Here is a 52,776-nt window from a genome sequence, read left to right as displayed (position 1 = left end):
GGGCCGAAGTGATCCGGCGGATCACTTCGGCCCGCAGGTCACTTCGGCCCGCAGGTCACTTCGGCCCGCAGGTCACTTCGGCCCGCAGGTCACTTCGGTCCGCAGGTCACTTCGGTCCGGCGGATCACTGGTCCGAGTAGCTGAAGTCGCCCACGGTCCAGGCGCTGACGTCCCTGATCGCCACCCGGTACATCCCGCCGGTCTCCGGAATCCCGAGGCTGCCCTGGAGGATGCGCGCGAGGTGGAAGTGCAGGTGCGTCGGCGCCGGCCCGTCCGGCCGCTCCTTCCTGCGCTGCCGGACGAAGACGTCGGCGAACGGGCTCAGCCGGTCGGAGGCGCGCAGCACCTCCGCCACCCGCTCCCGCCAGGTGTTCTCCGGAGCCAGGCGGCCGGTGATGACGGCGCCCTGGGCCACGACGGTCAAGGACATCTGATTGCTCGGCTCCGACTCCACCATGGCGGCGATGGAGACGAGCAGCTCATCAGGGTTCGGCATGAGATCGAGTCTATGGGTCGCCCGCGGGGGCCCGTCCGCCGCAGCGGCCACAGGGCCCGATGGTGTTGAATTCCTCAAGGGGCCCGGCAGCGCCGTATCGGCGCCGGGCCCCTTGAGGAATTGCACTACGAGGTGACATGACAGCAGGCAATCCGCTCAGCGCACGGCTGGACGACGACGACTACCCCGCTTACACCATCGGCCGGGCCGCCGAGATGCTCGGCACCACGGCCGGTTTCCTGCGGGCCCTCGGGGAGGCGCGGCTGATCACCCCGCTGCGCTCCGGAGGAGGCCACCGCCGGTACTCGCGCTACCAGTTGCGGATCGCCGCGCGGGCCCGCGAGCTCGTCGACCAGGGCACCCCGATCGAGGCCGCCTGTCGCATCGTCATCCTCGAGGACCAGCTGGAGGAGGCGCAGCGCATCAACGGGGAGTACCGGCGCGCGGCAGGGGAGAACGGACCGCCGCCGCAGCAGTGACCCGGTCCGCGGGCCGGCCGGTGACCAGCAGCAGTGCGACGAGGATCAGCTGCATGCCGATGATCAGCGCCTGGACGGCGGGGGCGGTCACGCCCAGCAGGACCATCGTGGTGTTGACCGCGAAGTGCACGGCGATCGAGGCGACCACCCCGGCCCGCTGGTAGGCGCAGGTCACCAGCATGGCCATCGGGACGTTGCCGGCGGCGAAGAGCACCCCGCTCGGGGTGAACAGGCCCAGGTCGTGCTGGACGGTCCCGTCGACGAAGAACAGCGGCAGGTGCCACACGGCCCAGACCACTCCGAGCACCAGCGCGATCCGCAGGGGGCTCATCGTGGCGCGCATCCTCGGGTAGGCGGTGCCGCGCCAGCCCGGCTCCTCGGACAGCGGGCCGGAGACGATCATGCCGACCAGGAACGCGGCGGGCCCGCCCATGTCGTCCATGACGTCCTTGGCGTCCGCCCAGCTCGGCGCCGGGCCGCCGGCCGCGTGCCCGATCACCCCGGCGACCAGGACGGCCACGGCGGCGGCCACCATCAGCAGCAGCGCCCAGGGCAGCGCCGCCGCCCGGTAGCGCACCGCGTGCGGCGGCACCGGCTCGCCCCGGCGGCGCCGGCGGATCCGGATCACCAGGGCGCCGATCAGCGGGCCGAAGGCGCCGAGCAGGAAGGGCACGTAGGAGGGTTCGCCGTTCTTCGCCGGGCCGCCGATCGCCATCGCGGCGGCCCAGCAGCCCCAGCTCACGGCGAAGGCGATGACCATGAAGAGGGTCAGGTCGGCGCGGCGGCGGTCGGGGGTGGTGGGCGTGAGCGGCTCTGCGGTGCGGGGCGTGTGTGACGTGTGCGACGTGTGTGACGTGGGCATGCCAAATTTTCCTTTGTGGGGGTGATGGGGGTGATGGGGGGGGTGATGGGGTGATGCGAGGGGCGGGCGGCGCCCCGCGTCAGGAGGCGGCCGGCTCCCGCGAGACGGGGGCCAGGTGGCGGGTGAGCCAGTCGGCGACGAGGGCGAGCAGCGCGGGGTCGACCGGTTCGCGCAGCAGCCGGCGGTAGGCGCCCAGGGTCGGGCGGCCGGCGTCCGGCCGCAGTACGTGGGTGAGATCGGCGAGGCGGTGGGTCTCGGCGCCGCCCGGCACCAGCCGGCCGATCTCGTCGAGGTCGGCCGGGTCGACCTGGAGGTCCTTGTCGCCGGTGACGGCCAGCACCGGCGCGTGGATGGCGGCGAGGTCGGCCCGGCTGTCGTGCCCGAGCATCTCCCGCATCCAGCGGGCGTTGACCGGGGCGCCGGCGATCCGCGCGACGTCCGTCCGGGTCCGCTTGATCCGGGCCAGCACCCGGTTGCCCAGCGCCCCCAGTGGGCGCCGCAGCAGCCGGACGGGCGCGGGCAGGCTGCCGGCCACCGAGCGGCCCTGCCACCGGAACGCCTCCTCGCCGACGCCCGCGAACCCGGCCAGCAGCACCACCGCCCGCACCTCGGTACGGGCCGCGAGGGTCATGGCGTGCAGGGCACCCTCGCTGTGGCCGACCACGCCGACCGCGCCGACGTCGATGTCGGGCCGGGCGGCCAGGGCGCGCAGCGCCGCGGCGGCGTCCTTGCGGTTGTCGGTGAAGCCGGCGGTCCGCCAGTCGCCGGGGGTGGCGCCGGCGCCGCGCCGGTCGTACCGCAGGGTGGCGATCCCGGCCGCGGCGAGGACGTCGGCCAGCGGCCGGGCCAGGTTCATCATCAGCTTGGGGGTGTTGCCGTCCCGGTCCAGCGGGCCGGAGCCGTGCAGCAGCAGGACGGCCGGGTGCGGACCGGGGCCGGCCGGCAGCGTCAGGGTGCCGGCCAGGGCGGTTCCGTCGTCCGCCGGGACCGTCAGGTCGATGTCGGGCAAGGCTGCGCCTTTCGCAGGGCTGACGCCCGGCCGTTCTCCCGACCGGTCGTTCTCAACTACGAGAACGTTATCAGATCTGAGAGCGTGTGAGACCATGACGGCATGGCAACCGCGAATCTGCTCCTGCACCCCGTCCGGATGCGCATCCTCCAGACCCTGGTCGGCGCCGGTGAACTGACCACGGCCCAGCTGCGCGACCGGCTGCCCGACGTCTCCCCGGCGAGCATGTACCGGCACGTCGCGACCCTCACCCAGGCCGGCATCCTGGAGGTGGTCCACGAAAGACGCGTCCGCGGCACCGTCGAGCGCAGCTACCGGGTCCGGCAGGACGAGGCCCTCGTCGACGCGGACGCCCGCGCCGCCATGACCAAGGACGACCACCGGCAGGCGGTCACCGTCTTCACCGGTGCGCTGATGGACGGCTTCGACCGCTACCTCTCCCGGGACGACGCCGACCCGCCCCGCGAGGGCGTCCTCTACCGGCAGGGCGCGGTGTGGGTGACCCCCGAGGAGTTCACCGAACTGGTGGCGGAACTGGAGGAACTGGTCGCCCGCCGCACCGGGCACAGCGCGGGCGACGGCCGTATCCGGCACATCATCAGCCTGGCGCTGGTACCGGACAAGGCGGGGGAGGGGGACGCCGGGGACGGTACGGAGGGCTTCGAGCCCTCCGCACCGTGAGCCCTCCGTACCGGGACGGTCAGGCCACCGGCTCCGCCGCCGGTCCCACCAGCTCGGTCAGTACGTCCTCCATCGTGACGAAGCCGAGCACCGTGCCGGTCTCGCCGGTGACCGCCGCCAGGTGGCTGCCCGCGCCGCGCAGCGCGGTGAGGGTGTCGTCCAGCGGGGTGTCGATGCGGACCCGGGTGACCGGGTGCAGGGCCGTGCGCGGGAACGGGCGGTCCCGGTCGGTCAGGCCCAGGGTGTCCTTGATGTGCAGGTAGCCGAGCAGCGTGCCGCTCGGGCCGCTGACCGGGAAGCGGGAGTAGCCCGCCTCGGCGGCCAGCCGCTCCAGCTGTGCCGGGGTGACGGTGTGGGCGACCGTACGCATCTGCTGCGGCGGGACCAGGATCTCGCCGACCGGGCGGGTGCCCAGCTCCAGCGCGTCGCGCAGCCGTTCGCCGTCCGCCGGGGCGAGCAGGCCGGCTTCGCTGGCGTCGTCCACCATGCGGGCCAGCTGGTCGTCGGTGAAGACGGCCTCCACCTCGTCCTTCGGCTCGACCCGCAGCAGCTTCAGCAGCGTGTTGGCGAAGGCGTTGATGCCGAAGATCACCGGCTTGAGCGCCCGGGTGAGGGCGACCAGCGGCGGGCCGAGCACCATCGCGGTGGCGGCCGGGGCGGCCAGCGCGATGTTCTTCGGGATCATCTCGCCGATCAGCATGTGCAGATAGGTGGCGAGCGACAGAGCGATCGCGAAGGCGATCGGGTGCACCAGCGCGTGCGGGACGTGCACCGCCTCGAAGGCGGGTTCCAGCAGGTGCGCGATGGCCGGTTCGGCGACCGCGCCCAGCACCAGCGAGGAGACGGTGATGCCGAGCTGGGCGGTGGCCAGCAGCGCGGAGATGTGCTCCAGGCCCCACAGCGTCATCCGGGCCCGCTTGTCGCCCTTCTGGGCGAGCGGCTCGATCTGGCTGCGGCGCACCGAGATCAGGGCGAACTCGCCGCCCACGAAGAACGCGTTGGTCACCAGTGTCAGGGCGCCGATGAGGAGTTGGACGACGGTCATCGGGCCATCTCCTCGTGCTCCTGGCGGTCCTGGCGGTCCTGGCGGTCCGGACGCTCCTGGCGGTCCTGCGCGGGTACCGGCCGCGGGTCCGGCGGCGGCGCGGTGATGCGCAGCCGGTCGGCGCGGTGGTGGTCGACGCCGAGGACGTCCAGCCGCCAGCCGTCCAGCTCCACCGCGTCGCCCTTGGCGGGGATGCGCGTGAGATACGTGGCGACCAGTCCGGCGACCGTCTCGTACGGGCCGTCCGGCGCGGTCAGTCCGATCGCGGCGAGCTGGTCGATGCGGACCGAGCCGTCCGCCTCCCAGGCGCCCTCGCCGGCCGGCTGGAGGTCGGGGACCTCGACCGGGTCGTGCTCGTCGCGGACCTCGCCGACGACCTCCTCGACGATGTCCTCGACCGTGGCCACGCCCGCCGTGCCGCCGTACTCGTCGATGACGACGGCCATCGTGCGGGTGGCGCGCATGCGCTCAAGGAGACGGTCGGCGGGCAGGCTGTCGGGGACCAGGAGGGGGGCGGTGGCCAGCTCGGTGACCGCGGTGGCCGCCCGCTTCGACGGCTCCAGGGCCAGCACGTCCCGGATGTGGACGGTGCCGACGACCTCGTCCAGGCTGTCCCGGTAGACCGGGAAGCGGGACAGGCCGGTGGCGTGCGACAGGTTGGCGGCGTCCGCGGCGGTGGCGTGCGCCTCCAGGGCCTTGACGTCCACGCGGGGCGTCATCACGTTCTCCGCGGTCAGCTCGCTCAGGTGCAGGGTGCGCACGAACAGCTCGGCGGAGTCGGCCTCCAGGGCGCCCTCGGCGGCCGAGTGCCGGGCGAGGGCGACCAGCTCCTGCGGGCTGCGGGCGGAGGCCAGCTCCTCGGCGGGCTCCAGGCCGAAGCGGCGTACGACGCGGTTCGCGGTGTTGTTCAGATGGCCGATGAACGGGCCGAAGGCGGCGGTGAAGCCGCGCTGCGGGGTGGCCACCACCTTGGCGACGGCCAGCGGCCGGGAGATCGCCCAGTTCTTGGGGACCAGCTCGCCGACCACCATCAGGACGACGGTGGAGACGGCCACGCCGAGCACGGTCGCCACCGTGGACGCGGCGCCGCCGAGGCCGAGCGCCGCCAGCGGGCCGCGCAGCAGCACGGCCAGCGACGGCTCGGCGAGCATGCCGATGACCAGGGAGGTGACGGTGATGCCGAGCTGGGCGCCGGACAGCTGGAGGGTCAGGCGGCGGACGGCCTTCAGGGCGCCGTCCGCGCCGCGCTCGCCGTGCTCGGCGGCGCGCTCCAGGTCACCGCGCTCGACGGTGGTCAGCGAGAACTCGGCCGCGACGAACACGGCGCACAGCAGGGTGAGGAGAATGGCCAGCAGGAGCAGCAGGACCTCGGTCACCGCGGCACCCCCGCTCCCGTGAGACGACGGGTACGGCCGGTACTGGGAGGCTCCATTACGGAACGGGGCTCCTTCTACAGATCAGAGGGTCGGGTCCCATGGTAAAGGAAGGGCAAAGCCGGGCCAACGGCTCTACTCGACTGTAGAGAACGGCGGGCGATCGGGGAATGTTCCCCGGCGATCCCTGGTAGCTTCTACATAACTGTAGAGGAACGGAGTGCTCATGGCCCTGTGGGACCGCTTCAAGGAGTCCGCGTCACAGATGCAGACCCAGCTCGTGGCGAAGAAGAACGACCTCAAGAGCGGCGCCTTCCGCGACGCGAGCATGGCCATGTGCGCCCTGGTCGCCGCCGCTGGGGGCACCTCCCGCGCTTTCGGCAGCGGGGGAGGCACGGTCGACGCGGCCGAGCGGCAGCGCGTGGCCCAGCTCATCGCCACCAACGACGTGCTCCAGAACTTCCCCGCCGACGACCTGCGCCGGCGCTTCGAGCAGAACCTGGACAAGTTGACGGCCGACTTCGCGTTCGGCAAGGTCAGCGTTCTGCAGGAGATCGCCAAGGCGAAGAAGAAGCCTGCGGAGGCCCGTGCGGTGGTCCAGATCGGCATCGTCATCGGCGGCGCCGACGGGGACTTCGACAAGGACGAGCAGGCCGTGGTGCGCGAGGCGTGCTACGCCCTCGACCTGCCGCCGCACGAGTTCGATCTCTGACCGATCCGACCGGATCAGAGGGGCAGGGGCGCGGTGTTCGGACTGAGCGAGCTGGCGATCGTCCTCATCGTCATCGCCGTCGTGGTGGGCGTGAAGAAGCTGCCGGAACTGACCCGCTCGGCGGGCAAGTCCGCGCGCATCCTGAAGGCCGAGGCGCGGGCGCTGAAGGAGAACGAGGTGCCGCCGGCCGAACCCCGGATCATCCAGGGCGAGACGGTCCGCAAGGAGCCGCCGGCAGCCGGCAGGAGCTGACGCGCGCGCCGGCTGCGAGGCCCTGGGGACAGGCCCCGGGGACCCCGGGGCCTGTCCGGGACGGACCGTCACGTCACCCGTCGTTGTCCCGCCAGTGGCCGCCCGCCGGGGGTGCGTCGAGGCGGGTGGCCGAGGAGCCGTTGCCGCCGAAGTCGTTGCCCGCGACCCGGCCGCCCGCCCAGATGGCGTCCTCGGTGATCCACAGGGCGTGCGTCTGGGTGCGCGGGTGCCCGTCGTCGCGCACCCGGTTGCCGCATACGCAGGGGTGCGCGACGGGCGCGGCGGCGGTGAGGCCGGCCCGGGGCGCGGGCGCGGCGGGCAGTGCGTAGCCGGTGCCGGCGGCGGGGACGCCGTCCGGCCAGGCAGTGCCGGCGCCGGGCCGGAACGAGGCCAGGGTCAGCACGGTCGCGGTGTTGTGCGTGACGACGGCACTCCGGTCGCCGCCCACCGTGACCCGCTTGCCCAGGTGCCCGTCCGGCGGCCAGTCGGCGCCGGTGTCGGTGAGGGACAGCGGCCCGTGCCGCACCCCCGCGCCGTCCCCCGCCGCCGCGGGAGCGCAGCGCCGGCCGTTGTCGCGGACCCGGTTGCCGAGGAAGGCCGGTTCGCGCAGCGGGGCGTCGATACGGATGCCGTCCAGGGCGTTGCCGCGGATCTCGTTGGACTCCAGCACGATGTCGGTGGCCGGTTCCTGGTCGCCGCCGGCCAGGTTGTGCTGCCAGTAGCCGTAGCGTCCGTTGCCGCTGATCCGGTTGCCGCGGAAGGCGTACGGCCCCGGGGTGTTGCCGAGCGCGATCCCGTCCTGCACATTGCCGTCGACGACACACCCGGTGACGATGCCGCCCCGCCCGCCGACGCTCGTGGTGCCCTGCGCGGACACGTCGAACCCGGCGACATGGTTGCCGACCATGACGCAGCCGGTGACCAGCAGCCCGTCGGCGCCCCAGTCGGAGATGCCGTAGCGGTTGTCCTCGGTGTGGCAGGCGGTGACGCGGATGCCGCGCGGCGGGGTCCAGTCGTCCTGCTGGAGTTCGAAGAAGATGCCGTTGGTGCCGTTGCCGGTGGCGGTGCAGTCGGTCACCGCGAGCCGCTCCACGGGTCCCCAGCCGCCGATGCCGATGCCGATCCCGGCGCCGCCCATCCCCTCGCCCGGGTCCTGCCGCCCGCACCGCTCGACGAGCAGGCCCTCGACGACGGTGTCCTGGAGGAAGTCGCAGCCGAACCCGGTGGCGGCGGTGTCGTGGATGTACAGGTCGCTGAACCGCGCCCGGCGCACGTACTGCATCCCGAGCCCCTTGGCCAGCACCTCGTACTCCGCCGTCCTGACCTCGGAGCCGTCGATCTCGAAGTGCGCGAAGGTGAGGTCGGCGAGGTGGTTGCCGGGCCCGGCGCCGTGCTGGGCGGCGGTGAACCAGGCCAGCGGCACGGGCGTCGTCGGCGCCCCGGGGTTGCGCAGCACGAAGCAGGTGGCCCCGCGCCCCGCCCCGACCAGCGAGACGCCGCTGCGCCACACCACCGCCCGGTCCTGGACGACGTACCGCCCGGCGGGCACGTACACGGTGCGCGGCCGCCCGTCGGCGGCGACGGCGTCACCCAGCCTGTCCACCAGCTTCTGCAACGCGGGTCCGTCGTCGGCCGAGCCGTCGCCGGCCAGGCCGTGTTCGCGGGCGTCGGCCGTCAGCGGCACGGTCAGGACACTCATGGGCCACTCCTTCCGCCACCGCCCGGGTACCAGCGGCGCCCCGCTCCCAATCCCCTCTCCACAATCCCGACTTTTTATCGCTTTTCACCCCCACCCGGGGCGATAATCACACCATGAGTACGGCAACGTATGAACTGCTGGCCGCAGCGCAGCACACGCTCAACATGACCGCGGCCTTCCTCGGCGGGCTGGTGATCGCCGGCGCGCTGATCTGGGCCGTACGCGTCGGCCTGCGGGTCCTGGACCGGGACACCAGCCATCCGCGCCCCGACGAACAGCCGAAGCTGCCGCCGACCGGCCCGGTCCGCGAGGAACGGGAGATGCGGGAGCCGGACGACGTACCCGTGGCCGGCGCCGGCGGGGCCCGGCTGCTGCCCCACCAGCTCCACCCCGCGAGCACCCGACGCGGCAAGGACCAGACCAGGCGCCGCTGGCTGCCCGGCTCCACCGGCTCCTTCGGAGGCGGCGGCCTGCCGCGGGGGCTGTGACGGACCGCCGCGCCCGCGCGATCCCCCTCCCCGCGTGGCTCCGCAGTCCTTCCTACAACGCCAGCCAGACCGTTGTGTCCGGCCCGAGCCGTCCGTCCGTCAGTGGTGCGCTGCTCAGCAGTACCTCGCCGGCGGGCAGGTCGACCGGGGCGCCGGACAGGTTGGCCACGCACCGCCAGCTCGCCGACCGGTCGAACCGCAGGACGCCCGGCGGCACGTCGTCCGACCAGGTCAGGCGCTCGCCGTCGAGGAGCTTGCGGCGCAGTCGCAGGGCCGTGCGGTACAGCTCCAGGGTCGAGCCCTCGACGCCGTCCTGGGCCTGGACGGCGTACGCCGCGAAGGACGGCGGCTGCGGCAGCCAGGCGCCACCCGCGCCGAAGCCGTACGACGGTCCGTCCGCCGTCCACGGCAGCGGCACCCGGCATCCGTCGCGGCCCTTGCGGACGTGCCCGGTCTGCTCCCAGATCGGGTCCTGGAGCACCTCGGTGGGCAGGTCGGCGACCTCCGGCAGCCCCAGTTCCTCGCCCTGGTAGAGGTAGGCCGAGCCGGGCAGCGCCAGCATCAGCAGGTTGGCGGCGCGGGCCCGGCGCAGGCCGGCCGCCTCGTCGAGCGCCGGGGCGGTGCCGCCGGACAGCAGCCAGGCGTCGGGGTCGGTGCCGGGCGGCAGCATCAGCCGGGAGACCGGGCGGACCACGTCGTGGTTGGCCAGCACCCAGGTGGCGGAGGCCCCGGCGGCGCGGGCGTCGGCCAGCGAGCTCTCGATGACCCCCCGTAGCTCCTGCGCGTCCCAGCCGCACTTGAGGTACTCGAAGTTGAACGCCTGCCCCAGTTCGTCCGCCCGCGCGTACAGCGCCCGCCGGGCCCCCGGCACCCACGCCTCGGCGACCGCCATCCGGGGCGGCCGGTAGGCGTCGAGGATCTTCCGCCAGTCGCGGTAGATCTCGTGCACGTCGTCCCGGTCGTAGAAGGGGTGGGTGCCGGGCTCGAACTCCCCGAGGGCGGCCTCGCTGCTCAGCTCGGGCGCGCCGAGGTCGCGCAGCGGCTCGGTCAGATCCTTGGTGAGGGCGTGCGCGACATCGACCCGGAAGCCGTCCGCGCCCCGGTCCGACCAGAACTTCAGCGTGGTCCGGAAATCGGCCCTGACCTGCTCGTTCTCCCAGTTCAAATCCGGCTGCTGGGGGGCGAACAGATGCAGGTACCACTGCCCGTCGGGCACCCGCTGCCAGGCGCTGCCGCCGAACACGGACTGCCAGTCGGTGGGCGGCAGCTCGCCGTGCGGGCCGCGCCCGTCCCGGAACACGTACCGGTCCCGGGCGGCCGACCCCGGCCCCGCCGCCAGCGCCTGGCGGAACCAGGCGTGCCGGTGCGAGGTGTGGTTCGGCACCAGGTCGACGATCACCTTCAGGCCGAGCCGGTGCGCCTCGGCGGTCAGCGCGTCGAAATCGTCCAGCGTGCCCAGCCGCGGGTCGACGTCCCGGTAGTCGTCGACGTCGTAGCCGCCGTCGGCCAGCTCGGACGGGTAGAACGGACTGAGCCACAGCGCGTCCACGCCGAGCCCGGCCAGATGACCGAGCCGCTGGGTGACCCCTCTCAGGTCCCCCAGCCCGTCCCCGTCGGCGTCGGCGAAGCTGCGCGGATAGATCTGGTAGATGACGGCCTGCCGCCACCAGTTCGGGTCCTGGGACGACAGATCGGGGGTGCCGGAGGCGGTACGTACGGTCACTCGGTTCCCTTCGCGGTGCGTACGGGCGACACGAGTAGGTCTGTCCAGATCGCCGGGAAAGTGAACCCGTGGGTGCCCACTGGAGGGAACCGGCTAGGGGGCGACCACCCTCGGCTTCGTATGACCGTACAGATCGCGCAGGCCCACCAGCAGGACACCGCCGCGCTCGGCTTCGGCCCGCAGCGCCTCGCTGAAGCCCGCCGCACTGAAGCAGGCCAGCGCACACCGGCTCGTGTCGAAGCCACGGTCGGCCAGAATCTCCCGGGCTCGGCTGAGGCGCTCCAGGTGGCTCACGCCCAGGACCGTTCCCCACTTGGCTTCTCCGAGGAGCGACACGGACGGCCTGGCGCCACCCGGTCCCGGACCGACGGCCGCGACATCGATCTCGATCTGCCGACGGGCCGACGCATCCGTCACGACACCGCCGCCGATCTGTGCGAAGGAGGAACTGAGCAGCGCCCGCCCCGGGCCCAGTACGTACTCCCGGCACATGGCCTCGAAATGCGGGCCCGCCACCTGAGCCGCGAACCGCTCGCACGCCTGCGCCCACACTTCGGCCGCCTGGCCACTCTCCAACTGGGCCCAGGCGGGCCGCATGACCGCCTCATAGAAGGTGATCAGCGGCTCGGTGATGCGGTACTGCGACTTGCCGGACCGGAAGACGTCCGCTTCCCGTACGAGGAGATGACTGTCTTCCAGCACATGGAGCGGATGCGAGATGTCGACCGACTTGCGGCCGATGTAACCGGCGATCCCCCCTCGGGTGCGGTTGCCCTGTGCCACCGCCGCGAGAACCGAGTGGTACAGGGCGGGATCACGGATGTCGGTCTCCTCCGCGAGGAGGTACCTCGCCTCCCGGAAAAGCGGACTGAGCGGGGAGAGAACCGTCCGGCAGACCCAGTCGTCGAAGTCGCCGGGGCTCGCCGGAACGTCGTCGCCCAGAAACTGCCGACGGTAGGCGGGGGTGCCGCCCACCACGGCGTGCAGCTTGGCCGCGAGCACCGGACTGCCCGTCACACCCCAGAAGTCGGCAGCCGACCGGTAGCCGAACGGACGCACGACGAGTTCCAGCTGGGCCCGGCCGCGCAGCGGAGCCGTACTGGACAGGAGACCGCCCATGACGGACATCGCCGACCCGCACAGAAGCATGCGCATGCGGCTCTCCTCGACCTGATAGCGGTCCGTCTCCCGCTGGATGAGGGACGACAGCTCCGGGGAGGCCTTCGTCAGATACGGGAACTCGTCGATGACCACGAGGAACGGAGTGCCGCGCCGGCCGGGAACGGCCAGGTCGAAGAGGCAGGAGACAGCCTCGTCCCAGGTAGCGAAGGAGAAGGGCGCCCCGAAGCCGACATGCCGGGCCAGGGCGGCACCGAACTGACGCAGGGACTCCGCCTCCGTCCCGGCGGTGGCTCCGAAGTAGAAGCCGTCGTACTGCTCGACGAGCGCCCGCAGGAGATACGTCTTCCCCATCCGCCGCCGGCCGCTCACCACCCCGAGCATGGCGTGCGGCACAGTCCGTCCCACGAAAGCGGACAGCCCGTCCCATTCGGTGCTTCGGTCGAAGACACGTGACGGTTTGCTGGGACCAGTCTCGCGCGGCACCCGCACCTCCGGAGTTGTGAGGACTACACTTCTAAGGAGTGTAGTCCTCACGAGATCGACGCGATCCGCCGGCGAGGCTCAGCCCTCGACCGCCCTCAGATACAGCGCCACGTACCGCGCCACGTCCACCTCCAGCGCCACGTCGATCAGGGGCAGTTCGCGGGTGCCCTCGTGGAGTTCGGACTCGCCGGGGCGGGGGCGGCGGTCGACCAGGGTCTGGCCGCGGGCCGGGCCGGGGGACAGGACCACCTCGACCGGGAGGCGGCGGGTGGTCAGGCCCGCCGGGTCGAGCACCGCGCAGACCGCGCCCGCGTCGCCGAGGCCGCCGCCGGGGTCCGTCTCGTCGGTGACCGGGCCGCGGTGGGCGAGCAGGTCGCCGGCCAGGCGGGTGCCGGGGTCGGGGCTCGCGCGCAGCCGGCGGACGTCCGGGCCGGGGACCACGACCCGCTGGAAGACGTCCAGGCCGTACATGGTGATCGGCACCCCGGCGGTGAGCAGGATCGCCGCCGCCTCCGGGTCGTGCCAGACATTGAACTCCGCGACCGGCGTCGCGTTGCCGGTGGCCACCGCGCCGCCCATGAAGACGATCCGCTCGATGTTGCGGGTGACCTCGGGGTGGGTGCGCAGCAGCAGGGCGATGTTGGTGGCGGGCGCGGTGGGGATCAGGGTGACCGGGCGGGGGGAGGCGAGGATCTCCCGGCGCAGCAGGGTGACGGCGTCCGTGTCGACGGGGGTGCGGGTGGGGGCCGGCAGGCCCAGGTCGCCCATGCCGTCGTGGCCGTGCACGTGCCGGGCGGTGCGCACCGCCTCGATCAGCGGGCGCTCGGCGCCGCGCGCGACGGGGACGCCGGGGGCACCGGCCTGTTCCAGGACGGTCAGGGTGTTGCGTACCACGCCGTCGACGTCCGTGTTCCCGGCCACGCAGGACACCGCGCGCAGGTCCAGCCCCGGGTGGCGGACCGCCAGCAGCAGGGCCAGGGCGTCGTCGACGCCGGTGTCGCAGTCGATGATCACCGGTACGGGCTGCTGCTCCTGCTGGTCGGTGGACACGGTGCGGGCTCCTTCGGCGGGCGGGCTCTCGGGCTGTCTTCCGGGGCCCGACCCTACGCGGGGGTCCGCCTCACCCGGACGGTCCCCGCACGCTGGTGGGAAGTCGGGCGGGGTGGTGGCGTCGGAGGGTGCGACCGTCCCCACCACCTGCCCGGCCCGGCCGGAGTGGGCGGCCCTTCGAGCCCGTTCCCGCCGCTGGTCCCGGCGTCGGTCAGGGGCAGGGCGGACTCAGTCGTCCGGGCTCAGGCGCTGCCGGTGGGTGATCACGTCCTGGGCCGCCTCCTGGACCGTACGGCTCCGGGCGAAGGCGTCGCCGCGCAGGCGGGCCAGGGCCTCGTCGGAGCCGACGCCGAGCTGGGCCATGATCATGCCGATCGCCTGATGGATCTGGTCGTGGCCGGTGGCCAGGCCGTTCAGCCAGGACCGGGCGTCCGGCCGGTCGTCGTCCGGCCGGTGCGGCAGCGCCGCCAGGGCCATCGTCATGACGCCGGCCACCAGCCGCGCCGTACGCAGTTCCTCGCCGCTGAGCCCACCCGGCGAATCCCGGTAGAGGTCGAGGGTGCCGACGCACACCGCGTCGCTGCCCAGCGGCAGCGCGTACACCGCGCGCACCCCGGCCGCCGCCGCCTGCTGGGCGAAGACGGGCCAGCGGTCCGCGTCCGGGCCGGTGGTCAGATCGCGGGCCAGCACCGGGGCGCCGGTCTGGGCCGCGTCGACGCAGGGCCCGTCGCCCAGGGTGGCCTGGATCTCCGCCAGCCGGCCGGCCCGCTCGCCGCTGGCGCACAGCCGCATCGGCACGCCGTCGCTGCGCAGCGACGCGCTGGCGCCGGACAGCGGCAGCAGCCGGACCACGACCTCGCACAGCCGGGCCGGCACCTCGTCCGGCGGGGCGTCGCCGACGCTCTCCGCGATCAGGTCGGCGACCCGGCCCGCGTCGGACCCCGGGTGCCGCTCCGGCCCGTCGGCGGGCCCCCGGGAATCGTCGCTGGGCGACACGCCCACCGCCTCCTTCACACACGCGGAAGGCCACCTCGGCACCCCCGACTACCCGTGTCCGACCAGGCGAAACCGTCATGGGCAAGCGGCTGGGCAGGCCCCGTGCCGGTCGCCGGCCGCCGGCGGTCAGGGCCGCTCGTACGGATTGGCCGGCTGCGCCACCCGCCGCACCCGCTCGGCGGCCACGACCGGCGGCCACGCCGCGTCCGTGCCGAGCTTCCCCTCGGGCTGCCAGCTGCCCGTGACGGTGACCCAGGCGCCGGTGTCCGGGACGTCCGCCGCCGCGCCGCCGCGGACCTCGACCTTGCTGGTCGTGGCGTCGGCGGCACAGCAGGTGACCAGCAGCCGGGTGACGTACCAGGTGCCGTCGTCGGCGCGGGTGACGAAGCCGGTCAGCCGGACGGTACGGCCCTTCAGGGAGCGTTCGCTGTCGTAGATCGCGCGGGAGGAGAACTCCGCGAGGGTCAGGGTCACCGGGTCCCCGGACGGCAGCGCGGGGAAGGTCCCGACGCCCTGGGCGGCACGCTGGGCGGCCTCGCGTTCGGCGCTGTACGTACCGAGGGCGGGCGGCGGGAACAGGAGCAGCGCCAGGGCGGGGAGAGTGAGGAGCCAGGCTACGCGGGGGCCGGCCGCGCCGTGGCTGTGTCCGTGGTCACCATGGTCGCCGTGGTCACCATGGTCGCCGCTGTGATCGCTGTGATCCTCGTGCTCAGCCGCCCCCGGACGCCCGGCGAAGGCCGACGCCGCCGCCAGCAGGACCAGCACCGCCCCCGACACGATCAGGTACGGCCGCAGCCCCGCCTGCACATACCGCAGGTACAGCTGGGAGAAGAGCGAGATTCGTAGTACCGCCGCGCCGGTCAGCAGCAGCAGGACGGCCGGTCCGTAGCGCCTCACAGCAGCCACCACCCCACCAGCACGCTGCACAGCAGCGCCACCACCCACGTCACCGACGCGAACCGCACCGCGAACGCCCGCCCGAACGTGCCGGTCTGAAGCGCGATCAGCTTCAGGTCCACCATCGGGCCGACCACCATGAACGCCAGCCGGGCGGTCGGCGAGAACCCGGTCAGCGACGCCGCCACGAACGCGTCCGCCTCACTGCACACGCACAGCACCACCGCGAGCACGGCGAGCAGCAGGACGGACAGCCAGGCCGAGCCGGTGAAGACGTCGAGGACGGCCCGGGGCACCGCGATGTTGAAGGTGGCCGCCGCCCCGGCACCCAGCACCAGGAAACCGCCCGCGTGCAGGAAGTCGTGCCGCAGACCGGACAGGAAACCGCCGATGCCGTACGACGTTCCGGGCCCGGCCGGCCGCTTCGGCAGCCGCAGCCACTCGTCCTTGCCGAAGCGCGCCCACAGCCAGCCCATCAGCACCGCCGCCGCCAGCGAGGCGAGCAGCCGGGCCAGCACCATCGACGGCTGCCCGGGGAACGCGATCGAGGTCGCCACCAGCACGACCGGGTTGATCGCGGGCGCGGACAGGAGGAAGGCGAGGGCGGCGGCGGGGGCGACGCCGCGCCGCATCAGCGACCCGGCCACCGGCACCGACGCGCACTCGCAGCCCGGCAGCACCACCCCCGCCGCGCCCGCCACCGGCACCGCGAGCGCCGGGTTGCGGGGCAGCAGCCGGCTGAAGACCCGGTCCGGCACGAACGCGCCGATCGCCGCCGACACCACCGTGCCGAGCAGCAGGAACGGCACGCCCTGGACCACGACCGCGGTGAACACCGTCCACCAGGCCGCCACCGCCGGGGTGTACAGATCCAGGGCGACGACCGGGCCGAGCACCGAGACCACGGTGGCGACCGCGAGCAGCGCCGCCCCGCCGACGACGGCGTACAGCAGCGCGCGCAGCACGAGGCGCACGGCGTCGCCCGCCGTGCGCCGCTCCGGGTGCACGGCGTCGCCCGCCGTGCGCCGCTCCGGGTGCACGGCGTCGCCCGCCGTGCGCCGCTCCGGGTACCGGTCCTCCATTCGACGCAACCTAACCGGGTGGCCTGTGCGCCGCCCCGCACTTCTCACAGAGGAGGCTGTGCGGGCGCCGGGCCCAGGGTGGTCGTGCCGGGGGCGGTGCGGCGGCCGAGGCCGGTGCGGTACGCGTCCAGCGCCGCCTCCACCCGGCCGGTGCGGCGCAGCAGGTCGCCCAGGAGCCGGCACAGGTCGGCCAGGTCCCCGGCGGCGCCGGCCCGCTCCAGCAGGCTGAGCGCGCGGACGTAGTGCTCCTCGGCGGCCTCGGTGTCCCGGGCGTCCTCGGCGATGATGCCGAGCAGCCGGTGCGCGCCGGCCGCGTGCACCGCGCCGCGCTCGGAGGTGAGGTCGTCGGTGACCGCCCGCAGCAGCGCCGCGGCCTCCTCGGACTTGCCGCGCCGGCGCAGTACGTCGGCCAGTTCGACGGCGGCCTGGCTGGTGTAGAGGGCGGCCCGCTTGGCCGACAGCATGTCCAGCGCCTGCCGCAGCTCGGCCTCGGCCTCCGCGAGCCGGCCGTCCTGCGCGTAGACGTAGCCGCGCATCCAGTGGCAGTTGGCCAGCTCGGTGCGGAGCTGGAGGGTGCGGTACAGCTCGGCGGCCTTCGCCAGGGAGGCGTCGGCCTCGGCGAGCCGGCCCTCGGCGACCAGGGTGCGGGCCACCGACCGGTGCATCCGGGCCACCAGCGCCGGGTCGCCGGCCTGCGGGGCCAGCGCGAGGGCCAGCTCGGCGGCCTGGGCGGCGCGGGCGTGCGCGCCCATGTCCATGTACGGGCCGATGGCGCTGGCGTAGAGCAGGAGCAGCGCGTCGGGGTCGTGCAGGCCGGAGCGGTTGAGTTCGTCGAGGGTGGATTCCAGGAGGTAGACGGCGTAGCGCAGCTCACCGGCGAGGTAGTGGGCCAGCGCCCGGCCACGCACCGCGGGGACCCGGGCGGGCAGCGGGGCGCCGGCGTCGGCCAGGCAGCGTTCGGCCCGCTCGAAGTACTCCCGGCCGCGGGTCAGCTCGCCCTGCTCGACCGCGCACTCGCCGAGCCCGAGCAGGGCGGCGGCCTCCACCTCGGGCAGCGCCTGCGTGACCGCCTCGGTGAGCAGTTCGGCGTAGCTCTCGGCCGCCGCCTCGGTGGCGCCGGTGGCCAGGGTGCGCTGGGCGCCGGTCAGCCGCAGCCGCAGGTCGGTGGCGAGGTGCGGCGGGCGGCCGGTCAGCAGTTCCTCGAAGGCGACGCCGAGCCGGCCGGCGATGTGCCGGAGCGCCTCGTCGGAGGGGCGGACCCGGCCGGCCTCCAGGGTGGAGACGTAGGCGGGGGTGTAGGCCGGTTCGGCCAGCTGTCTCTGGGTCAGGCCGCGGTCGACCCGCAGCCGCTGCACCCGGCGGCCGATGACCGCCGGATCGTCCCGGTCTCCCACTGCGAACTCCCCCTGTGCCTCTTGCCGTTCGGCATCACCGGCCCTAGGTTAAACCGAGAGTTAAGCGTGTTTAACAGATCGCTGTAAGTGACTCCCGTACCCCCTGTACCCCCTGTACCCCCCGTACCCCCCGTACCCCCCGTCCCGCCCGTCCCGCCCGTTGTTGCGAGGTCGCCGTGCTCGAACGCCCACGCACCGCCGAGCGCTATGTCCGGGCCGTCGCCGCCGCCGTCGCCGCCACCGCCTGTCTGCTGCTGGCCGCGAACGCGGGCCCGGCGCCGTCGGCCGGGGAACCGCCGGCCCCGGCCCGCCCGGCCGTACACCATCTCAGCGGACCGAACGGCTAGGACCTGATCCGGACGACAGGCCCTAACGGTCGTCCGGGTCCGGCAGCGCCCGCCGCAGCGCCGCGTCCAGCCGCTCGGCCAGTTCCGCGTCGTCCGGCGGATCGGCGCCGAAGAGCGGCCCGAGCTGGGCGGTGAGGGTCTGGGTGAACGCCCCGTACAGCGGGGTCCGCGGCCGGTGCACCGCCCGCCGCAGCGCGGGCAGCAGCACCGGGCGGGCGTAGGCGGGCCGGTCGGCGGCGTCCCGGGGCATCCGGTCCGGCCGCTCCCCGCTCGGCGCGGCCGACGGCGTCCCCGCCGCGGCCACCGGACACCGCACCCTGTCGTCCTCGTACGCCGAGACCCGGGTCGCCGCGAACCCCGCGTCGAGCAAACAGCGTTCGCTCTCCTTCCCGGTGAGGAACTCGATCAGCTCGGTCGCCTTCTCGGCCCGTCGCGAGGTGGCCGTCACCGCCAGGTTCTGGCCGCCGAGCACCGCCCGCCCCGGCAGCGCCGTCACCCCCAACTGCCCGGCGGTGAAGCTCTGGTGCAGGGTGCGGTACACCCACGGCCAGTGCCGCAGGAAGGTGGTCCGGCCGTCCGTGAAGTCGGCGAGCGAGGCCGCCTCGTCGGACTGCGTGGCGTCCGCGAGGGTGTACGGGGTGTCGGTGCGGCGGCGCAACTCGGCGATGCCCCGGGTCAGTTGGTCCACGGTCCCCGTGTAGTGGCCCGCGTCGTCGGTGAGCGCGAGGTCCGGGGCGGTGGACGCGAACGCCTCCACCGCGTTGACGGTCCGCCCCTCGTAGGCGGCGAGCTGGGTCGTCCAGCCCTTCTCGTAGCCCGGGATGTCCCCCTCGTCCAGGACGTCGACGAGGTCCTCCAGCCGCCGCCAGTCGGTCACCCCGTCCAGCTCGGTCCGCTCCAGATCCGCCTGCACGAGATGGTCGCGCCGGTAGTAGAGGAGGCCGACGTCGCTGTTGAACGGCACCGCGTAGACCTGGCCGGCCCAGCGGGCGGTGCCGGCCACCGAGTCGATGACGTCGGCGCCGACCAGGGTGTTCGGCAGCGGGCGGACCAGGCCGGCGGCGGCGAACTCCGGCACCCAGGTCACGTCCAGGTTGACCACGTCGTAGTCGGCGCTGCCGGACTGGAGGGCGCCGAGCAGCTGGCCGCGCTGCTCGTCCGCGCTGCCGGGGAGTTCGACCAGGCGGGCCCGGTACTCCTGCCCCGCCTTCTCCTGCCGCTCGTTCCAGGCGTCGATCAGCCGCCGGCGGACCCCGTTCTGCCCGGTGACGTCCCGCCCGCTGGCCACCACGATGGAGCCGGGCACATCGCCGGAGGGCGCGGGCCCGGTGCCGTCGCCGTCGCCACCGCCGCCGCCCGTACAGGCGGCGGTCGCGCACAGCGCGGCGGCCAGCAGCATCCCCAGAGCGCGGCGCATCACTCCTCCTCCCCCGTGCCGGTGCGGGCCACCTCGTCGTGCAGCGCGACGCCCGGGTCGTCGGCGGCGTCCAGGCAGCGGCCGCCGCTCGCCTCGGCGATCCGGGCGTCCGGCCGGCCCGGGTCGCAGCCGCCGCCCGCCAGCGACACCATCGTCACCGGCACCTCGGCCGCCCGAGCCGCGTCCAGCACGGCGTCCAGCCGGGCGCCGGCGAGCCGGCCCACGTCCTCGTCGTCGGTGACGTACACGATCAGGCCGGGCCGGGCCCGCTCGGCGGCCCGCCGCGCCATGTCGTCCAGGGCGGCGAGCAGCGCCCGGTACGGGTCGGCGTCGGCGGCCCGGGTCAGCGCGGACCGGGCCAGCGTCCGTTCGGCGTCCCGCCGGCTGTGCCGCCCGGTCGGCAGCAGCGTGTCGTACGGGTCGTCGCCCGAGCCGTACACCGCCCACACCCCGTACTCGTCGCGCGCCCCGAGGCCGTCCAGCGAACCCGCGATCAGCCCCGGGCCGCCGCTCGGCCCGTCCCACACGTCGCTCATCGAACGGGAGCTGTCGAGCAGGAACAGCACCCGTCCGGGCCCGTTGACGTCCCGGTAGCCCGTCAGCGCCGCCTCCATCGCGTCCCGTCCGGCCGGTTCGATCAGCGGGGCGGGCGCCGCCAGCACCCCGGGGGCCCGGCCGGCCTCGTCCAGCAGCGCCCGCTCCCCGTCCGCCGACCGGAACCCGGCCGCCCCGAACACCGCCCGCCCGCCCGACCCGGTGAGCCAACGCCGGAAACCGTCGGCGGCGGCGTCCCGCTCCGCCCGGTCCCGGTCGGCGCCCTGCCAGCGGACCCGGACGAAGACCGGCTCCAGACCGGGTACGTCGCCCGGGTACTGGGCCATCCGCGGGGTCCGCCGCGCGCTGTCGCAGGCGACGCCGCTCCTCATCAGGAACTCGGGGACCAGGGCGGCGGTGCGGTCGTCCACGGCGTCGTCGTCGGGCAGCGCGCACATCAGCTCGGCGGCGGTCGGGGCGGGCGGGCCCGTTTGGGCGACCCGGCGTTCGGCACCGGCCGCGTCCCGGGGGCCGGTGCCGGAGTGGGTGCCGTACAGGCCGATGGTGGCGAGCAGCCCGGTGTCGGCGAACTCCGGGTCGGGGCGGCGTACTTCGGCGTCCGCGCGGCGCTCGCGCAGCGCGTCGATCATCCGGTTGAGCGCGACGGAGACCCGGGCGTCCTGCGACTCGGCGGCGAGTTCCTGGGGGACGGCGAGCACCACGGGGGAGTAGGCGAACGGCTGCTGGTCCGCCGTCAGCGCGGCCACCGCGTCGGTGTCCTGACCGGCGGCGACCCGGGCGACGTCGGCGGGGGAGCCGGGTATCCACACGTCCGGCTGCGGGCCGACGTCGCGCTGCGGGTTGGGGTCGTCGCCGGGTTCGTGCCAGGCAGCGGTCTGGCTGCGCAGCGCGGTGACCGCGTCGGCGGTGCCCGCGCTGTAGACGGTGAGACCGGCGCGCCGGCAGCCGTCGTCCGTGGTGTTCTCCGCCGAGGTGAGGTACGCGTCGGCGGCGGCCCGCACGGTCGGCTCCAGATCGGGATCGGCCAGCACCCGCAGCTCCGGGGGCGGCACACAGGCGGCGCCCGCGCCGGTCGGGGCGAGGGCCCGGTAGGTGCCCAGGCCGGCGGCGGCGAGGGCGAGCAGCGACAGCCCGATCAGCAGCCCGGCCGGCGTCCGCCGGTACAGCCCGGCCACCGCGGCGGCCACCGCCCCGGCCAGGGCGCCGGCCGCCGCGACGGTGGCTGCCGCGGTGGCTGATACGGCGGCTGAGATGGTGGCTACGACGGTGGCTGCTGCGGCGGCTGCTGCGGCGGCCGGCAGCCGGGTGACGAAAGACCGGCGGCGGGGAGTGCGCGGGGACGAGTGCGGGGCCGGGTGCGGGGCCGAGCGCGGGGACGGGTGCGACGGCGAGTGCGGGGCCGAGTGCGGCGGCGAGTGCGGCGGCGAGTGCGGGCAACCTCCTCCGCCTGAGCCCCCGTCACCCCCGTTCTCCCCGCCGTCCCCGTTCTCCCCGTTCTCCCCGTCGCCCCCGCCGTCCCCGTTCTCCCCGCCGCCCCCGCCGCCCCCGCCGTCCCCGTCGCTGAACCGCCCGCCCGGTGACGCCCGCAGCAGTATGTCCTCCCCCGGCTCGGCCCGGCTCTGCGGCTCCCAGCGCTCGCCCCGCACCGTACGGAAGCCGCCCGCCGCCATGCGCTCCCGCAGCGCCGGCGCGAAGGACCCGAACCACAGCTCCGCGCCGCCCTTCTCCTCCAGCAGCCGCAGCAGTTCGGCGGTGAACGGCGTCGGCGTGCCCGGATCGCCCGCGTCGGTCCGGTGGTTGGCCTGCACGCTCATCAGCAGCAGCACCCGCCGCTTGTCCCGGAACGTCTCCCACAGCCAGGCCGCGTTCCCGGCGAAACAGCAGTCAAGGACGATCACGATCCGCCGCGCCGGACTGGCGGCCAGCACCGTCAGCACGGTGGTGAACATCTCCCCGCCCGGGAACACCGCGTGCCCGCCCGCCACCACACTGGCGTTGCGCATCTGGAGGAACAGCTCGTCGCCCGCGCTGGGGATCGCCCCGTGCCCGGCGAAGTACAGCAGCAGGACGCCCTCGGCCTCCTCGGCGGCGATCCGCAGCGACCGGTTGAAGTCGTCCAGGGTCGGCGACCGGGACAGGGTCACCTCCCGGTCCCCGAAGACCCGGCCGCGCAGCAGCGCCTCCCGCAGCCGGTTGAGGTTGTGCTTGACCGCGGGCAGATCGCCGGGCACCCCGTGCGGCGGCTGGGTGTAGTCGTACTCGGACACCCCGACCAGCAGCGCCCGGTTCACCTGCCCGCGCGGGTCGAAACCGGCCACCGGCCTACCTGTCGTCGGCGTTCACCGGATCGACGCGCCCCTCGGGCGGTTCACCGTCCTCCACCGCGCGCCGGTTGGTCCGCCACGCCTCCACGGCCGACTTGACCTGGTCCAGCAGCTCCCGGAACAGCACCGAGGCGGCCCCCGAGGTGACCGCCACGACGATCTCCATCCCGACGCCCATCGGGGCGCCGGACTCGTCGGTGCGGCTGCGCTCGTGGATCTGCAGCCGCCCGGCCCGGACCAACTCGTCCAGCGGCTTCTCCCGCTCCAGCCATCTGCGCAGCGCACCGATGTCGCTCTCGGTCGCGGTGCCGTCCAGCCGTACCCGGATGTCCTGTGTGGCCACTTCGTCCCCCTCAGCCATAACTCACCATCATGACAGCGGGGTTGCGCGGAGGGGAGGGGTCGGCAGATCCGGACCGGGGCGGGCCGGACCGGGGCGGACCGGTGCGGGGCGGACCGGTGCGGGCCGGACCGGTGCGGGGATCAGCCCTGGGTCTGCAACTGGTCCAGCTGCTTGCGTACGTGGTCCAGGGCGCCCGCGCGCCGGCCGGGCACCCGGCCCCGCAGCTCGGCGAGCACCTGGCCCAGTTCCCGGGCCCGCCCCGGGTCGCGGATCCGTCCCCACTGGTGGTGGGCCCGGTCCACGGCCGCCTCGACGGCGGGCGCGTCCGCCGCCTGCCCGGAGTTGAGCCGCATCCGCGCCACCTCCAGCCAGCCCCGGCAACTGCGCACCGGGTCCCCGGCGAACATCGCCAGGTCGGCCCGGACCTCCGTCCAGTGCAGCGCGTCCTCGGAGGCGGGCCCGTGCGTGAAGGCGGCGGTCCGCTCGTGGGACGCGGCGAGCGCGTCCGCGTCGGCGTGCCGCCCGGCCTGCACCGCCGCGGTGACGGCGGCGTGCGGATCACCGGCCGCCGGGCCCGGCACGGTCAGCACCAGGTCGGCGAGCCGGCCGCCGCCGTGCTCGGCGGCGGTGCGGGCCAGCGCCTGCTGGTGCAGCTGCTCCAGCGGCGGCCGGTGCCCGCTGCGCAGGATCGTCGCGACCCCGCGCATGTACGCCGGGACCGCCACCCCGCGCCGGGCCGGCGGCGGCGCGACACGGCCGTAGACGGCGTTGTTGCGCCCGCAGTCCAGCGGGTGCCGCTGGAGCCACTCCCAGGTCTCCTGGTCGGCGTGCAGGTCGAGGACGAGCGTCGTCGCGCCGGTCGGGCGCAGCCGCAGCTCCTCCTTGATCCAGTGCCAGGGCAGGGCGGTGTAGCGGACGGTGGCCGGGGTGGTGCGGGCCAGGGCCAGGTGCGGGAGGTGCTGGCGGCGGTCGGTCTGGAGCTGTCCGGTGACGTAGACGGTCAGCGGGCCGGGCGCCGCCGCGGCGGCCCGCAGCCGGGTCAGCACGGCCTGCGGGTCGAGCGGGTCGGCCAGTTCGATGACGTTGGCGGTGTCCGACCCGGACAGCACCGGGGGCGGCACGGCCGCGAGGACCGGGAGCACCGAGGCGGCGTCCACCAGGCGTCCCTTGCCCACGGGCGACGCCGCCAGCAGCAGCACGGTTCCGGGCATGTCCCCTCCCCCTGTCGATCACGTACGCCAGCACCGTAACCGCTGCGGCTGCGAAGGGGGGCACCCGGCGAAAAGTATGGACGGGAGAGGGGACGTTGTAAGGACCGGTCTCGGGACCGGCGTCGGGACCGGCGTCGGGGCCGGTGTCGGGACCGGCGTCGGGGCCGGTCCCGGGACCGGCGTCGGGACCGGCGTCGGGGCCGGCGTCGGGACCGGTCTCGGGACCGGTCTCGGGACCGGTGTCGGGGCCGGCGTCGGGACCGGCGTCGGGACCGGCGTCGGGACCGGTCTCGGGACCGGTCTCGGGACCGGTGTCGGGGCCGGTGTCAGGGCCACCGCTTCGGCTGTTCCGGCTGGGCCCCGTCGCCGCGGCGCCGGACGGCGAACACCGTCGTGTCGTCGCCCAGCCGCCCCCCGCAGTGCCGCAGCGTGCCGTCCCGCACCAGCCGCACCAGCCGGCGCGGCGCGGCGACCCGGGCGTCGATGGCGACGACCCGGGCGACCTCCTCGGCGTGCCCGTAGAAGCAGCCCTCGCGGTCCCGGGCCTCCGTCACCCCGTCGGTGACCAGCAGCAGTGTCTCGTCGGCGGCGAGCGGCAGCCGGCACACCGGCGGCGGTGCCGAGCCGAGTTCGGCCAGCCCGATCGGCAGCCCGCCGCTGACGGGCAGTTCCCGTACGCCGTGCGGGCCGACCGCGAGCGGCGGTTCGTGGCCGAAGACGACGGTGTCGACGGCACCGGGGGCGTCCGGCGGGAAGCCGACCAGGACGGCGGTGGCGAACCGGTCGCCGTCGGCCCGGCCCAGCGCCGCGGTGTGGCACCGGTGCCGCATCATCCGCGCCTCCAGTCGGGCGGCGACCGTCGCCAGGTCCGGTTCGTGGTAGCCGGCCTCGCGGAACGCGCCGAGCAGCGCCGCCGCCGTCTCCACCGCGCCCAGCCCCTTGCCCTGGACGTCGCCGATCAGGACGCGGGTGCCGTGCGGGCCGGGCTGGATGTCGTAGAAGTCGCCGCCGACCCGGGCCTCGGTGTCGGCGGCGAGGTAGACGGCGGCGTGGTCGAGGCCGCCCCAGCCCGGTGGCAGCGGGCGCAGCACCACCCGGCGGGTGGTGTCGGCGACGTCCCGGATGTGCAGCATCCGCCGCTCCCCGCGCATCCGCACCGCGCAGGCCAGGGTGGCGAGCAGCCCGCCCACCGCGACCAGGATGAAGTCGGGCAGCCCGCTCTGGTACTGGTGCGGCCAGGCGCTGTCGACGGTGTAGTACGTGACGACCGCGAGCACCGCGTAGACGGCGGTGCCCCACACTCCGCAGAGGGCGGCGGCGATCCCGGGAACCAGCACGATCCACGAGATCATCCGGAACTGTCCACCGGTGTTGGCGTCCGCCACCGCGACGGCGATCAGCAGCAGCAGCGGCGGCACCCAGCCGACACTGCGGCCGCCGACCCGCAGCATCTGGTGCCGGCGCACGGCGCCCGGGTCGCCGGACGGCCGGCCCAGCCGCCCCGGCCGGCCGCCGTGCAGCCTCAGCAGGACGCGACCCCTCACCCGCCCAGCGAAACACGCGCCGACAGCACCCGCATCCTGAGTTGCCCGGCCGCGGCACCGGGTGTGACCTGGTAGTCGGGGGCCAGCAGGCAGTCGGGGGCCAGCAGAGAGAGGAGCGCCCGCATGGCGCACGCGGAAACCGCGACCGGCGGTACGACGACCAGGCCGGGCCGCACGGCCCAGGCACCGGCATCGGCATCGGCATCGGCATCGACATCGACATCGACATCGGCTCCCGACGTCTTCGGTCCCCGGACCCACCTGGTGGCGAAGTGGGCGCTGCCGGTCCTGCTGGGGCTGATTTACGGCTGGTGGGCCGCGGCCAACCGGCGCCACGGCACCGAGATCACCGGCTGGAACCTGCTGTTCGGCTGGCTGACCGTGCTGGTCTTCGTGGTGCTGTACGCCGTCGTCCGCGCGGTCGCCGCACGGCTGCGGCGCGAGCAGCACGCGCTGCTGTGGGCGGTGTTCACCGGCTGCGCGGTGGGCTTCCTGATCAACCAGTCCGGCCGCAGCGTGCTCCAGTCCGCGGGCATCTCGGTAGCGGTGGCGGCAGGCGTCTTCCTGACCCTGTTCTACCGCTACTACACCCACGAGGACGGCCCGGGCCGCCGCCTGCCCTGACCCCCAGCACCACCGGCCACCGCCGCCCCACCCCACCCATCCAGCGCAACCCCACCCCCCACATGCAGTCACGTCACTCGCCACCCACCCCCCGACGGACTTGCCTGGACCCGTGCCCCCACACCCCCGCCCCCGTATCCACCCCCACCCCCGTATCCACCCCCACCCCCGTATCCGCCTCCGCCACACCCTCTCCGCCACCCTCCTCACCCTCGCCTGCCTCCTCACCCCCTGCGGAGCCCTCGCCGCCTGGGCCGCCCACGCCCTCTCCGACACCGGCCGGTACGTCGACGCCATGGCCCCCCTCGCCACCGACCCCCGCGTCCGGGACGCCGTCGCGGCCACCGTCCGGGACAGCGTGTTCACCCAGCTGAACCCCGGCCCCACCCCCCGCACCACCCGCGTCTTCGTGCACGACGCCGCCCGCTCCTTCACCCGCACGAAGGCGTTCCGGGCCGGCTGGGACACCGCCAACCACACCGTTCACGCCGCCCTCGTCCGCGCCCTGCGCGAGCCCCGCCCGGCCGGCGCCGGCCGCCCCGTCACCGTCGACCTGGCCCCCGTCACCGCCCGCGTCAAGCACCAGCTCGCCCACGACCACGTACCGTTCGCGCACCGCATCCCCGTACGGCACACCGCCGTCACCGTGCTCGGTGCCGCCGAGACCGACCGGCTGCGCAAGGGCTACCACGCGCTGGACGTCGCCGCCTTCTGGCTCCCGCTGGCCGCCGTCGCCTGCGCCGTCACCGGCATCGCGGTCGCCGCCCGCCGCCGCCACGCCGTCACCGCCGCCGGCCTCGGCACCGCCCTGGGCGGCGCGCTGCTCGGCCTGGCCGTCGCCGTCGGCCGCCGCCTCACCCTGGCCGAACTGCCGGGCGCGGTGCACGGCCCGGCCGCCGGAGCGGTCTACGACGCGCTCACCGCCACCCTGCGCACCGCCGCCTGGCTACTGGTCGCCCTCGGCCTGACCGTCGCCCTGGCCTCCTGGCTGACCGGCCACTTCCTCAACCGCCGAAACCACCACCGGAACCACGACCGAAACCGCGCCCCAAACCACCACCGGAACCACGACCGCTCACCCACCGTTTCCCCTCCCGGAACGCAGGGGGAACTTTCCGACCCTTCTCCCCGTCTTTGATGAGGGATTTGAAGGATTCGAGGAAGGACCGAGCGGAAGGCCGGGACGTGAACTTGGACACCAGGGCCGCCGCATGGGCGGTCCCCCGGCACGTACGCCGCAGACGCACCGGCCGACGCATAGCCCTGACCAGCGCGTTCCTGCTGTTCGCCGGCCTCAGCGTGGTGCTCGGCTGCCGGACCGCCGACACCGACGCCATCACCCCGGTACCGCAGCTCCTGGCCTTCCTGCCCTGGCTGCTCATACCCCTCGGCGTGGCCCTGCTGATCTCCGTCTACACCCACTGGTGGTTCGGCGCGCTGTGGGGCGTGGTCCTGCTCGGCCTGCTGGCCTGGTTCCTCCAGCCCTACGGCCGCACCGGCGACCCCGTCGGCCCGGCCTACGCCGAACTGCGCGTCCTGACCGCGAACGTCGAGTTCGGACAGGGCACCGACGCCCTGGTCGACGCCGTCCGCCGGGAGGAACCGGACCTGGTCTTCGTCCAGGAGTGCGAGCAGAGCTGCGAGAAGATCCTCCGCCGGGACCTGGCCAAGACCTACCCGAACCGGCAGGCCGTCGAGGGCGGCGGCTCGGAGGGCTCCGTCATCCTCAGCCGCTTCCCGCTGCGCGCCGCGAAGGGCGTCAAGGGCACGATGGGCATGCCCGGCGCCGTCGCCGAGGTCAAGGGCGTCGACGTACGGCTCCAGCTCGCCCACCCCATGCCCCCGGTGCCCGGCCAGGTGGGCCTGTGGCGCAAGGAACTGGCCGCGCTGCACGACGCCGTCGCCCAGGACGACAAGACCCCCACCGTCCTGGCCGGCGACTTCAACGCCTCCCAGGACCACGCCGCGTTCCGCCCGCTGCTCGACACCGGACTGCGCGACGCGGCCCGGCTGGCCGGCTCCGGCCGCACCCCGAGCTGGCCGTCGCGGACCACGCCCACCTTCGGCGTGCAGATCGACCACGTGCTGGTCTCGGAGGACTTCACCTCGCGCGAGGCCCGCTTCCTCGACCTGTCCGGCACCGACCACCGGGCCCTGCTCGCCGACCTCACCCTGCACCGGGCCGGCTGACCCGGCGCAGAGCGAGGACCCTGCGCGCTTGGCTACGCGTTTGGCTACGCGCTTGACTACACGCTTGGCCACGCGCTTGGAATCAAACGCCGATGTCGGCGCCGTCCGCGCGCCACACCGCCACGACCGCCGGACGGACGATCTTGCCGGGCCCGTCCGGCCAGGTGCTGGCCGGGTTGTCCACCGTGGCGCCGGTGATCTCGCCCGGGTGCTGCACGGCGACCAGGACCCGCCGGTCCTGCACCAGCGGACCGCAGGTCTCGGCCCCGGTCGGCACGGTCAGGAACTGCTTCAGCTCACCGCGCCGCTCCCCGGCCGTCGCGACGCCGAACAGGCCGTCGTGGGTGCCGAGCGCGTTGCCGTCGGTGGAGATCCACAGGTTGCCGTGGTCGTCGAAGGCCACGTTGTCCGGGCAGGAGATCGGGCTGACCGACTCCTTGGGGAAGCCCGCGAAGTACGTCGAGGAGTCCTCCGGGTCACCGGCCACCAGGAACAGCGACCAGCCGAACTTCAGGCTGTCCGCGCGGCTCCGGTGCTCGGTCAGCTCCAGGATGTGCCCGTGCTTGTTGGCGTTGCGCGGGTTGGCCTCGTCCGCCTTGGCGTTGGAGCCGACGCCCCGGTTGGTGTTGTTGGTGAGGGCGACGTACACCTTGCCGGTCTTCGGCGACGGCTCGATGTCCTCGGGCCGGTCCATCTTGGTGGCGCCGGCCTTGTCACCGGCGAGCCGGGTGAAGACGCACACCTCCTCGGCGCTCATCCCCTCGACGTGCGAGACGGCACCGTCCTCGCCGGCGGTGACCAGCGGAATCCAGACACCGCTGCCGTCGAACTCGCCGTCGCTCGGCAGCGTCCCCGTCCCGTCGATCTCGATCGCCGGGGAGTCCCCGGTCAGCTTGGCGACGTACAGCGTCCCCTCGTCGAGCAGCGACAGGTTGTGCTCGCGCACCGCCCGCGACGAGCCCTTCTTCATCCGCTTGCTGCCGACGAACTTGTAGAAGTAGTCGAACCGCTCGTCGTCGCCGGTGTAGACGACGGGCCGGCCGTCCGAGGTCAGCCGCACGGTGGCCGCCTCGTGCTTGAACCGCCCGAGCAGCGTGTGCTTGCGCGGGGTGGACTCCGGGTCGTACGGGTCGAACTCGACGACGTAGCCGAAGCGGTGCACCTCGTTGGGCTCCTGGGCGACGTCGAACCGCTTGTCGAACCGCTCCCACTTGCGCTCGGTGGCGCCGGTGCCGATGCCGTACCGGGTGTCGGTGGTCCGGCTGCTGTTGGCGAAGTACTGGTTGAAGTTCTCCTCGCCGTGCAGCGTGGTGCCCCACGGGGTGGTGCCGCCGGAGCAGTTGTTGAGGGTGCCGAGGACCTTCTTGCCGGTCCGGTCGACGGAGGTCCTGACCAGGTCCGACCCGGCGGCCGGGCCGGTCAGCCGGAACTCGGTGGTGGCGGTGACCCGGCGGTTGAGCCGGTGCCGGGGGACGGGCGTCAGCGCACCGGTCCGCCGGTCCTCCTCCATCACGACGGCGGACAGCCCGTGCGCCGCCCACGCGACCTCGACCTGGTCCCGGGTCGGGTTTTCCGCGTCGTAGCCGCGGAACATGAGCACCTCGTCGGTGTACTCGTGGTTGGCCACGAGCAGCTGCCGGCCCCGCTCCCCGTCCAGCGGCAGCAGCGCGAGGAAGTCGTTGTTGTACCCGAACTGGCCGGCCTGGGCCTTCGCGGTCTGGTTGTCCGGGTCGAAGGCGGGCGCGCCGCGCAGGATGGGCTCGCCCCAGCGGATCACGACGTTCTGCCGGTACCCGTCCGGTACGACGACCGCGTCCTCCAGGTTGGGCGCCACGGGCGTGAACCGCAGCCCCCGCGCCCCCTTCGGTTTCTCCTGGTGCCCATGCCCCTTCCCGGCCGCGGGCGCCGCCTGCGCCTGCCCGGCGCCCCCGACGGTGACCGCGCCGGCGCCCGCCGCGGCGACGGTGACCACGGCGGCGGCCCGCATCATCGAGCGGCGGCTGAGCGCGCCGGCGATGACATCACCGACGTATGCGTTGGCACTGGTGTTGGGCACCTCGTGGAAGCAGGCGTCACCACACCGGAAACGGCACGTCATGGCGGAACGGCCGCCAGGGTGGGAATCGGACGGTGTTCCGATCAACGGCAGCAGCTTGCGCACTTTGCTCTCCCCTTGGATGCCCTTGGTGTCAGCGTGACCGTAGGGGCACATATGTGCGGCAGCCGGGCGCCGGGGTGAACGGAGGGTGAACCCACGTCGATCGTCCGGGAGTTGACCGCCACCGCGGCGCCATCCGCGCGGCGGCCGGAAGCGGCTCTTGACGCGGGCGCGGTCCGTGTGCCAGACCCTGGCCAGGAACGGAAGCGGAGGCCGCTAACCTTACGTGTCCGTCCTGGCCAGGGATTGACGGGCTTCAACTCATGCGAAGGGTTGCGCACATGGGCATTCTCACTCTCCTGCGGAACGCGTTCGGCCGCTCACGCAAAGCGCGGTCCGCCCAGCCGGAGGAGGCCACACAGGAGACGGCCCCGTCGCCGGAACCGACGCCGGCTCCCGCGGAGCCCACGGCGGAACCGAGGGTCCCGGCCCAGTCCCGGCCCGAGCCCGAGCCCGACCCCGACCCGGTGGTCCCGGAGCCGCGCACGTCCACCGAGGACACCGCCGAGCCGTCCGCCGACGTACACGAACTGGTCACCGCGGCCTTCGACAAGGTCACACCCCCGACCCCGTCCGACTCCCCGGAAACAACCCAGTCACCCCGGGAACCCGACCCCGAGCCGGCCTCCGAACCGGACCCCACCCCCGAGCCGACCTCCGAAGCCGACCCTGAGCCCGCACCGGTCTCCGACGCCCCCGAGCCCGACCCCGACCCCGAGCCCAAGCCGGCCTCCGAAGCCGACCCTGAGCCCGCACCGGTCTCCGACGCCCCCAAGCCGGTCTCCACCCCCGAGCCCGACCCCGAGCCCAAGCCGGCCTCCGAAGCCGACCCCGAGCCCGCACCGGTCTCCGACGCCCCCAAGCCGGTCTCCGCCTCCACTCCCGACCCCGAGCCGGTGACCGAGTCGGCCCCCGCCCCCCTCCAGCCCGACCCAACACCAGACCCCACCCCGGAACCGGACCCGGAACCCACCCCGGAACCGACCCCCGACCCCACCCCCACCCCCGAACCCGCAGCCGCCACCGGCGAGGAACCCCCACAGGGGCCACCCGCACCCGAAGACGAAAGCAGCACGGGCGGTGCGGGTGGGAAAACGAACAAGGCCGAAGCCGAAGGCGAGGCCAAGAAACCCACCACCCCCGCCCTCCTCCCCGCCCTCCTCCCCGCCCACAAATCCGCCGCCACCACCCTCAAGAAGCACGACCTCACCGGCACCCGAGCCAAGGTCTACCTCGTCCTGGACCGCTCCGCGAGCATGCGCCCGTACTACAAGGACGGCTCCGCCCAGGCCCTCGCCGACCAGACCCTCGCCCTCGCCGCGCACGTCGACCCCGACCCCACGGTCCCGGTCGTCTTCTTCTCCACGGAGATCGACGGAACGACCACCCTCACCCTCTCCGACCACGAGAACAAGATCGACACCACCCACGCGGAGCTGGGCCGCATGGGCCGCACCAGCTACCACGCCGCCGTCGCCGAGGTCCTCGCCCTCCACGACAAGTCGGCCGACCCCACCGCCCCCGCCCTGGTGATCTTCCAGACGGACGGCGCCCCCGACGCGAAGACCCCCGCCACCCAGGCCCTCACCGCGGCCGCCGCGTCCCACCCCGCCGTCTTCTTCTCCTTCGTCGCCTTCGGTGACCCGGAGAACAAGGCGTTCGACTACCTCCGCAAGCTCAAGACCGGCAACACCTCGTACTTCCTGGCCGGCCAGAACCCCCTGGAACTGACGGACAAGGAACTGTACGAGGGCGTACTGGCCACCTGGCGCCCCTGAAAAGCCCTCCCCGCACCACCCCCGGCCGCCCCCTCCCCCCCGGTTTAACGGGAGGCGGGCGGCCCACCCATGTCGGCTACGATTTCAAGGTTCGTCTACGTAAACGCCACGACCTGGGAGCAGCCCCCCGATGGCTCGACACCTCATCACCAGCGCCCTTCCGTACATCAACGGGATCAAGCACCTGGGCAACATGGTGGGGTCCATGCTCCCGGCCGACGTCTACGCCCGCTACCTGCGCCAGCGCGGCCACGACGTCCTCTACGTCTGCGGGACCGACGAGCACGGCACCCCCGCCGAGCTGGCCGCCAAGGCCCAGGGCGTCCCGGTGGACACGTTCTGCGCGCAGGCGCACGACGCCCAGAAGGCGATCTACGACGGCTTCGCCCTCGCCTTCGACCACTTCGGCCGCAGTTCCTCGGCGCAGAACGCGGAGCTGACCCAGCACTTCGCGCGCCGCCTCAACGAGAACGGTTTCATCGAGGAGCGGGCGATCCGCCAGGTCTACTCGCCCGCCGACGGCCGTTTCCTCCCGGACCGCTACGTCGAGGGCACCTGCCCGCACTGCGGCTACGACAAGGCCCGCGGCGACCAGTGCGAGAACTGCACCCGCGTACTGGACCCCACCGACCTGATCGACCCGCGCTCGGCGATCTCCGGCTCCACGGACCTGGAGGTGCGCGAGACCAAGCACCTGTTCCTCCTCCAGTCCAAGCTCCAGCACGAGGTCGAGGCGTGGATCGACGAGACCGCCGGCGAGTGGCCGCAGCTCGCCTCCTCCATCGCCCGCAAGTGGCTGACCGAGGGCCTGCACGACCGCGCGATCACCCGTGACCTGGACTGGGGCGTCCCGGTCCCGGCCGACACCTGGCCGGAGCTGGCCGCCGAGGGCAAGGTCTTCTACGTCTGGTTCGACGCCCCGATCGAGTACATCGGCGCGACGAAGGAGTGGGCGGACGCCGCCCCCGACGAGAACCGCGACTGGCGCTCCTGGTGGTACGGCCCGGACGGCGCCGACGACGTCCGCTACACCGAGTTCATGGCGAAGGACAACGTCCCCTTCCACAGCGTGATGTTCCCGGCCACCGAGATGGGCGTCCGCGAGCCGTGGAAGAAGGTCGACTACCTGAAGGCGTTCAACTGGCTGACGTACTACGGCGGCAAGTTCTCCACCTCCCAGCGCCGCGGTGTCTTCACCGACCAGGCCCTGGACATCCTGCCCGCCGACTACTGGCGCTACTTCCTGATCGCCAACGCCCCGGAGTCCGACGACACCTCCTTCACCTGGGAGCACTTCACCGCGACGGTCAACAAGGACCTCGCCGACACCCTGGGCAACTTCGTCAACCGCGTCCTGTCCTTCTCCAGGAAGCGCTTCGGCGACGAGGTCCCGGCAGGCGGCGAGCCGGGCGAAGCCGAAGCGAAGCTGGGCGCGCAGATCGCCGAACTCCTCGCCGAGTACGAGACCCAGATGGAAGCCCTCCAGTTCCGCAAGGCGGCCGCCGCCCTGCGCGCCCTGTGGTCGGCCGGCAACTCCTACCTGGAGGAGAAGGCCCCCTGGCTGGAGATCAAGACCGACAAGGACGGCGCGGCCCTCACACTGCGCACGGCGATGAACCTGATCCACCTCTACGCGGTGGTCTCCGAGCCCTTCATCCCGGCGTCGGCGAAGGCCATGCGCGCGGCCTTCACCCTCCCCGACTCCACCGCGACCTGGGTCACCCCGGACGAGGCCCGCACCCTCACCACCCTCGCCGCCGGCATCCCCTTCACGGTCCCCCCGGTCCTCTTCGCCAAGATCACCGACGAGGACCTGGAGTCCTACAAGGAGCGCTTCGGCGGCGCCCCCGCGTAACCTCCCGCCCCCGGCCGCCCCTCCTCTTCCCCTGACCGTGAAGCCTTGGTGACGCCCACGACGCCCACCGCGTCACCAAGGCTTCACGGTCTATTTGCCGGACGTATAAAGTTTGCTCACCCGCACGGCACTCGAACGCCTATCCGTCGCGCGGGTGTGCGTCGCGGTCATCGCCGACCGGTACGCAGCTGAATCCGCACCGCGTACCGAGGGACCGTCGTGAAGCGCATCCTCATCCGATCCGGCAAGAGCCCGTTCCACGTGGCGAGCCCGGCCGAATTCATCCACCAGGACCTGATCGGCACCAACACCGGCAACCTCATCTTCAGCGACTCCGCGCACAAGATGCTGTCCGCACCGGACACCGAGGTCGTCTCCAACGGCATCCGCACCAACTCCTCGCCCGAGCGGGCCGCCGAGATCAACGAGCAGTACGACGTCTTCGTCGTGCCGCTCGCCAACGCCTTCCGGCCCACCTTCCAGGCGTCGCTGGACCGCCTCTCCACCCTGATCGAGCAGCTCACCATCCCGGTGGTGGTCTTCGGCGTCGGCGCCCAGGCTCCCGACGACTACGACACCGACTGGCTCGGTCCGATGGAGGCGTCGGTCAAGCGCTTCGCCACCGCCGTCCTGGAGCGCTCCGCCTCCATCGGCGTCCGCGGCGAACTGACCGCCGACTACCTGAACGCCCTCGGCTTCCGGGACCTCGACATCATCGGCTGCCCGTCGATGTTCCTGTACGGCGACACCTTCCCCGAGATCCGCCCCGCCGAGCTGACCGCCGACTCCCGCATCGCGCTCAACCTGTCGCCCAACGCGATACCCGTCGGCGACATCTCCGGCATCGCCCGCCACGCCCACGAGAACTACCCCCACCTCACGTACTACGCGCAGAACACCGTCGACGCCGAGCTGCTGCTGTGGGGCGACACCAGCCCCGAGTCCGGGTACACCGACCCCTTCCCGCTCCAGCTCAGCCACCCGCTCCTCCAGGAGAACAAGGTCCGGATGCCCCTGGACCCGGCCACCTGGATCAAGGAACTGGGCGGCTACGACTTCGCCTACGGCACCCGCATCCACGGCAACGTCGCAGCCCTGCTGGCGGGCACCCCGAGCGTCGTCCTCACCCACGACTCGCGCACCCTGGAGCTGTGCCGGTACTTCGACATCCCGCACCGCCAGCTCGCCGGCCTGCCCGCCGACACCGACCCGCGCGACCTGTACGAGAGCGCCGACTTCTCGGCGATGCTCAAGGGCCACGGCGAGCGCTTCCAGCGGATCGTCGCCTTCCTGGACCGCAACGGCCTCAAGAACACCTATACGCACGGTGACGGCGGTGCCGCCTTCGACGCCCGCATGGCCGAGCTGGAGCTGCCCGCCTCGATGCCGGTGTGGGACGGCTCGGACGACGGGCAGCTGCGCTACCGCTTCAGCCGGCTGCGCGAGCAGCTCACGGCGGCCGGTGAGAAGACCCGGGAGCAGGCCCGCAAGCAGGCCAAGGAGAACAAGGAGCTGCGCGCCAAGCTCGCGGGGGCCGAGAAGCGCGCCGCCGAGACGACGGCGAAGCTGGACGCCCTCGCCAAGGAACTGGCCGCCACCCGCAAGGCGCTGACCGCCGTCGACCGCAGGGTCACCGGCATCGACAAGCGCCTCCTGGTCCGCCTCGGCCCGGCCCTGCGCCGCCGCACCCGCAAGCTGTCCGGCGGCTCCAGCGGCTCCAGCGGCTCCGACAAGAGCTGATCCGCGGCGGGAACACCGACACACGCCGAGCCCACGCCGAGCCCACACCGAGCCCACACCGAGCCCACGCCAAGCACACCGAAGGGGCCCGGGACGGTCGCACCGTCCCGGGCCCCTCCGTCGTACCGGCGCCTACTTCGGCTGCGGCCCCCGCACCGACAGGTGCAGCTCCCTCAGCCGGGACTCGTCCAGCTCGGTCGGCGCGCCCATCATCAGGTCCTGGGCGTTGCCGTTGAGCGGGAAGGCGATGGTCTCGCGGATGTTGGGCTCGTCCGCCAGCAGCATCACGATGCGGTCGACGCCGGGGGCGATGCCACCGTGCGGCGGGGCGCCGAAGCGCAGCGCGCGCAGCATGCCGGCGAACTCCCGCTCGACGGTCTCCGCGTCGTAGCCGGCGATCTCGAACGCCTTCAGCATGATGTCGGGCTCGTGGTTGCGGATCGCGCCGGAGGACAGCTCCACGCCGTTGCAGACGATGTCGTACTGCCAGGCCAGGATGTCCAGCGGGTCCTGGGACTCCAGGGCCGCCATACCGCCCTGCGGCATCGAGAACGGGTTGTGGGAGAAGTCGATCTTCCCCGTCTCCTCGTCCTTCTCGTACATCGGGAAGTCGACGATCCAGCAGAACCGGAAGACGTTCTCCTCGAACTGCCCGGCCCGCTTGGCGGCCTCGACCCGCACCGCGCCCATGATCTTGGAGACCTCGTCGAACTCGCCCGCGCCGAAGAACACCGCGTGCCCGGCGGCCAGCGACAGCCGCTTGGTCAGCTCCGCGACGTTCTCCTCGGTCAGGAACTTCGCGATCGGGCCGGTCAGCGAGCCGTCCTCGGCCACCCGCACCCAGGCCAGGCCCCTGGCGCCCTGGGCGACCGCGTAGTCGCCGAGCTGGTCGAAGAACTTGCGCGGCTGACCGGAGACGTCCGGCACCGGCAGCGCGCGCACGTGCTTGCCGGCGAACGCCTTGAACTCCGAGCCCGCGAAGACGTCGGTGAGGTCGACCAGCTCCAGCTTGGCGCGCAGGTCCGGCTTGTCGGAGCCGTACTTGAGCATCGCCTCGCGGAACGGGATGCGCGGGAACGGGGACGTCACCTCGCGGCCGCCGCCGAACTCCGTGAAGAGTTCCGTCATCAGCTTCTCGATCGGCTGGAAGACGTCCTCCTGCTCGACGAAGCTCATCTCGACGTCGAGCTGGTAGAACTCGCCCGGCGAGCGGTCCGCGCGGGCGTCCTCGTCGCGGAAGCAGGGCGCGATCTGGAAGTACCGGTCGAAGCCCGAGATCATCAGCAGCTGCTTGAACTGCTGCGGAGCCTGCGGCAGCGCGTAGAAGCGGCCCGCGTGCAGCCGGGAGGGGACCACGAAGTCGCGGGCGCCCTCGGGGGAGGTGGCGGTCAGGATCGGCGTCGCCATCTCGTTGAAGCCGAGCGCCACCATCTTGCTGCGGATCGCGGAGATCACCGACGTGCGCAGCATGATGTTGCGGTGCATGCGCTCGCGGCGCAGATCCAGGAAGCGGTACTCCAGCCGCCGCTCCTCGTTCACCCCGTCCTCGGTGTTGATGGTGAACGGCAGCGGCTGGGCGGCGCCGAGCAGCTCCACCTCGCCGACCTCGACCTCGACCTCGCCGGTGGGCAGGTCGGGGTTGATGTTCTCGGCACCGCGCGAGACGACCTTGCCGTCGACCCGGACGGTCGACTCCTTGGTCAGCCGGTCCAGCGCCTGGTAGGCGTCCGTACCCGGACGGGCGACGAGCTGGGTGATGCCGTGGTGATCGCGCAGATCGATGAAGAGGATGCCGCCCAGGTCGCGCCGATTGTGCAGCCAGCCGCTCAGCCGGACGTCGCTGCCGACGTCAGAGGCGCGGAGCTCGCCGCAGGTGTGGGACCTGTACCGATGCATCGTCGTTCATCCAGTCTTCGCTGATCGGGGATGGCGTTTCACATTCGCGTTTCACGTGAAACAACCCCAGCGTACCGGGCACCCGCTCCCCGCTTCCTCCCCATTGCCACGGCCGTGACCGGTGGCAGCCCCCGATCACCACTCCATACAGTGGAGCAATGCGCACTGGTGAGCCCCTGCCCGCCGTGGGGGACGTCCTGGCCGCCCTCGCGACCGGTCTGTGGCACTGGGACACGGCCACCGAGTTCGTCACGGTCGACGCCGAGGCGGCCCGGCTGCTCGGGCTGCCCGCCCGCGGCGCCAGCCTGCACCAGGCCCAGGTACGGTCCCGGCTGCACCCGGTCGACTGGAACGAGATCACCGGCGTCGTCCGGCTCGCCGCCACCGAGGGCACGGTCGCCGAGGTGCGCATCCGGATCATGGACGAGCAGGGCCGGGTCGTCCGGGTGGTCCGCAGCCGCTCCAAGCCCTCCTTCGACCCCGAGGCCCAGGCGTACCGCCTGATCGGCACCCTCCAGGAGGTCACCGAACCGGCGCCGGGCACCGCCGCCGGACGCAGCGCGGTCACCGGCGACTGGCGCCGCTCCCGGGAGGCGTTCCTGCTGGACGCGGGCCGGGCGCTGGCCGAGGCACGGTCGACCGAGGAGGTGCTGCGGGTCGCGGCGGGCCTGTCGATGCCGGGGTTCTCACCGGACGGCCTGGCGGTCTTCGGCGTCCAGGGCGACGAGCTGGCCATCATCGGCCACCGCACCGAGCCGGAGCACCAGGACAGCCCGTTCGCGCGGATGGGGCTGGAGACCGACTACCCGGCCGCCGAGGTGGTCCGCACCGGCCGGGCCGTCTACCTCTCCTCCCCCGAGGAGTACGCCGCCCGCTACCCGCTGACCTGGCCGCTCGCCAAGCGCTACCGCCGCCGTTCCTGGGCGTTCCTGCCGCTGACCGTGGCGGGCCGCACGATGGGCGCCTGGATGGCCGCGTTCTCCTACCCGGTCGCGTTCACCCCGGACGAGCGGTCGGTGCTGACCACGGTGGCCCGGATGATGGCGCAGGCGCTGTCCCGGGCGAGCGCCGACGAGACCACGCGGGAGCTGACCGACGGCCTCCAGCGCTCCATGCTGCCCGCGGTCGGCCCGGAGATCCCGGGCGTGCGGATCGCCGCCCGCTACGTCCCGACCGGCGGCGGACTCCAGGTGGGCGGCGACTGGTACGACGTGATCCCGCTGCCCGGCGGCACCCCCTCCGGGGGCGACCGGCTCGCCCTGGTCATCGGCGACGTACAGGGCCATGACGTACGGGCCGCCGGGCTGATGGGCCAGTTGCGCATCGCGCTGCGCGCCTACGCCTCCGAGGGCCACCGCCCCGACGCGGTGCTCTCCCGCGCCTCCCGCTTCTTCCACGGCCTCACCCGGGCCGCCGAGGACCCCGGCGACTTCCGCTTCGCGACCTGCCTCTACGTCGAGGTCGACCCCGCCACCGGCACCGTGGAGGCGGCCCGCGCCGGCCATCTGGACCCGGCGGTGCGGATGACGGACGGCACGGTGCTGATCCGGGCCACGGCCGGCGGGCTGCCGCTGGGCATCGACCCGGACTGCGACTACCCCACCACCCGGCTCAGCCTGGCGCCCGGTGAGACGCTGATGCTGATCACCGACGGCGTGCTGGAGACCGGCGGCCACGACCTGGAGTCGGGCTGGCTGCGGCTGAGCGCCGGACTGAAGGATCTGCCGGTCGGCGACCCGGAGGAACTGGCCGACGCGATGGTCCAGGCCGTGCACGGGCCCTCCTCCCACCACACCACCGGTCCGCTGGCCGACCGCCGCGAGGACGACATCGCCCTGCTGCTGCTCCGCCGGGGCGACGAGGCCGGTGACCGCGGCGACCCGGCCCGCCCCCGTCCGCCGGGCCGCCGCACCATGCTGACGGTCGCGCAGGCCGAGCCGGAGCGGATCGGCACCGCGCGCCGGCATCTGCGCGACCTGCTGCACGACTGGCCCAGCGAGGACCAAAAGGACTCGGCGGTGCTGCTGCTCTCCGAGACGCTGACCAACGTCCTGGTGCACACCGACGCCGACGCGCTGGTGGTCGCCGAGGTCACCGGCGCCCCGGGCGAACGCCGCATCCGGGTCGAGGTCACCGACACCGGCCAGGAACTGCCGCACAAGCGCACCCCGGGCGAGATGGCGTCCTCCGGACGCGGCCTGATGCTGATCGAGATGCTCGCCGACGAGTGGGGCGTCGCCCCGCGCGGCGAGGGCAAGAGCATCTGGTTCGACCTCTACGAGGGCTCCCCGGGGCCGGAGCTCGCCGTGTCCGTGTAGCGGTGCTGCAACTCCCGGACGATCCCGAACCCGGCGGCGGTCAGCGGCACCGCGAGGAGCATCCCGACGATGCCCGCGACCGAGGCGCCCGCGGTCAGCGCGAGCAGCACCACCACCGGGTGCATGTGCACGGTCCGGCTCTGGATCACCGGCTGGAGCACATGCCCCTCCAGCAGCTGCACGGCCACCACCACGCCCAGCGCCCACAGCGCGATGACGAACCCCCGGTCGGCCAGCGCCACCAGCACCGCCGCCGCTCCCGAGAGGAACGCCCCGAGGTAGGGGATGTAGGCCCCGACGAGCACCAGCGCGCCGAGCCCGAACGCGCCCGGCACCCCCAGCACGAGCAGCCCGACCGTGATGCAGACGGCGTCGATCAGCGCGATCAGCGTGGTGCCCCGCATGAACCCCTCGACCGCCTCGAAGGCCCGCCGGGCCATCGCCTCGGTCATGTCGGCGCCGCTGTGCGGCACCAGCGCCCGCACCGTGCCGACGGCCCGGTCGGAGTCGCGCAGGAAGAAGAAGACCAGGAGCAGGGCGAGGACCGCCATGGCGATCATCTCGCCCACCACACTCACGCCGCTGATCACCCCGGAGGCCGCCGTCCCGCCGAACTTGCCGAGCAGTTTCCGCCCATTGGCGGCGAGGTCGTCCAGCGAGGTGCCGGCCGCGCCGAGGTGGTCGGCGAGGTCCTGGGCGGAGGTGCGCAGCGAGTCGACGATCTGGTCGCCGCTGTCGACCAGGGCGGCGACCACGATGTAGACGGCGCCGCCGACCACGGCCAGCACGGCGACGCAGGTGAGCAGCGCGGCCAGCGACCGCTGCACATGGACCGCGACCAGCCACCGGTACAGCGGGCGCAGCAGCGCGGTACCGAGCAGCGCGAGCAGCACCGGCGTCACGGTGGTCCGGAACTCGACGCAGATCCGGATGCCCACGTAGACGACGCCGGCGGCCAGCAGGATGACGACGCACCAGGAGGCGAACCGGCGCACGGGCACGGGGAGCAACAGCACGCCCCCAGCCGATCACGCACCGGGCGGGCCGTCCTCCCGGAACGGCCCGCCCGGGTGACGCGGTGTCAGCCGCCGGTGGTCAGCTCTCCGGCCCCGGCCTCCGTCATGCCATGCACCGCCGGGACGCTGCCGAGCCGCCCCTTCTGGAAGTCCTCGAACGCCTGCTGGAGCTCGTCGCGGGTGTTCATGACGAACGGCCCGTAGTGCACCATCGGCTCCCGGATCGGCTGCCCGCCGAGCAGCACGACCTCCAGGTCGGGGGTGCTCCCGTCCTGCTTCTCGTCGGCCCGCACGGTCAGCGAGCCGCCCGCCCCGAAGACGGCCGCCTGCCCGGTGTGCACCGGCCGCCGCTCGGCCCCGACCGAGCCGCGCCCGGCGAGCACGTACGCGAGGCCGTTGAAGTCCTCGCGCCAGGGCAGGGTCAGCTCGGCGCCGGGCGCGAGGGTCGCGTGGATCATCGTGATCGGCGTGAAGGTCGATCCCGGGCCCTGGTGGCCGTCCAGCTCCCCGGCGATGACCCGGACCAGCGCGCCTCCGTCCGGGGAGGTCAGCAGGGCCACGGTGCCGCCCCGGATGTCCTGGTACTTGGGGGCCATCATCTTGTCCTTGGCCGGCAGGTTCACCCACAGCTGGAGCCCGTGGAACAGCCCGCCGGACATCACCAGCGACTCCGGCGGCGCCTCGATGTGCAGCAGTCCGCTGCCCGCCGTCATCCACTGGGTGTCGCCGTTGGTGATGGTGCCGCCACCGCCGTGGCTGTCCTGGTGGTCGAAGATCCCGTCGATGATGTAGGTGACGGTCTCGAAGCCGCGGTGCGGGTGCCAGGGGGTGCCCTTCGGCTCCCCGGGCGCGTACTCCACCTCACCCATCTGGTCCATCATGATGAACGGGTCGAGGTGGCGGTAGTTGATCCCGGCGAACGCGCGGCGCACCGGGAAGCCCTCGCCCTCGAAACCGCTGGGCGCGGTGGTCACGGTGAGCACGGGACGGGCCACCGCGTCGGCGGGCGCGGTCACGCGGGGGAGCAACAGCGGGTTCTCGACGGTCACGGCAGGCATGTCGACCTCCTTGGGCGGCGTACGACCCACTTTAGTTGAGCGTTGAACTTCTTGCTACCCCAGAACCACGGAAGCCCGGAGGGCATTCCCTCCGGGCTCCACCGTCATACGTCCGCGCGGGCAGGATCAGCCGTACATGCGGCGCATCGCAAAATCGACCATCTGTTCGACGGCCTTGGCGTCGAACACCATCCGGTGCTCGCCCTCCATGTCGAGGACGAACCCGTACCCGGTCGGCAGCAGGTCCAGCACCTCGGCGCCGGTGATCACGAAGTACTTGGATTCCTTGCCCGCGTACCGGCGCAGCTCCTTGAGCGTGGTGAACATCGGGATCACCGGCTGCTGGGTGTTGTGCAGGGCGAGGAAGCCGGGGTTGTCGCCGCGCGGGCAGTACACCTTCGAGGTCGCGAAGACCTGCTGGAAGTCCTCGGCGGCCAGCTGCCCGGTGGTGAAGGCCCGCACGGCGTCCGCGAGCGAGGGCGGCGACGGCTCCGGGTACAGCGGCGGCTGCTGCTGCCCGTATCCGCCGGACATCGGCTGCTGGGGCGGCGCGTACTGCTGCTGGCCCGCGGTCTGGTCGTAGCCGTACATGCCGCAAGAGTAGCGATTGAATCCTCCCCTCCCTGAGCAAGGGAAGGGGATTTCTGGTTCAGGCCGCCTTCCGGAGCGGCGCTCCGGAAGGTCTTGTGCCCTCGACACCAGCCGGGTTGAGACCAGCCCGGAGGAGCATGACGCGTGCGGAGTTCTTGTCCCTGGGGGATGTATGTCCGCAGGCGGTGCAGGTGTAGGTGCGTACACCCAGCGGCAGGGGGTGCTTGGCTCTCGCACCGCACTGCGCGCAGTCCATCGTGGTGTGCGCGGGGTGGACCAGACGGATGTCCCGCCTGTGTTTGCGGCCCATCTCGACCAGAGCCGCCTTGGTGGCGCCGATGGCGGCGTCGGCGGCCTTGCGGGCCATGGTGGATCTGGCGAGGAAGCGCGGCCGGAAATCCTCGACGGCGATGGCGTCGTGGTCACGGACCACTTTTTTGGCCCATTTACGGCCAGTGTCCTGCCGCTGCCGCGCGACCTTCCGGTATGCCTTCGCCCGCAGCTTCCTCGCCTCGCGGTAACCCTTTGACGCGGCCCGGCCCTTCATCGGCCGTCGACGGGCCATCATCCGGTCGTACCGGGCAAGCCTGGCCCGCGCCTTCATGCCGTGCCCAGGATTCGGCAGGTCGTGCGCGTCGGAGGTAGTGGTCGCGGTCTCCCGCACTCCCCAGTCCACGCCGAGTACCCGGCCGGTCCGTGGCAGGGGTTCGACGGTGGCGGAGACGACGAAACTCGCGTACCAGTGACCGAGGCTGTCTTGGTACACGCGGACCGAGGACGGCGCGGCGGGCAGGTCACGTGACCACACCACCGTTACGGCGATGCCGCCCGCCAGATGCAGTCGGCCGTCCGTCAGCCGGAACCCGCGCCTGGTGTAGTTGAGGGTGGGCAGGGCGTCGCGCTTGGTCTTCCACGTCGGCATCCCGGCCCGGCGCGCCACGGGCAGCCGCCCTGTGATGTCCTTCTGCGCCTTGGCTCGGGAGCGGCCGAAGTCACGGACGGTCTGCTGCTGGACCACCGACGAGCCCGCCCGCAGCCACGGTGTACGGGCCCGCGCCTCGGTCAGCATCCGGTCCAATCGCGCCGGACCGCATGTGGCCTTCGCCCCGGTGGCCTGGTTGTGCCGGTGCACGGCCCGGGACTTGGCGACACACTCGTTCCACACCCAGCGACAGCGGTCCCACTCCGCCATCAGCGCGGTACGGGCAGTGGACGGCACCCGCAGCCGATACGTGTACCGGGCATGTCCTGAACCCGCAGCCGCCGACATACTTCCCATCCCCCTCGTCACCCCTCCAAAGGACCATACGTACGACAGCGGCACATACGCCCTCGATCCTCAGGCCGTCACCACGATCAGTGACCACCGGCACACGCGTTCGCCCCCCTCGACCATGCGGCCTCCTCCAGACCTCACGGCGCCTCCTCAAGAAATAGGTGAAGAGTCACAGATGGAGCGGCCGGGGTTGCGGCTTATTACCGACGGGTAGCATCATCGTAGCTACTAGTTGGTACGTGTACGAGAGCGCGAGGAGTCAGTGCCTCGCCGTCCCTCTAGGGATCTAGGGAGCCGTCGCCATGGGGCACTACAAATCGAATCTCCGCGACATCGAGTTCAACCTCTTCGAGGTGCTGGGCCGCGACAAGGTGTACGGCTTCGGCCCGTTCGAGGAGATGGACGTCGAGACCGCCAAGAGCGTCCTCGCGGAGCTGACCCGGCTCTCCGAGAACGAGCTGGCCGCCAGCTTCGAGGACGCCGACCGCAACCCGCCGGTCTTCGACCCCGAGACGAACACCGCGCCCGTCCCGGCGTCCTTCAAGAAGAGCTACCAGGCCTTCATGGACTCCGAGTACTGGCGGCTCGGCCTGCCCGAGGAGATCGGCGGCACCACCGCGCCGCGCTCCCTGATCTGGGCCTACGCGGAGCTGGTGCTCGGCGCCAACCCGGCCGTGTGGATGTACTCCTCCGGCCCGGCCTTCGCCGGCATCCTCTTCGACGAGGGCAACGAGGTCCAGAAGAAGATCGCGAAGATCGCCGTGGACCGGCAGTGGGGCTCCACCATGGTGCTCACCGAGCCGGACGCCGGCTCCGACGTCGGCGCCGGCCGCACCAGGGCGGTCCAGCAGCCGGACGGCTCCTGGCACATCGAGGGCGTCAAGCGCTTCATCACGTCCGGCGAGCACGACATGTCGGAGAACATCCTCCACTACGTCCTCGCCCGGCCGGAGGGCGCCGGTCCGGGCACCAAGGGCCTGTCCCTCTTCCTGGTGCCGAAGTACGAGTTCGACCCGGAGACCGGCGAACTGGGCGCGCGCAACGGCGCCTACGCCACCAACGTCGAGCACAAGATGGGCCTGAAGGTCTCCAACACCTGCGAGATGACCTTCGGCGACCGCCACCCCGCCAAGGGCTGGCTGATCGGCGACAAGCACGACGGCATCCGGCAGATGTTCCGCATCATCGAGTTCGCCCGCATGATGGTCGGCACGAAGGCCATCTCCACCCTCTCCACCGGCTACCTCAACGCGCTGGAGTACGCCAAGGAGCGCGTCCAGGGCCCCGACCTGGCCAACTTCATGGACAAGACGGCGCCCAAGGTCACCATCACCCACCACCCGGACGTCCGCCGCTCGCTGATGACGCAGAAGGCGTACGCCGAGGGCATGCGCGCCCTGGTGATGTACACCGCCTCCGTGCAGGACACCATCCAGGTCAAGGAGGCGAACGGCGAGGACTCCACCGCCGACCACGCCCTCAACGACCTGCTGCTGCCGATCGTCAAGGGCTACGGCTCGGAGAAGGCGTACGAGCAGCTCGCCCAGTCGCTCCAGACCTTCGGCGGCTCCGGGTTCCTCCAGGAGTACCCGGTCGAGCAGTACATCCGCGACGCCAAGATCGACACTCTCTACGAGGGCACCACCGCGATCCAGGGCCAGGACTACTTCTTCCGGAAGATCGTCCGCAACCAGGGCGCCGCGCTGAACTCGCTGGCCGAGGACATCAAGAAGTTCCTCGCGCCGGCCACCGGCGGCGACGAACTGGCCGGTGCCCGCGAGCACCTGGCCAAGGCCGCCGTCGAGCTGGAGTCCCTCGTCGGCCTGATGCTCACCGACCTCGCCGCCACCGAGAGCGACGTCAAGAACATCTACAAGGTCGGGCTCAACACCACCCGCCTGCTGCTCGCCTCCGGTGACGTGGTCGTCGGCTACCTGCTGCTCAAGGGCGCCGCGATCGCCGCCGAGAAGCTGCCGACCGCCTCCGCCAAGGACAAGTCCTTCTACACCGGCAAGATCGCCGCCGCGAAGTTCTTCGCCGCGAACGTGCTGCCCGGCGTCACCCTGGCCCGCAAGGTCGCCCAGGGCGTCGAGCTGGACCTGATGGAGCTGGACGAGGCCGCGTTCTGAGCCCCGCGTAGCGATGGGCCCGCTCCCGGCACGGCGGGGGGCGGGCCCGCGCCCGTAGTTACAGTGGCCCCATGAGCGAACCATCCCGCTTCGACCGCGGCCACACCGATGACCTGATGTCCTTCCTCGCGGCGTCCCCGACGCCGTACCACGCCGTGGCGAACGCCGCCCAGCGGCTGGAGAAGGCAGGCTTCAGGCAGGTCGCGGAGACGGACGCCTGGGACGCGACGAGCGGCGGAAAGTACGTGCTGCGCGGCGGCGCGATCATCGCCTGGTACGTCCCCGAGGGGGCCGAGCCGCACACCCCCTTCCGCATCGTCGGCGCCCACACCGACTCCCCCAACCTGCGCGTCAAGCCCCGCCCCGACACCGGGGCGCACGGCTGGCGCCAGGTCGCCGTGGAGATCTACGGCGGCCCGCTGCTGAACTCCTGGCTCGACCGCGACCTGGGCCTGGCCGGCCGGCTCACCCTGCGCGACGGCAGCACCCGCCTGGTGAACGTCGACCGGCCCCTGCTGCGCGTCCCCCAGCTCGCCATCCACCTGGACCGCAACGTCACCGCGGACGGCCTCAAGCTGGACAAGCAGCGCCACCTCCAGCCGGTCTGGGGCCTCGCCGACACCGTCCGCGACGGCGACCTGATCGCGTTCCTGGAGGAGGAGGCGGGGCTGGACGCCGGTTCGGTCACCGGCTGGGACCTGATGACCCACTCGGTCGAGGCCCCGGCCTACCTGGGCCGCGACCGGGAGCTGGTGGCCGGCCCGCGGATGGACAACCTGCTCTCCGTGCACGCCGGGGTGGCCGCGCTGGCCGCCGCCGCGACCCACGCGAACGGCACGGGACTGTCGTACATCCCGGCGCTGGCCGCCTTCGACCACGAGGAGACCGGCTCGCAGTCGGACACCGGCGCGGACGGGCCGCTGCTCGGCACCGTGCTGGAACGCTCGGTGCTGGCGCGCGGCGGTACGTTCGAGGACCGGGCCCGGGCCTTCGCCGGCACCGTCTGTCTGTCCTCCGACACCGGCCACGCCGTGCACCCCAACTACGCGGAGCGGCACGACCCGACGCACCACCCGCGGGTCAACGGCGGCCCCATCCTCAAGGTCAACGTCAACAACCGCTACGCCACCGACGGTTCGGGCCGCGCGGTCTTCGCCGCCGCCTGCGAACGGGCCGGCGTGCCCTTCCAGTCCTTCGTCTCCAACAACTCCATGCCGTGCGGCACCACCATCGGCCCGATCACCGCCGCCCGGCACGGCATCCGCACCGTGGACATCGGCACCGCGATCCTGTCGATGCACAGCGCCCGGGAACTGTGCGGCGCGGACGACCCGCACCTGCTGGCGAACGCGCTGGTGGCGTTCCTGGGTGGCGACAAGTAAGTACGGGGCACCGCATGGCTGTTGCCTCCCGGGGTAACCGAACGGAACCGGATCGCCCGGAAGGACCGGAACCGACCGGATCTCTAGGGAGGCAACACCATGGGCCTCGGCGGATGCATCATCCTCATCGCCGTGGGAGCCATCCTCACGTTCGCGACCGACTGGGACATGCAGGGCGTCAATCTGGACCTGGTCGGCGTCATCTTCATGATCGTCGGCCTGATCGGCGTCGCGACCTTCAGCAGCATCGCCCGCAGGCGGCGCGTCGTGATGCCGCCGACGACTCCGGTCGTCGAGGAACGGCCCCACTCGCGCGACGGCTACAACAACGGCTACGGCGCCTGACCGTCCCGGGCGTCGGCCCGCCGTCCGGGCGTCAGCCCGTCGGCCCAGCGCCGGCGTCACGGGCCGGGCGACGGGGAAGCGATCCCGGCATGAGATTCCTCGTGTACGACCGGCTGCTCGGCTTCGGTGACGACTACTGGATCGAGGACGACCGCGGCGCCAAGGTCTTCCTCGTCGACGGCAAGGCGATGCGGCTGCGGGACACCTGGGAGCTGAAGGACACCCAGGGCCGGGTCCTGATCGACATCCACCAGAAGATGTTCGCGCTGCGCGACACGATGGTGATCGAGCGGGCCGGCGAACCGCTGGCCACCATCCGGCGCAAGCGCCTCTCCCTGCTGCGCAACCACTACCGGGTCGCCCTCGCCGACGGCAACGAACTCGACGTCAGCGGCAAGATCCTCGACCGGGAGTTCGCCATCGAGTACGACGGCGACCTGCTGGCCGTCGTCTCCCGCCGCTGGCTGACCGTCCGGGACACCTACGGCCTGGACGTCGTCCACGAGGACGCCGATCCGGCACTGCTGATCGCCCTGACGGTGTGCGTGATCCACCTGGCGGAGAAGGAACGGGAGAAGGAACAGGAGAAGGAGCAGGAGCAGGAATAGGGACAGGAGCGGGAGAGGGAGCGGGAGAGGGAGAAGGGAGCGGGAAAAGGGAGCGGGCGGACGGCGGAAGGGGCGTCGCGCCCGGGGCTGTACCACGGCCCTGGCATCCGCGCGGTCAACACGGGCCTACGATCGTCACACGAAAGCACTGCCGGGGTACCGCACAGCAGCGTAACTTAGCCTCCCAAGACGCCCGCAGCCCGCCGCCCGCCCACCCTGTACCGACCGCCGAGGGGTCCCGTTCCGTGAGTCTGCATCCCACCCTCCAGCCCTACGCCGACGCCTGGACTCACTCCATCGAAGCGATATCCGAGCTGGTGCAGCCGCTCGTGGAAGCCGAGTGGAACCGCCGTACGCCGTGCCCCGGCTGGTCCGTGCGCGATGTCGTCTCCCATGTCATCGGCCTGGACTCGGAGATGCTCGGCGACCCGCGCCCCATCCACACGCTGCCGCGCGACCTGTTCCACGTCACCAACGACCACCAGCGCTACATGGAGATGCAGGTCGACGTCCGCCGGCACCACACGGCGCCGGAGATGACGGCCGAGCTGGAGTACATGATCATCCGGCGCAACCGGCAGCTGCGCAACGAGTCCCGCGACCCGGGCGCCAAGGTGCGGGCCCCGCTCGGCACCGAGCTGACCCTGGAGGAGTCGATGCGCCGGCACGCCTTCGACGTGTGGGTGCACGAGCAGGACCTGCGCGCCGCCCTCGGCCGCCCCGGCGACCTCGACTCCCCCGGCGCGCACGTCGCCCGTGACGTGCTGCTCGGCGAGCTGCCGCGGATCGTCGCCGAGGACGCGGACGCGCCGCGCAGCTCGGCGGTGGTCTTCGACGTGCACGGCCCGATCGAGTTCCTGCGCACGATCCGGGTGGACATCCAGGGCCGCGGCACCCTGGAGACGGCCCCCGCGCTGGGCCCGGCCGCCACCCTGACCCTGGACTGGGAGACGTACGTCCGCCTGGCCTGCGGCCGCACCACGCCGGAGGCGGTGACCGACCGGGTGAAGGCGGAGGGCGACCCGGAACTGACGACGGCGATCCTGCGGCACTTCACGGTGACCAGGTAAGAGGCGGTACTTGCCAGCCCGTCCGGGGGCGGCAGCCCCCGGACGGGCTCCGCACGGACGCCGGGCGCCTACACCGGCACGTGCACGGAAGACACCCGACTGGCCACCAACCGCTCCCGCTCCCGCCGCGCCGCCCGCCTGCGCAACCGCAGTATCTGGCTGACCCCGAGCACCTGAAGTACGAACACCGCCGAGAACGCCACCGCGTAGTCGTCTCCCGTCGCGTCCAGCAGCACCCCGATCGCCAGCAGCGTCGTCATCGAGGCGATGAAACCGCCCATGTTGGTGATCCCGGACGCGGTGCCCTGCCGCTCCGGCGGATTGGCGGGACGCGAGAAGTCGAAGCCGATCATCGAGGCCGGGCCGCAGGCCCCCAGCACCACGCACAGCAGCACCAGCAGCCACGTCGGCGCGTGCTCGGCCGGGTAGGCCAGCGTCGCCGCCCACGCGGCCGCCGTGGCCGCCACGGTGGTCAGCGCCAGCGGCAGCCGCGCCCCGTGGTGCCGGGCGACGACCTGCCCGTAGACCAGGCCGATCACCATGTTGGACAGCACGACGAGGGTGAGGAACTCGCCCGCCGTCGCCCGGGACATCCCCTGCGCCTCGACCAGGAACGGCAGGCCCCACAGCAGAGTGAAGACCATCCCCGGGAACTGCGTGGTGAAGTGCACCCACATGCCCAGCCGGGTCCCCGGCTCCCGCCAGGACGCGGCGATCTGCCGCCGTACGTAAGCCGCCCCCTGGTGCGGGAACGGCGCCGGCTCGTGGCCCTCGGGGTGGTCCTTCAGGAAGAGCAGCAGCAGGACCAGGACCACCACGCCCGCCACCGCGCTGCCGGCGAACGCCGCCGTCCAGCCGATGCCGTGCAGCAGCCGGGCGATGACCAGGGTGGAGACCAGGTTGCCGGCCATGCCGACCAGACCGGCCAACTGGGCGACCAGCGGGCCGCGCCGGGCCGGGAACCAGCGGGTGCCCAGGCGCAGCACGCTGATGAAGGTCAGCGCGTCGCCGCAGCCGAGCAGCGCCCGGGAGGCGAGCGCGGTGCCGTACGAGGGGGAGAAGGCGAAGCCGAGCTGGCCGAGCGTGAACAGCACGACGCCGATGCCCAGCACCTTCTTGGTGCCGAGCCGGTCCACCAGCAGGCCGACGGGTATCTGCATGCCGGCGTAGACCAGCAGTTGGAGGATGGAGAAGGTGGACAGCGCGGAGGCGCCCACGTCGAAGCGTTCGACGGCGTCCAGGCCGGCCACCCCGAGCGACGTGCGGAAGATGACGGCGACGAAGTACACGGCGACGCCGACGCCCCAGACGGCGATCGCCCGCCGGCCGCCCGGGGGATCGCCGGGCAGCGTGGTGCCGGCGCTGCTCATCGGACCTCACCCCGGGCCAGGTGGGAGACCCAGCCGACGTGCCGGCCGACGACGCCGACGGCCGCCTCGGTGTCGCCCGCGCGCAGCGCGTCCAGGATCTCCTGGTGCTCGACGATGGTCTTGGCGATCCGGTCGGGGTGCGAGTGCATCACCGCGACGCCCATCCGCAGCTGGCGGTCGCGGAGTTGGTCGTAGAGGCGGGACAGGATCTCGTTGCCGCCGCTGCGCACGATCTCGGCGTGGAAGCAGCGGTCGGCGACGGCCGCGGCGGCGTAGTCACCGGCCGCGGCGCGCTCCCGGTGCTCGTCGAGGAGTTCCGCCAGCCGGTCCAGCAGGGAGGGCGAGGCGGGTACGGCCTTGCGGGCCGCGTGTTCCTCGACCAGCAGCCGGGTCTCCACCACGTCCGCGATCTCCTGCGCGGAGACCGGGAGGACGAGGGCGCCCTTCTTCGGGTAGAGCCGGATCAGCCCCTCCACCTCGAGGCGCAGCAGCGCCTCGCGCACCGGGGTGCGGGAGACCCCGACGGCCTCGGCCAGTTCGCCCTCGGTGAGCAGGGTGCCGCCCTCGTAGCGGCGGTCCAGGACGCCCTGCTTGACGTGCGCGTACACGCGGTCGGCGGCGGGAGGTTGTTTCACGGCCATGGTCATGCCCACAGGATAGATACAACAGGGACGCATGAAAGGAACCGTCCGCGATGCGGACGCCCCTTCTCGCACAGGAATTCACAGGGCAACCATTCGCCCTTCTCATGAGTCGGAACCTGGACGCGGCCTCATGCTGTTCAGATGATGAACTGACCTCAACTCGGCCGCACCGCCGGTGAATTCCAGACAATCGGGGTACCTTACGTGAAAACCGTCAATCAGGGCTTTCGCCTCCGCAGGGCCGTCGCCGTCGTCGTGACGAGCGGCACCATGCTGGCGACCGGTGTCCTCACCGCGGCGCCGGCCCAGGCCGTCACGACGCCGAGCATCACCGCCAAGGGCGGGTTCCTGATGAACAGCGCCTCCGGCAAGACGCTCTACAGCAAGTCCGCCGACACCAAGCGGCTGACCGCCTCCACCACAAAGATCATGACCGCCAAGGTGGTGCTCGGGCAGAAGAACCTGAACCTGGACGCCAAGGTCACCATCAAGAAGGCGTACAGCGACTACATCGTCTCCAAGGGCGCCTCGTCGGCCCGGCTGATCGTCGGCGACAAGGTCACCGTCCGCCAGCTCCTCTACGGGATGATGCTGCCGTCCGGCTGCGACGCCGCGATGGCGCTGGCCGACAAGTTCGGCTCCGGCTCGACCGTCTCGGCCCGCACCAAGAACTTCATCGCCAAGATGAACTCCACGGCCAAGAGCCTGGGCATGACCAAGACGCACTTCGACTCGTTCGACGGCATCAGCAATGGGTCCAACTACTCCACGCCGCGCGACCTGACCAAGCTCGCCCGCAGCGCGATGAAGAGCTCCACGTTCAAGACCGTGGTGAAGGCCAAGTCGTACAAGGCGAAGACCGTCACCAAGAGCGGCTCCACCCGCACCATGGCGACCTGGTCGAACACCAACACCCTGCTGGGCTGGAACGGCACGCTGGGCGTGAAGACCGGCTCCGGCTCCTCCGCCAAGTACTGCCTGGTGTTCGCCGCCACCAAGAACGGTGAGTCGGTGGTCGGCGCGGTGCTCACCTCGTCCTCGGCGGCCAACCGCACCTCGGACGTGAAGAAGCTCGTCAACTACGGCTACGCCAAGATCAGCTGACGTCGGGCCACGAGTCGCGCGAGGGGGTCCACCGCCGGCG

The 52,776-nt window shown here is 72.7% G+C and carries 46 protein-coding genes; 19 read left to right on the top strand and 27 right to left on the bottom strand.

Annotated features, from left to right (window positions below):
* Positions 1-124: 124 nt before the first annotated feature.
* Complete coding sequence (locus ACTT8P_RS21300; protein ID WP_442833277.1) at positions 125-496, bottom strand: hypothetical protein; 372 nt, start codon at positions 494-496, stop codon at positions 125-127.
* A 137-nt stretch (positions 497-633) separates the two neighbouring features.
* Between ACTT8P_RS21300 and ACTT8P_RS21295 the strand changes: the two genes are divergently transcribed.
* Positions 634-975 (top strand): helix-turn-helix domain-containing protein, encoded by a 342-nt coding sequence (locus tag ACTT8P_RS21295; protein ID WP_442833276.1) that lies wholly within the window; start codon positions 634-636, stop codon positions 973-975.
* Here ACTT8P_RS21295 and ACTT8P_RS21290 read toward each other — a convergent pair.
* Complete coding sequence (locus tag ACTT8P_RS21290; protein WP_442833275.1) at positions 920-1,837, bottom strand: CPBP family intramembrane glutamic endopeptidase; 918 nt, start codon at positions 1,835-1,837, stop codon at positions 920-922. The genes ACTT8P_RS21295 and ACTT8P_RS21290 overlap by 56 nt on opposite strands.
* A gap of 79 nt (positions 1,838-1,916) precedes the next feature.
* Positions 1,917-2,846, bottom strand: a complete 930-nt coding sequence (locus tag ACTT8P_RS21285) for an alpha/beta hydrolase family protein (RefSeq protein ID WP_442833274.1) — start codon at positions 2,844-2,846, stop codon at positions 1,917-1,919.
* A gap of 102 nt (positions 2,847-2,948) precedes the next feature.
* Here ACTT8P_RS21285 and ACTT8P_RS21280 point away from each other — a divergent pair, with 102 nt between their 5' ends.
* Positions 2,949-3,527 (top strand): helix-turn-helix domain-containing protein, encoded by a 579-nt coding sequence (locus ACTT8P_RS21280; protein ID WP_442833273.1) that lies wholly within the window; start codon positions 2,949-2,951, stop codon positions 3,525-3,527.
* Between the two features lie 19 nt (positions 3,528-3,546).
* Here ACTT8P_RS21280 and ACTT8P_RS21275 read toward each other — a convergent pair whose 3' ends face one another.
* Together ACTT8P_RS21275 and ACTT8P_RS21270 are read right to left on the bottom strand one after the other, a co-directional pair.
* Positions 3,547-4,572 carry a hemolysin family protein gene (locus ACTT8P_RS21275; protein ID WP_442833272.1) on the bottom strand — a complete coding sequence of 342 codons (1,026 nt, stop codon included), beginning with the start codon at positions 4,570-4,572 and terminating at the stop codon, positions 3,547-3,549.
* Positions 4,569-5,948 (bottom strand): hemolysin family protein, encoded by a 1,380-nt coding sequence (locus ACTT8P_RS21270; RefSeq protein ID WP_442833271.1) that lies wholly within the window; start codon positions 5,946-5,948, stop codon positions 4,569-4,571. Before ACTT8P_RS21270 ends, ACTT8P_RS21275 begins: the two co-directional genes overlap by 4 nt.
* 223 nt (positions 5,949-6,171) lie before the next feature.
* On the opposite strand from ACTT8P_RS21270, the gene ACTT8P_RS21265 reads away from it, so the two are divergent.
* Entirely contained in the window at positions 6,172-6,657 is a 486-nt protein-coding gene (locus tag ACTT8P_RS21265; RefSeq protein ID WP_442833270.1) for a tellurite resistance TerB family protein, read from the top strand.
* Between the two features lie 33 nt (positions 6,658-6,690).
* The gene (locus ACTT8P_RS21260; RefSeq protein WP_442833269.1) at positions 6,691-6,909 is read left to right on the top strand and encodes a twin-arginine translocase TatA/TatE family subunit; all 219 of its coding nucleotides are present in this window, start codon (positions 6,691-6,693) and stop codon (positions 6,907-6,909) included.
* Positions 6,910-6,982: 73 nt separating this feature from the next.
* Here the strand turns inward: ACTT8P_RS21260 and ACTT8P_RS21255 are convergent, their stop codons facing one another.
* Positions 6,983-8,608 carry a right-handed parallel beta-helix repeat-containing protein gene (locus ACTT8P_RS21255; protein ID WP_442833268.1) on the bottom strand — a complete coding sequence of 542 codons (1,626 nt, stop codon included), beginning with the start codon at positions 8,606-8,608 and terminating at the stop codon, positions 6,983-6,985.
* Between the two features lie 113 nt (positions 8,609-8,721).
* On the opposite strand from ACTT8P_RS21255, the gene ACTT8P_RS21250 reads away from it, so the two are divergent.
* Positions 8,722-9,096 carry a DUF6479 family protein gene (locus ACTT8P_RS21250; protein ID WP_442833267.1) on the top strand — a complete coding sequence of 125 codons (375 nt, stop codon included), beginning with the start codon at positions 8,722-8,724 and terminating at the stop codon, positions 9,094-9,096.
* Positions 9,097-9,148: 52 nt separating this feature from the next.
* Here ACTT8P_RS21250 and ACTT8P_RS21245 read toward each other — a convergent pair whose 3' ends face one another.
* From ACTT8P_RS21245 to ACTT8P_RS21215, 7 genes are all read right to left on the bottom strand, one after another.
* Positions 9,149-10,819, bottom strand: a complete 1,671-nt coding sequence (locus ACTT8P_RS21245) for a glycoside hydrolase family 13 protein (protein ID WP_442833266.1) — start codon at positions 10,817-10,819, stop codon at positions 9,149-9,151.
* A gap of 93 nt (positions 10,820-10,912) precedes the next feature.
* A complete protein-coding gene (locus ACTT8P_RS21240) occupies positions 10,913-12,292 on the bottom strand; it encodes an AAA family ATPase (RefSeq protein ID WP_442833282.1) in 1,380 nt (459 codons plus the stop codon).
* A 210-nt stretch (positions 12,293-12,502) separates the two neighbouring features.
* Positions 12,503-13,474 (bottom strand): nucleoside hydrolase, encoded by a 972-nt coding sequence (locus tag ACTT8P_RS21235; protein WP_442833265.1) that lies wholly within the window; start codon positions 13,472-13,474, stop codon positions 12,503-12,505.
* 228 nt (positions 13,475-13,702) lie between these two features.
* Complete coding sequence (locus tag ACTT8P_RS21230; protein WP_442833264.1) at positions 13,703-14,470, bottom strand: GAF and ANTAR domain-containing protein; 768 nt, start codon at positions 14,468-14,470, stop codon at positions 13,703-13,705.
* A 126-nt stretch (positions 14,471-14,596) separates the two neighbouring features.
* On the bottom strand, positions 14,597-15,367 hold the full coding sequence (locus tag ACTT8P_RS21225) for a TIGR03943 family putative permease subunit (protein ID WP_442833281.1): 771 nt from the start codon (positions 15,365-15,367) through the stop codon (positions 14,597-14,599).
* A complete protein-coding gene (locus tag ACTT8P_RS21220; protein WP_442833263.1) occupies positions 15,364-16,449 on the bottom strand; it encodes a permease in 1,086 nt (361 codons plus the stop codon). The genes ACTT8P_RS21225 and ACTT8P_RS21220 overlap by 4 nt, the downstream gene beginning before the upstream one ends.
* Before the next feature lie 44 nt (positions 16,450-16,493).
* Complete coding sequence (locus ACTT8P_RS21215) at positions 16,494-17,843, bottom strand: tetratricopeptide repeat protein (RefSeq protein ID WP_442833262.1); 1,350 nt, start codon at positions 17,841-17,843, stop codon at positions 16,494-16,496.
* A gap of 176 nt (positions 17,844-18,019) precedes the next feature.
* Between ACTT8P_RS21215 and ACTT8P_RS21210 the strand changes: the two genes are divergently transcribed.
* Positions 18,020-18,190, top strand: a complete 171-nt coding sequence (locus ACTT8P_RS21210; RefSeq protein ID WP_442833261.1) for a hypothetical protein — start codon at positions 18,020-18,022, stop codon at positions 18,188-18,190.
* Positions 18,191-18,212: 22 nt separating this feature from the next.
* Here the strand turns inward: ACTT8P_RS21210 and ACTT8P_RS21205 are convergent, their stop codons facing one another.
* The 6 genes from ACTT8P_RS21205 to ACTT8P_RS21180 all read right to left on the bottom strand — a co-directional run bounded on the left by ACTT8P_RS21205 (position 18,213) and on the right by ACTT8P_RS21180 (position 25,709).
* Positions 18,213-19,607: an extracellular solute-binding protein gene (locus ACTT8P_RS21205; RefSeq protein ID WP_442833260.1), complete on the bottom strand. Its 1,395-nt coding sequence runs from the start codon at positions 19,605-19,607 to the stop codon at positions 18,213-18,215.
* The gene (locus ACTT8P_RS21200; RefSeq protein ID WP_442833259.1) at positions 19,607-22,480 is read right to left on the bottom strand and encodes a substrate-binding domain-containing protein; all 2,874 of its coding nucleotides are present in this window, start codon (positions 22,478-22,480) and stop codon (positions 19,607-19,609) included. The genes ACTT8P_RS21205 and ACTT8P_RS21200 overlap by 1 nt, the downstream gene beginning before the upstream one ends.
* Positions 22,481-22,484: 4 nt before the next feature.
* Positions 22,485-22,829 carry a hypothetical protein gene (locus tag ACTT8P_RS21195; protein WP_442833258.1) on the bottom strand — a complete coding sequence of 115 codons (345 nt, stop codon included), beginning with the start codon at positions 22,827-22,829 and terminating at the stop codon, positions 22,485-22,487.
* A gap of 140 nt (positions 22,830-22,969) precedes the next feature.
* Positions 22,970-24,040, bottom strand: a complete 1,071-nt coding sequence (locus tag ACTT8P_RS21190; RefSeq protein WP_442833257.1) for a hypothetical protein — start codon at positions 24,038-24,040, stop codon at positions 22,970-22,972.
* Positions 24,041-24,366: 326 nt separating this feature from the next.
* Entirely contained in the window at positions 24,367-25,491 is a 1,125-nt protein-coding gene (locus ACTT8P_RS21185) for a PP2C family protein-serine/threonine phosphatase (RefSeq protein WP_442833280.1), read from the bottom strand.
* 89 nt (positions 25,492-25,580) lie between these two features.
* On the bottom strand, positions 25,581-25,709 hold the full coding sequence (locus tag ACTT8P_RS21180) for a hypothetical protein (protein WP_442833256.1): 129 nt from the start codon (positions 25,707-25,709) through the stop codon (positions 25,581-25,583).
* Between ACTT8P_RS21180 and ACTT8P_RS21175 the strand changes: the two genes are divergently transcribed.
* The 3 genes from ACTT8P_RS21175 to ACTT8P_RS21165 all read left to right on the top strand — a co-directional run bounded on the left by ACTT8P_RS21175 (position 25,708) and on the right by ACTT8P_RS21165 (position 28,398).
* The gene (locus ACTT8P_RS21175; protein WP_442833255.1) at positions 25,708-26,208 is read left to right on the top strand and encodes a hypothetical protein; all 501 of its coding nucleotides are present in this window, start codon (positions 25,708-25,710) and stop codon (positions 26,206-26,208) included. The genes ACTT8P_RS21180 and ACTT8P_RS21175 overlap by 2 nt on opposite strands.
* 112 nt (positions 26,209-26,320) lie before the next feature.
* Positions 26,321-27,346, top strand: a complete 1,026-nt coding sequence (locus ACTT8P_RS21170; RefSeq protein WP_442833254.1) for a hypothetical protein — start codon at positions 26,321-26,323, stop codon at positions 27,344-27,346.
* A gap of 53 nt (positions 27,347-27,399) precedes the next feature.
* The gene (locus ACTT8P_RS21165; protein WP_442833279.1) at positions 27,400-28,398 is read left to right on the top strand and encodes an endonuclease/exonuclease/phosphatase family protein; all 999 of its coding nucleotides are present in this window, start codon (positions 27,400-27,402) and stop codon (positions 28,396-28,398) included.
* A gap of 82 nt (positions 28,399-28,480) precedes the next feature.
* Here the strand turns inward: ACTT8P_RS21165 and ACTT8P_RS21160 are convergent, their stop codons facing one another.
* The gene (locus ACTT8P_RS21160; RefSeq protein ID WP_442833253.1) at positions 28,481-30,559 is read right to left on the bottom strand and encodes a PhoX family protein; all 2,079 of its coding nucleotides are present in this window, start codon (positions 30,557-30,559) and stop codon (positions 28,481-28,483) included.
* Positions 30,560-30,837: 278 nt separating this feature from the next.
* Here ACTT8P_RS21160 and ACTT8P_RS21155 point away from each other — a divergent pair, with 278 nt between their 5' ends.
* The 3 genes from ACTT8P_RS21155 (at position 30,838) to ACTT8P_RS21145 (ending at position 35,929) form a co-directional block, all read left to right on the top strand.
* Positions 30,838-32,334, top strand: coding sequence for a VWA domain-containing protein (locus ACTT8P_RS21155; protein WP_442833252.1), 1,497 nt, complete (start codon positions 30,838-30,840; stop codon positions 32,332-32,334).
* A gap of 130 nt (positions 32,335-32,464) precedes the next feature.
* Positions 32,465-34,189, top strand: coding sequence for a methionine--tRNA ligase (gene metG, locus ACTT8P_RS21150; RefSeq protein ID WP_442833251.1), 1,725 nt, complete (start codon positions 32,465-32,467; stop codon positions 34,187-34,189).
* A 219-nt stretch (positions 34,190-34,408) separates the two neighbouring features.
* Positions 34,409-35,929 carry a polysaccharide pyruvyl transferase family protein gene (locus ACTT8P_RS21145; RefSeq protein WP_442833250.1) on the top strand — a complete coding sequence of 507 codons (1,521 nt, stop codon included), beginning with the start codon at positions 34,409-34,411 and terminating at the stop codon, positions 35,927-35,929.
* A 132-nt stretch (positions 35,930-36,061) separates the two neighbouring features.
* Here ACTT8P_RS21145 and aspS read toward each other — a convergent pair whose 3' ends face one another.
* Positions 36,062-37,825, bottom strand: a complete 1,764-nt coding sequence (gene aspS / locus ACTT8P_RS21140) for an aspartate--tRNA ligase (protein WP_442833249.1) — start codon at positions 37,823-37,825, stop codon at positions 36,062-36,064.
* Positions 37,826-37,983: 158 nt separating this feature from the next.
* Here aspS and ACTT8P_RS21135 point away from each other — a divergent pair, with 158 nt between their 5' ends.
* On the top strand, positions 37,984-40,143 hold the full coding sequence (locus ACTT8P_RS21135; protein ID WP_442833248.1) for an ATP-binding SpoIIE family protein phosphatase: 2,160 nt from the start codon (positions 37,984-37,986) through the stop codon (positions 40,141-40,143).
* On the opposite strand, the gene ACTT8P_RS21130 is transcribed toward ACTT8P_RS21135, so the two are convergent.
* The 4 genes from ACTT8P_RS21130 to ACTT8P_RS21115 all read right to left on the bottom strand — a co-directional run bounded on the left by ACTT8P_RS21130 (position 40,101) and on the right by ACTT8P_RS21115 (position 44,078).
* Positions 40,101-41,159 carry an AI-2E family transporter gene (locus tag ACTT8P_RS21130; RefSeq protein ID WP_442833247.1) on the bottom strand — a complete coding sequence of 353 codons (1,059 nt, stop codon included), beginning with the start codon at positions 41,157-41,159 and terminating at the stop codon, positions 40,101-40,103. The genes ACTT8P_RS21135 and ACTT8P_RS21130 overlap by 43 nt on opposite strands.
* 65 nt (positions 41,160-41,224) lie before the next feature.
* Positions 41,225-42,217: a pirin family protein gene (locus tag ACTT8P_RS21125; RefSeq protein ID WP_442833246.1), complete on the bottom strand. Its 993-nt coding sequence runs from the start codon at positions 42,215-42,217 to the stop codon at positions 41,225-41,227.
* Between the two features lie 126 nt (positions 42,218-42,343).
* Positions 42,344-42,808 (bottom strand): SseB family protein, encoded by a 465-nt coding sequence (locus tag ACTT8P_RS21120; RefSeq protein ID WP_361158600.1) that lies wholly within the window; start codon positions 42,806-42,808, stop codon positions 42,344-42,346.
* Positions 42,809-42,866: 58 nt separating this feature from the next.
* Entirely contained in the window at positions 42,867-44,078 is a 1,212-nt protein-coding gene (locus ACTT8P_RS21115; RefSeq protein ID WP_442833245.1) for an RNA-guided endonuclease InsQ/TnpB family protein, read from the bottom strand.
* 308 nt (positions 44,079-44,386) lie between these two features.
* Between ACTT8P_RS21115 and ACTT8P_RS21110 the strand changes: the two genes are divergently transcribed.
* The 5 genes from ACTT8P_RS21110 (at position 44,387) to ACTT8P_RS21090 (ending at position 49,618) form a co-directional block, all read left to right on the top strand.
* A complete protein-coding gene (locus ACTT8P_RS21110) occupies positions 44,387-46,213 on the top strand; it encodes an acyl-CoA dehydrogenase (protein WP_442833244.1) in 1,827 nt (608 codons plus the stop codon).
* A gap of 71 nt (positions 46,214-46,284) precedes the next feature.
* Positions 46,285-47,595 carry a M18 family aminopeptidase gene (locus ACTT8P_RS21105; protein ID WP_442833243.1) on the top strand — a complete coding sequence of 437 codons (1,311 nt, stop codon included), beginning with the start codon at positions 46,285-46,287 and terminating at the stop codon, positions 47,593-47,595.
* A 99-nt stretch (positions 47,596-47,694) separates the two neighbouring features.
* The gene (locus ACTT8P_RS21100) at positions 47,695-47,940 is read left to right on the top strand and encodes a DUF6458 family protein (protein ID WP_215167808.1); all 246 of its coding nucleotides are present in this window, start codon (positions 47,695-47,697) and stop codon (positions 47,938-47,940) included.
* Between the two features lie 89 nt (positions 47,941-48,029).
* Entirely contained in the window at positions 48,030-48,548 is a 519-nt protein-coding gene (locus ACTT8P_RS21095; RefSeq protein WP_442833242.1) for an LURP-one-related/scramblase family protein, read from the top strand.
* A gap of 245 nt (positions 48,549-48,793) precedes the next feature.
* Positions 48,794-49,618, top strand: a complete 825-nt coding sequence (locus tag ACTT8P_RS21090; RefSeq protein WP_442833241.1) for a maleylpyruvate isomerase family mycothiol-dependent enzyme — start codon at positions 48,794-48,796, stop codon at positions 49,616-49,618.
* A 68-nt stretch (positions 49,619-49,686) separates the two neighbouring features.
* Here ACTT8P_RS21090 and ACTT8P_RS21085 read toward each other — a convergent pair whose 3' ends face one another.
* Together ACTT8P_RS21085 and ACTT8P_RS21080 are read right to left on the bottom strand one after the other, a co-directional pair.
* Positions 49,687-50,988, bottom strand: a complete 1,302-nt coding sequence (locus ACTT8P_RS21085) for an MFS transporter (protein WP_442833240.1) — start codon at positions 50,986-50,988, stop codon at positions 49,687-49,689.
* A complete protein-coding gene (locus tag ACTT8P_RS21080) occupies positions 50,985-51,635 on the bottom strand; it encodes a GntR family transcriptional regulator (protein WP_442833239.1) in 651 nt (216 codons plus the stop codon). Before ACTT8P_RS21080 ends, ACTT8P_RS21085 begins: the two co-directional genes overlap by 4 nt.
* A 267-nt stretch (positions 51,636-51,902) precedes the next feature.
* On the opposite strand from ACTT8P_RS21080, the gene ACTT8P_RS21075 reads away from it, so the two are divergent.
* Positions 51,903-52,736 (top strand): D-alanyl-D-alanine carboxypeptidase family protein, encoded by an 834-nt coding sequence (locus tag ACTT8P_RS21075; protein ID WP_442833278.1) that lies wholly within the window; start codon positions 51,903-51,905, stop codon positions 52,734-52,736.
* Positions 52,737-52,776: the final 40 nt, after the last annotated feature.

Origin of the sequence: Streptomyces sp. JW3 (assembly GCF_052216785.1) — a bacterium.
Lineage (GTDB): Bacteria > Actinomycetota > Actinomycetes > Streptomycetales > Streptomycetaceae > Streptomyces.
Note: the sequence above shows the minus strand (reverse complement) of the source record. Positions and strands in the feature narration are given on the sequence as shown.

Bases quoted from the DNA above. Each gene is read 5' to 3' on its own strand.
- ACTT8P_RS21105 (WP_442833243.1), top strand. From the start codon at position 46,285: ATGAGCGAACCATCCCGCTTCGACCGCGGCCACACCGATGACCTGATG.
- ACTT8P_RS21250 (WP_442833267.1), top strand. From the start codon at position 8,722: ATGAGTACGGCAACGTATGAACTGCTGGCCGCAGCGCAGCACACGCTC.
- ACTT8P_RS21110 (WP_442833244.1), top strand. From the start codon at position 44,387: ATGGGGCACTACAAATCGAATCTCCGCGACATCGAGTTCAACCTCTTC.
- ACTT8P_RS21155 (WP_442833252.1), top strand. From the start codon at position 30,838: ATGGGCATTCTCACTCTCCTGCGGAACGCGTTCGGCCGCTCACGCAAA.
- ACTT8P_RS21190 (WP_442833257.1), bottom strand. From the start codon at position 24,040: ATGCCCGGAACCGTGCTGCTGCTGGCGGCGTCGCCCGTGGGCAAGGGA.
- ACTT8P_RS21085 (WP_442833240.1), bottom strand. From the start codon at position 50,988: ATGAGCAGCGCCGGCACCACGCTGCCCGGCGATCCCCCGGGCGGCCGG.
- ACTT8P_RS21185 (WP_442833280.1), bottom strand. From the start codon at position 25,491: ATGCTGCGGGTCGGCGGCCGCAGTGTCGGCTGGGTGCCGCCGCTGCTG.
- ACTT8P_RS21095 (WP_442833242.1), top strand. From the start codon at position 48,030: ATGAGATTCCTCGTGTACGACCGGCTGCTCGGCTTCGGTGACGACTAC.
- ACTT8P_RS21300 (WP_442833277.1), bottom strand. From the start codon at position 496: ATGCCGAACCCTGATGAGCTGCTCGTCTCCATCGCCGCCATGGTGGAG.
- ACTT8P_RS21075 (WP_442833278.1), top strand. From the start codon at position 51,903: ATGCTGGCGACCGGTGTCCTCACCGCGGCGCCGGCCCAGGCCGTCACG.
- ACTT8P_RS21265 (WP_442833270.1), top strand. From the start codon at position 6,172: ATGGCCCTGTGGGACCGCTTCAAGGAGTCCGCGTCACAGATGCAGACC.
- metG (WP_442833251.1), top strand. From the start codon at position 32,465: ATGGCTCGACACCTCATCACCAGCGCCCTTCCGTACATCAACGGGATC.
- aspS (WP_442833249.1), bottom strand. From the start codon at position 37,825: ATGCATCGGTACAGGTCCCACACCTGCGGCGAGCTCCGCGCCTCTGAC.
- ACTT8P_RS21120 (WP_361158600.1), bottom strand. From the start codon at position 42,808: ATGTACGGCTACGACCAGACCGCGGGCCAGCAGCAGTACGCGCCGCCC.
- ACTT8P_RS21220 (WP_442833263.1), bottom strand. From the start codon at position 16,449: ATGGAGGACCGGTACCCGGAGCGGCGCACGGCGGGCGACGCCGTGCAC.
- ACTT8P_RS21100 (WP_215167808.1), top strand. From the start codon at position 47,695: ATGGGCCTCGGCGGATGCATCATCCTCATCGCCGTGGGAGCCATCCTC.
- ACTT8P_RS21125 (WP_442833246.1), bottom strand. From the start codon at position 42,217: ATGCCTGCCGTGACCGTCGAGAACCCGCTGTTGCTCCCCCGCGTGACC.
- ACTT8P_RS21295 (WP_442833276.1), top strand. From the start codon at position 634: ATGACAGCAGGCAATCCGCTCAGCGCACGGCTGGACGACGACGACTAC.
- ACTT8P_RS21240 (WP_442833282.1), bottom strand. From the start codon at position 12,292: ATGGGGAAGACGTATCTCCTGCGGGCGCTCGTCGAGCAGTACGACGGC.
- ACTT8P_RS21080 (WP_442833239.1), bottom strand. From the start codon at position 51,635: ATGACCATGGCCGTGAAACAACCTCCCGCCGCCGACCGCGTGTACGCG.
- ACTT8P_RS21280 (WP_442833273.1), top strand. From the start codon at position 2,949: ATGGCAACCGCGAATCTGCTCCTGCACCCCGTCCGGATGCGCATCCTC.
- ACTT8P_RS21115 (WP_442833245.1), bottom strand. From the start codon at position 44,078: ATGTCGGCGGCTGCGGGTTCAGGACATGCCCGGTACACGTATCGGCTG.
- ACTT8P_RS21135 (WP_442833248.1), top strand. From the start codon at position 37,984: ATGCGCACTGGTGAGCCCCTGCCCGCCGTGGGGGACGTCCTGGCCGCC.
- ACTT8P_RS21180 (WP_442833256.1), bottom strand. From the start codon at position 25,709: ATGCGGGCGCTCCTCTCTCTGCTGGCCCCCGACTGCCTGCTGGCCCCC.
- ACTT8P_RS21255 (WP_442833268.1), bottom strand. From the start codon at position 8,608: ATGAGTGTCCTGACCGTGCCGCTGACGGCCGACGCCCGCGAACACGGC.
- ACTT8P_RS21290 (WP_442833275.1), bottom strand. From the start codon at position 1,837: ATGCCCACGTCACACACGTCGCACACGTCACACACGCCCCGCACCGCA.
- ACTT8P_RS21175 (WP_442833255.1), top strand. From the start codon at position 25,708: ATGGCGCACGCGGAAACCGCGACCGGCGGTACGACGACCAGGCCGGGC.
- ACTT8P_RS21275 (WP_442833272.1), bottom strand. From the start codon at position 4,572: ATGACCGTCGTCCAACTCCTCATCGGCGCCCTGACACTGGTGACCAAC.
- ACTT8P_RS21205 (WP_442833260.1), bottom strand. From the start codon at position 19,607: ATGCGCCGCGCTCTGGGGATGCTGCTGGCCGCCGCGCTGTGCGCGACC.